We start from the raw sequence: 57,671 nt of genomic DNA on the forward strand, positions 1-57,671 counted from the left end.
GCAGCCAGGCCTGGAGCCGGCAGGACGAACTGCTCGCCTCCCTGACCGTGGGCGCCCCGCCGGACATTCTCAACCGCTCCGGCCAAGGCTGGGGGATCTCGGCGTTTTCCCCGGAAGGCCTGGTGCGTAACGGCTTTCGCGCCTTCATTGAAATGCTGCGGGCCAACTTCGCCCACGCCGGCGGCTTGCGCATCGATCATGTCATGGGTTTGCAACGGCTCTGGGTGATCCCTAACGACGCCCCACCTCGCGATGGCGCCTACCTGTATTACCCGGTGGACGACCTGCTGCGCCTATTGGCGCTGGAATCCCATCGTCATCAGGCTATCGTGCTCGGCGAAGACCTCGGCACCGTGCCCGACGGCCTGCGCGAAAAACTCATTGCCCGCTCGATCCTGGGCATGCGCGTGCTGTTGTTCGAACAGGACAACACCCACTTCAAGCCCATTCTCGACTGGCCGGACAATGCCCTGGCCACCACCAGCACCCACGACTTGCCCACGCTCAATGGCTGGTGGCACGGTCACGACATCGACTGGAACGCCCGGCTCGACCTGATCGACTCGCACACCGAAATGGATTGGCGCAAACACCGCGAGCGCGAACGCGAAGGCCTGCGCCAGGTGCTGAACCAGGACCCGCAGAACTTTCGCGAAGAACACCGCGAGACCGACCAGGTGCTCGATGCCAGCGTGCGCTTCCTCGGTCACACCCGCGCGCCGCTGGTGTTGCTGCCGCTCGAAGACGCCCTGGGCATCGAGGAGCAAGCCAACCTGCCGGGCACCATCGACACCCACCCCAATTGGCGCCGCCGCCTGGCCGGGCCAAGCCAGACGTTGCTGGATCACCCGGACGCTGCCCGGCGTCTGGAAATACTCGCCTGCGCGAGGCTTCAGGCGAACGAGCGTGACCGATGAAACAGCCGTTGATCCAACCCCTGCGGGCAACATTGCGCCTGCAGTTTCATAAAGGCTTCACCCTGGACGATGCCATTCCCCAGGTGCCGTACTTCGCTTCGCTGGGCATCAGCCACCTGTATGCCTCGCCGCTGCTCAAGGCCCGCGCCGGCTCCATGCACGGCTACGACGTCGTCGACCCGACCCTGGTCAACCCTGAACTGGGCGGCGAAGCCGCGCTCAAGCGCCTGGTCGCGACCTTGCGCGAACATCGGATGGGCTTGATCCTCGACATCGTGTCCAATCACATGGCCGTCGGCGGCAACGACAACCCCTGGTGGCTGGATCTGCTGGAATGGGGGCGCCTGAGCCCCTACGGTGAATTCTTCGACATCCAGTGGCACTCCCCCGACCCACTGATGGAAGGCCAATTGCTGCTGCCGTTCCTGGGCAGCGACTACGGCGTGGCGTTGCAGGAAGGCACCTTGCAGCTGCACTTCGGTGCCAACCACGGCAGCTTCTACGTCGAGCACTACGAACACCGCTTCCCGATTTGCCCGATGCACTACGGCGAACTGCTCAAACCCGCCGAAACCTTGCCCGCCGAGCAAACCGAAGCGCTCAAGGCCCTGGCCGAGCGCTTCACCACGCTGAATTACCAGACCGACGCCCACACCCTCGCCCGCCCGCTGCAAACAGAGTTGCAGGACCTGGCGGCACAAGCGGACATCTTCGCCGCCATCGAGGACAACCTGGGCGGCTACGACTCTACCGACCCCGAAGGCTTCGAGCGCCTGCACCAACTGCTCGAGCGCCAGAGCTACCGGCTCGCCAGCTGGCGCACGGCAGCGGACGACATCAATTGGCGGCGCTTTTTCGATGTCAACGAACTGGGTGGGCTGCGGGTCGAGCGTCCAGCGGTATTCGAGGCGACCCATGCCAAGATTTTCCAATTGATCGGCGAAGGACTGGTGGACGGCCTGCGCATCGATCACATCGACGGCCTTGCCGACCCTCGTGGTTACTGCCGCAAATTGCGCAGGCGCGTCGATTCACTGTCGCCGACCCGACACCTGCCGATTTTCGTCGAGAAGATCCTTGGCGATGGCGAGACGTTGCGGCGGGACTGGAACATCGACGGCAGCACCGGTTACGAATTCATGAACCAGGTCTCGCTGCTCCAGCATGACCCGGCCGGCGCCGCCCCCCTCGCCGAATTCTGGAACCGGCATAGCGAGCGGCCGGCGCACTTCATCGAAGAAGCCCGCCTGGCCCGCCAGCAGATCCTCAATGGGTCGCTGGCCGGAGACTTCGAAAGCGTCGCCCAGGCCTTGCTGCAAGTGGCCCGTGACGATGTGATGACCCGCGACCTGACCCTGGGCGCGATTCGGCGGGCCTTGCAGGAACTGATCGTGCACTTTCCGGTGTATCGCACCTACATCACACCTGTGGGGCACTCCGTCGAAGACGAGGTGTTCTTCAACCAGGCCCTGGAAGGCGCCCGGCAAACCCTCAGCGAAGCCGACTGGCCAGTGCTCGACTGCCTGGCCGGCTGGCTCGGTGGGATGCCCTGGCGGCAACGCCCGCGCGGTAGCCAGCGTAAACGCCTGCGCCATGCCTGCGTGCGTTTCCAGCAACTGACCTCGCCGGCCGCCGCCAAAGCCGTGGAGGACACCGCGCTCTATCGCTCGGCGGTGCTGTTGTCGCGCAATGACGTGGGCTATAACACCGAGCGCTTCAGCGCCCCGGCCCAGGAGTTCCATCAAGCAGGCCTCGATCGACTCGAACATTTTCCCGACAACCTGATCACCACCGCTACCCACGACCACAAGCGCGGCGAAGACACCCGCGCCAGGCTGGCGGTGCTCAGCGAACGCGCCGATTGGTACACCGCCTGCGTGGAGCAATGGCGCATTCTTTCGCCTTCGCTGCACAGTGACCCGGCGGCGCCCTCGGCCGGTGATGAACTGATTCTGTACCAGGCCTTGCTCGGCAGCTGGCCACTGGACCTCGACCTCCAGGACCACAAGGCCCTGGCCGCCTACAACGAGCGCCTGTGGCAATGGCAACGCAAGGCCCTGCGGGAAGCCAAGCTGCAAAGCAGCTGGGCGGCGGTCAACGATGCCTATGAGCAAGCCACCCAGATGTTCCTCGAACGGTTACTGCTGGGCGATGAGGGGTTGCCCTTGCGCAGTGCCATCGCCGAGGCGGTCCAGACCATCGCCCCGGCGGGCGCCCTCAACAGTCTGGCGCAAACTTTGCTGCGCATGACCGTACCCGGCGTACCGGACCTGTACCAAGGCAACGAGTTCTGGGATTTCAGCCTGGTGGACCCGGACAACCGTCGCCCGGTGGATTTCCAGGCACGCCGCGAGGCGTTAGGGGCCGACAGCACGCCAGCCGCGTTGATACGCGATTGGCGTGACGGCCGAGTCAAACAGGCATTGATCGCCAGGACGCTGGCCGTGCGAGCCGAGTATCCGCAGCTATGGCGCCAGGGTCGCTACCAGCCCCTGGAAGTGCTCGGTGAGCAAGCTGAGCGAGTACTGGCCTTCATGCGTGAAGACTCGCAACAACGGGCGATCATTGTTGTACCTGTCCATGCGGCGCCGTTGCTGGAAAACAGTGCCGTGCCGCTGGTGGCTGCGTCGGATTGGGGCGATACCCGTGTGTCGTTACCGTTCGCCGCTGGGGATGAAAAACTGAAGGGACTTTTTTCAAGCGCAACAGTCACACCCCAAAGGGAGCTGCTGATCAGCACCGCGCTGGGGAATTTCCCGGTCAATGTCTTTATCCAACCTTGAGTTGAATCAGGAGCACTGCGATGAGTACCGACGATAAACGCATTCGCGAATTCGCCTATCAGATCTGGGAGTCCGAGGGTAAGCCCGCCGGGCAGGAGAAACGCCATTGGGAGATGGCGCGCAAACTGGCCGAAGCCGAAGCACTGGCGCCGAGCAAGCCACCCAAGGCGGCGAGCAAATCAGCGGCCAGCAAAACCGATGGCGTCAAGCCTGCTGCCGCCAAGAGCACCACGGCCAAGACCGCCGCAAAAAGCACGCCCCCCAAGGCCAAGCCTGCGGCCAAAGCTGTTGCGACCACCGCAGACAAGAAGCCACGGGCCACACGCAAGCCGCCGGCGGTTTGATTCATCCCCCTATCGGTCTCGTTGCCAGGTGGGAGCAAAGCTTGCTCGCGAAACAGGCGCCTCGATTTCTGAAGGAGCGCATCGCTTCATCGCGGGCAAGCCTTGCTCCCACAGAAAAGCAACGTTGTCCCACATAGCGGGGCGGTGCGACGTTTCGCTAAATCCCCTCGCCACAAGTGAACCGCATCGCTGTATCTGTCTGTCTTTTGCAGGAGCAACTATGACCCGTCCAAACAAAACCACGCCGCCGCCCGTGATCGAGGCTTCGCGGATTCGTGAGGGGCTGCCTTTTCCACTGGGTGCAACCTGGGATGGCCTCGGGGTCAATTTCGCGCTGTTTTCAGCCAATGCCACCAAGGTGGAACTGTGCATTTTCGATGATGCCGGCGAAGTCGAACTCGAACGCATCGAGCTGCCGGAGTACACCGACGAGATTTACCACGGCTATCTGCCGGACGCCCATCCAGGGTTGATCTATGGCTACCGCGTCTACGGTGCATACGACCCGGCGAACGGCCACCGTTTCAACCCGAACAAGCTGCTGATCGACCCGTATGCCAAGCAACTGGTCGGCCAATTGAAGTGGTCCGAAGCCCTCTTCGGCTACACCATCGGCCATCCCGATGGCGACCTCAGTTTCGATGAGCGCGACAGCGCCCCGTTCGTCCCCAAGTGCAAGGTTATCGACCCGGCGCACACCTGGGGTCACGACCATCGGGTCAGCGTGCCCTGGGACAAGACCATCCTGTATGAGACCCACGTACGCGGCCTCACCATGCGTCACCCTTCGGTGCCGGAGAACGTGCGCGGTACGTTCGCCGGGCTGATGGTCGACGATGTGCTGGAGCATATCCGCAAGCTGGGTGTCTCGTCGGTGGAACTGCTGCCCATCCATGCCTTCGTCAATGATCAGCACCTGCTGCACAAAGGCATGACCAACTACTGGGGTTACAACAGCATCGCCTTCTTTGCCCCGGACCCACGCTACCTGGCCAGTGGCAAGATCGCCGAGTTCAAGGAGATGGTCGCGCACCTGCACGAGGCCAACCTGGAAGTCATCCTCGACGTGGTCTACAACCACACCGCCGAAGGCAACGAACAGGGCCCCACCCTGTCCATGCGCGGCATCGATAACGCTTCGTACTACCGGCTGATGCCCGACGACAAACGCTACTACATCAACGATTCCGGCACCGGCAATACCCTGGACCTGAGCCATCCTTGCGTTCTGCAAATGGTCACCGACTCCCTGCGCTATTGGGCCACGGAGATGCACGTCGATGGCTTCCGCTTCGACCTGGCGACCATCCTGGGTCGTTACCATGACGGCTTCGACGAGCGCCACAGCTTTCTCGTGGCCTGTCGCCAGGACCCGGTGCTGCGCCAGGTGAAAATGATCGCCGAGCCTTGGGACTGTGGCCCCGGGGGCTACCAGGTGGGACGCTTCCCGCCGGGCTGGGTCGAGTGGAACGACAAGTTCCGCGACACGGTACGGGCCTTTTGGAAGGGCGACGACGGCCAGCTCGCCGATTTCGCCAGCCGAATGACGGCTTCGGGCGAGATGTTCAACCAGCGTGGCCGGCGTCCGTACGCCTCGTTGAACTTCGTCACCGCCCATGACGGTTTCACCCTGCATGACCTGGTGTCGTACAACGACAAGCACAACGAGGCCAACGACGAGAACAACCAGGACGGCAGCAATAACAACCTGTCCTGGAACCATGGCGTCGAAGGCCCGACGGACGATCCAGAGATCAACGCGCTGCGCCATCGACAGATGCGCAACTTCTTCGCCACCCTGCTGCTGGCCCAAGGCACGCCGATGATCGTCGCCGGCGACGAGTTTGCCCGTACCCAGCACGGCAACAACAATGCCTATTGCCAGGACAGTGAGGTCGGCTGGATCAATTGGAACCTGAGCGAGGACGGCGCGGCGCTGCTCAAGTTCGTCAAGCGCCTGATCAAGTTGCGCCTGACCTACCCGATCCTGCGGCGCGGACGGTTCCTGGTGGGTAACTACAACGAGGATATCGGCGTCAAGGACGTGACTTGGCTGGCCCCGGACGGCAGCGAAATGACCATTGAACAATGGCAGGACAGCCATGGTCGCTGCCTCGGCATGTTGATGGACGGCCGTGCCCAGGAAACCGGCATTCGGCGCAAGGGCGGCGATGCAACGCTGCTGCTGGTGGTCAACGCACACCATGACATCGTCAACTTCCGCCTGCCGGAAGTCCCAGAGGGCAGTTTCTGGACCTGCATGGTCGACACCAACCAGCCGACCGTTCGTGGCCAGGAGCGCTTCGATTTCGATTCCGAATACTCCGTCACCGGACGCTCGCTGCTGCTGTTCGAACTGCAACGCGAAGAAGAGGAATGAAGTCCCGGCTGTAAACCGCCAGGAGGACCGCAAGGACGCGGTTTTCGATGCACACAGCCCAGTTTGAAGAAAAAAATGCAGTTCAGACACACATCTCGCAAGACGAATCGGCCGACATGGTCAATACTTCACATGCGGTAGTCTCCAGGATTCGGAGCGCTGTGAATCGCAGTCATACCCACGCGGGCGTCATCGGACAGTAGGCCCGGTAGATGGCTGAAAGATTGAATACACACAAGGATGTCTCTCATGAAACCAGCCTCTCGCTTGCCTGGCCGGCAGCATCCGCAAATCTGGAACAGTGCTGCGCAACTGGCCGATATCCCGATTATCAGTACCCAGACGCTCATTCCCGCCGGCGCCCGCGCGGTCGTCCTCTCCCCGCATCCGGGCGATGAGATCGGCGCCTGTGGCGGATTGCTGCAGTTGCTGAACAATCTGGATCAACCCATGTTGCTGATCTCGGTCTCCGATGGAGCCCTGATCCATCCCGGTTCACCGCTGTGGACCGATGAGCGCCTGCGTACACACCGCCCTCACCCGCAGGAAAGCGTGGACGCCCTGCATCGCCTGGGCATTGCAGCCCATGGCCTGCAATGGGTGCGCGGCGGCTTCCCGGAAAAGGCCCTGGCCGAACACGAGGCCGAGCTCACCGACTTTATTGCACGTCACCTGCGCCCCGGTGACGTGGTGTTCAGCACCTGGCGCCAGGATGGCGACAGCGACCACGACGCCGTCGGGCGCGCCGGGGCCCTGGCCGCCGACAGGATCGGGGTGGCGTTCAACGAACTGCCGGTGTGGGCCTGGCACTGGCCGGTCCGCGAGCAAAATAAAATCCCCTGGCACCGGGCCCGCAAACTGCGCCTCGACGTCTGGACCACCGCCCGCAAGCGTCACGCCATGTACGCCTACGTCAGCCAACTCAACGGAGAACCGGCAAGTGGCATCGCCCCCCTGGTGCCCCGGGTCATCCTGGATCGGATGGGGCTGCCGTATGAGATTGTCTTCATCTGAGTACGCACCGGTAGAAGCGGTTTTGTTTGCGGATGGCGGTGATTCAGACACCGCCATCGCGAGCAGGCTCGCTCCCACAATGGATTTGCGGGGATATGCAACATCTGCGTACGCCACCGCCCTCCCTGTGGGAGCGAGCCTGCTCGCGATAGCGCTGGGCCAGGTACGATGAACCCAGCAGGAACATGAAAAATCCGGAACTGCCGGCGCCTTGGGTCAGTCGCATGAACAGGTACGTCTGATTCAGGAGGGAACGTGACTCAAGATCCCGATTGGCGGACCGTCGAACCCATGCCATCGGACCTGCCTGCGGCGGTTCATCGACTGCGGGTCCTGACGGTCAACACCCATAAGGGTTTCACCGCCCTCAACCGTCGTTTCATCCTGCCCGAGTTGCGCGAAGCGGTGCGCAGTACCGGCGCCGACCTGGTGTTCCTGCAAGAGGTGCTGGGCGAACATGACCGACACGCGTCACGCTACAACAACTGGCCCCAGACGTCCCAGTACGAATTCCTCGCCGACAGTATGTGGAGCGACTTCGCCTACGGCCGCAATGCGGTCTACCCCGATGGCCACCATGGCAACGCCCTGCTCTCCAAATACCCGATCCGCCAGTTCCGCAATCTCGATGTGTCCATCACCGGCCCGGAGCGGCGCGGGTTGTTGCACTGTGTGCTGGATGTGCCCGGGCACGCCGCTGTCCACGGGATCTGCGTACACCTGAGCCTTCTGGAAAGCCATCGCCAATTACAGCTCAAACTGCTCTGCCAACTGCTCGATTCGTTGCCCGAGGACGCCCCGGTGATCATCGCCGGCGACTTCAACGACTGGCAACTGCGTGGCAACCTCGCCCTCGCCCGCCGTGGCTACCTGCACGAAGCCTTCGAGCAACACCTCGGCCGCCCCGCCAGGACCTATCCGGCCCGCTTCCCGCTGTTGCGCCTGGACCGCATTTACCTGCGCAACGCCAGCAGCCACGCCCCGCAAATCCTGGGCAACAAACCCTGGACCCACCTGAGCGACCACCTGCCGCTTTCAGTGGAAGTGCATTTGTAGGGCGGGCCTTTGCGGCTCTTTCTGCGCGCTGACCTGTAAGTTCTGACAGTAGCGACGCTGGTTTTTCATTGCTAGGGTGCCATCCCATACAGCGAGCGTTGCCAGGCCCTATGTGCCATCTGTTGTGCAACCGATGCTGAAACCGGTGTCCACGGGGATGCCGATGCAGAGGGATAGCACATGATTCGGCACGATAAAGGATTCAATCGGCTGTTCAACGCTGTGTGGATATCAGCCCCCTTCCTGTTACCCGTCCCGGCCGCCATGGCCGCTTGCACGCTGACGCCAACCGCAGGCGATGACGCTTATGTCTGCGACAGCGGCACCAGTCCTGGGCTGACAGACCTGTCGGGTAACAACAGCCTGACCATGCCCGCCAACGGCAGTGGCGTCATTAGCGGCGACGTCACGTTTGGCACCGGCGTCGACCGCATCGTGATCAATGCCAACGGCGTGATTGACGGCGATGTCCAGCAAGGCTCCGGCGTGGACGACTTCATCATGAATGGCGGCAGGATCCTGTCCCTGGCACAAGGTGACGGTCTCGATACGTTCTTGATGACCGGCGGCACTATCGTCGACGCGTTCGAAGACGGCGACGTCGCGACGATGACCGACGGCACCATTGGCCGGGTCGACATGAAACTCGATGACAACGTTTTCGATATGTCCGGTGGAAATATCATCGGCAACCTGGTGACCGGTTTCGGCCAGGACACCATCATCCTCGCCGCAGGACGCATCGGCGGCAATGTCAGCGTCAGCGGCGGCAATGACAGCATTACCGTCAGCGGTGGCGAAATCATCGGCGAGGTCCGGGCCAGTGCCGGCGATGACCAGTTGCAGTGGAGCGGCGGCCTCATTCATTCGGCCATTTTGATGGGCGACGGCAACGACACGGCGCTGTTGAGCAACCTCGATGAAAGCCTGCTCGCCACCACGCCCAGCCTGAACGGAGGGTTGGGCCAGGACGTCTTGACGTTCAGCGGCAGCACCTCCAGCTCCGGCGCCCGCTACCTCAACTTGGAAACGATCAACCTCACCCAAGGCTCGCAACTGGACCTTGACGACACCCTGACCTTGGGGGACAGCGCCACCGCCACCGGGACGCTCAACATAGAATCCGGCAGCACGCTAACATCGACCCAAGGCGTCATTGCCCCTTTTACTGCCGGTCAGTTGGCGACGCTCAACAATGCCGGCGCCGTAGACCTCACCCAGGGCAACACCCGCACCAACGACACCCTCACTGTCCAGGGCAACTACGTCGGTAACAATGGCCAGTTGCGCCTGCAAACGGTACTCGGCGCCGACGACTCCCCCAGCGACAAGCTGGTGGTCAATGGCGGGACACTCACCGGCAGTACCGCCATCACGGTCACGAACCTGGGCGGTACGGGCGCACAGACGGCTCAGGATGGCATCGAAGTGGTCCAGGCCCAAGGGGGCGCGGTCAGTGATAGCGGCGCCTTTTCGCTGGCACAATCGGTCTCGGCCGGGGCATTCGATTACCGCTTGTTCAAGGGCGGCGTAACCGGCAATGAAAACAACTGGTACCTGCGTTCCACTGTGGTCGCCGGACCGGTAGCGGCGCCCAGCCCGACGTTGCCCGTACTGCCGGTCGCAGTACCCGGCGCAGCGCCCATTCCTCTGTACCGGCCGGAAGTGCCGACCTGGTCGGTATTGCCCCCGGCAGCGGCACAACTGACCCTGATGGCCCTGGGCACGTTCCATGACCGCCAGGGCGACCAGCGCCTGCTCACGGAAAACGGCGCGTTCGGTGCGGGCTGGGGCCGGGTCTATGGCAAGGATCTGGATCAAACCTGGGCCGGCACGGTGACGCCGCGGTTCGATGGGTCGATCAAGGGCTTCCAGGTGGGCAATGACCTGTACAGTTCGCCGCTGTCCAGTGGACAGACCCAGCGCATTGGTTTCTTCGTCGGCCATACCGAATTGAACGGTAACGTCGATGGGTTCAACCTGGGTTTCGAAGGCCGACGCGCCGGCAAGATAGAACTCGACGGCGACAGCTACGGGCTCTACTGGACGCTCACCGACCCCACTGGCGGCTACGTCGACGCCGTGGTGATGGGCACGCGACTGGACGGCGACAACCGCTCCGAACGCGGCCTGAAAATCGATAATCGCGGGCACGCCCTGACCCTTTCGGCGGAAGCCGGTTACCCCTTCGCGGTGGCCGCCGACTGGGTCCTCGAACCCCAGGTGCAGATCATCCACCAGAAGGTCTCCCTGGACACGCAAGACGACGGCGTGTCCAAGGTCGAGTTCGATTCCGACAGTGCCTGGACCGGCCGTCTCGGCGCTCGCCTCAAGGGCCGCTACCAGGTCAGCGGCATGCCCGTGGAGCCGTATCTGCGCGCCAACCTCTGGCACACGTTTTCCGGCACCGATACGGTGACGTTCGACGACACTGAGCGGGTCGAGACCCAGCAGCGCGCGTCCACCGGCGACCTGGGTGTCGGCGTCATCGTGAGCCTGGCACCCACGGTCAGCGTCTACGCCGCAGCGGACTACAGCAACAACCTCGACAGCCTTCAGCAACGCAGTGTGTCGGGCAATCTCGGTGTACGGATCAGCTGGTAGGCAGGTTCTGCGACGATGATTTGACGCCCAAATACTCGCCTTAATAACCAATTGAAATCAGCATCTTATTGACGCTGATTTCATCTTGCCATTCATCGTTCATTTTCTTGACGCGCCGCCATCGGTCTTCTTGACTACACCGTACTACCCCCGGAAGTACAGTCAGGGGCAGGCCTCTGGAACCCGCCAAGACGGGCCGCCAAAGGCTTGCCTCAATCCATTCGGTCGCCCCTCATTCGGGGTAGGAGAGACGCCAAAAAGCGAGAAACGCATGCGATTGCAAGGCAGGCCCCCATGAAAACTTCCCTCCGTCCGCAAGATATCTCCACCGCCACCCTCCACACCCTCTCCACTTCGTTGTTGCTGCTTTCCTCCATGGAGGTACAGGCCTGGCCTGCCGAGGAGACAGTGCAGCCCTGGTATGGCCGAGCACAGTCCGACAACCTCAATACCGCATTCATCGGCAGTGACCCCGCCTCCGGCAAGAGCCCCGCCCTGTTCACATTGCGAAACGACAGCGGCCATACCCAGCGCATGGGCCTGATCAGCGGGCAAAACCAGATCATTTCAACGGGAAGTGGCCAGCTGGTAACGCCTGCGATGGCCGAACCGGGCAAAGATGCCCTGAACCTGACAGGCTCGAGCCTCGGCGCCTATTGGAGCCTGACCGGCCCCGCCGGCTGGCACGTGGACCTGAGCGCCAGCGGCGGCCGGGTCAATGGCTACAGCCGCACCGAACAAGGCCAGCGCCAGGCCAGCGAAGGCAATGCCGTGACGCTGTCGGTCGAGGGCGGCTTTCCGATTGGCATCGGGACCCACTGGGTCGTCGAACCCCAGGCGCAGTTGATCAACCAGCGCATCACCCTCGACACACCGAATGCCGAAAGCGGCACCGGCAATGAACTGAACAGCTGGAGTGGCCGCGTCGGCGCACGACTCAAAGGTAATTACCAAGTCAACGGTCTCGGCATGGAGCCCTATGTGCGAACCAACCTGTGGCATACGGTCCAGAGCGCCGATACCTTGTCCCTGGATAAGGTCGACAAGATCAGCAGCAGCCGAAAGTCCTCCACCGTCGAAGTCGGCCTGGGCCTGGTGGCCCGGGTCACGCCGGCGGTAAGCCTGTATGTCAGTGCCGATTACAGCAGTGACGTCGACGACAACGACCTCAACGGCATCATTACCAGCATGGGGGTGCGGATGCGCTGGTGAGCCATTGATACTCCAATGCTACGCCCGCTGGCCCTGTAGGAGCTGCCGAGCGAAGCGAGGCTGCGATCTTTTGATCTTTCGCTTGGGACTCAAGTGCCTGGGGAAAGATCGCAGCCTCGCTGCACTCGTCAGCTCCTACACAGCTCCTACACCGCGCCTACATAAACACGGCGCAAGCAATCTGCCGCCACTTAAAAAACACCTCCATTAAGGCGTATAACGCTAAAAGCGATTTATACCTGCAAGCCGTCTGCCCTGGCTCATTTCATTGATGGAGTAACGACATGACCACAGCCCCCTTCCTCGCCAACCTGTTTCCCGGCGCCGCCGACATCCCGCAGGCCTACCGCCTCGAAGGCCGGATCGAACAGCGCGAATACCTCGTCGACGGCGTCCTGCAAACCTGGCAAGGGCCACTGGCCGTCGTCCGCAGCCCCGTTTACCTGACGGGTGAGCTGGGCGATGAGCAAGTGATTCTCGGCAGCACACCGCTGCTGGACGCCGAAACCGCCCTCACCGCCCTGGACGCTGCCGTGCGGGCTTACGATCGCGGCCAGGGCCAGTGGCCCACGATGCGCGTCGCCGAGCGCATCCGCCACGTGGAAACCTTCCTGGCGCGCATGCGCGAGCAACGCGAGGCCGTGGTCAAGTTGCTGATGTGGGAGATTGGCAAGAACCTCAAGGATTCCCAGAAGGAATTCGACCGCACCTGCGACTACATCGTCGACACCATCAACGCCCTCAAGGAGCTGGACCGCCGCTCCAGCCGCTTCGAGCTGGAACAGGACACCCTCGGGCAGATCCGCCGCGTGCCCCTGGGCGTGGCCTTGTGCATGGGCCCCTACAACTACCCGCTGAACGAAACCTTCACCACGCTGATCCCGGCCTTGATCATGGGCAACACCGTGGTGTTCAAGCCGGCCAAGCTCGGCGTCCTGCTGGTGCGACCGTTGCTCGAAGCCTTCCGCGACAGCTTCCCGGCAGGCGTGATCAACGTGATCTACGGCAGCGGCCGCGAAACTGTCAGCGCGCTGATGGCCAGCGGCAAGATCGACATCTTCGCCTTTATCGGCACCAACAAGGCGGCCAGTGACCTGAAGAAGCTTCACCCGCGACCACACCGCCTGCGTGCCGCCCTGGGCCTGGATGCGAAGAACCCCGGGCTGGTGCTGCCGGAGGTCGACCTGGACAACGCGGTCAACGAGGCGCTGACCGGCTCGCTGTCATTCAACGGCCAGCGCTGCACGGCGCTGAAAATCCTGTTTGTCCATGAAGATGTGGCGCCGGCGTTCATCGAGAAGTTCAACGCCAGGCTCGCCAGCCTGAAACCCGGCATGCCCTGGGAGGACGGTGTGGCGCTGACGCCGTTGCCCGAAGCGAGCAAGGTCGATTACTTGCATTCGCTGGTCGCCGATGCACTCGCCAAGGGTGCAGAAGTGAAGAATGCCCATGGCGGCGAATCGCGCAGCTCGTTCTTCTACCCGGCGGTGCTGTACCCGGTGAACACCGCGATGCGGGTCTACCATGAGGAACAGTTCGGCCCGGTCGTGCCCATCGTGCCGTACCGCGACCTCAATACCGTAATCGATTACGTACTGGAGTCCGACTTCGGCCAGCAGCTCAGCATTTTCGGCACCAACCCGGCACAAGTCGGCAAGCTGGTGGACACCTTCGCCAACCAGGTCGGCCGCATCAACATCAACGCCCAGTGCCAGCGTGGCCCGGACACGTTCCCGTTCAATGGCCGGAAGAATTCGGCCGAGGGTACCTTGTCGGTCCACGATGCGCTGCGCACCTTTTCCATCCGCACGCTGGTGGCGACCAAGTTCCAAGACAGCAACAAGGCGTTGATCAGCGACATTATCCGAGAGCGGGATTCCAACTTCCTGACCACTGACTACATCTTCTGATCCACGCCCGAACATGGGCTACGACAGGGCTGGGCGCCGCGATTTGATACCCCAGCCCTGTTGCATGCCGGCAGCCGCCAGCAGGATCGCCGCCACGCCCAGCCATTGCAGCGGCTCCAGGCGATGGCCGAAGGCAAACCAGTCGACGAAGATCGCCGCAATCGGATAGATGAACGACAGCGCCCCGGTCAATGCAGTTGGCAAGCGTTGTATGGCGCTGTACAGCAACACGTACATCACGCCGGTGTGCACCATGCCCAGGGTCAGCAGGCTGGCCCAGGCTTCGGTTTGCTGCGGCAACGCCGAGAAGTTCGCCCAGGGCGCCAGCAGCAACACCCCGGTGCTGACCTGGATCAGCGCGATCAGATGAGGCGGCGTGCCGGTCAGGCGCTTGATGATCAACGCCGCGATGGCGTACAGCAATGCGGCCCCCAGCGCCAAGGCAATGCCCAGCAGATAGTCGCCGCCGCCCTGCCCTTGCTCACCATGGGCACTGACGATGGCCAGCATTCCGAGAAACGACACCGCCAGCCAGAACAGCTTCTGCGCGGTGATTTTTTCCCCCAGGAATAACGCCGCCAGCCCCACCAACATGAACGGCTGGACGTTGTACACCGCCGTGCCGATGGCAATCGAGGCGCGGGAATAAGAAGCAAACAACAACACCCAGTTGCCGACGATCGCCACACCGCTGAGTACCGCCAGCAGGAACGTGGTACGGGTGAGAATGCCGGGGCGCAAAAAGCCGAAACCGGCGCAGATCAGCAGCAAGGTCACGGCGCCGAACACGCAGCGCCAGAACACCACATCCAGCACCGGCAGGCCGGAAACCAGCACGAACCAACCAATGGTTCCGGAGATCAGCATGGCGGCAGTCATTTCCAGCGAACCGCGGCGTAAGGTCTTGTCCATCTTCAGGCTCCTTCAGCAAGTGGGCACAGTATGCCGAGCGGACCGGGGTCTTCTCCATGGCTTGAAAAAGGCTAAACTGCGATTCGACCTTTTTTATCAAGGCAACTTCACACATTCGCCTAATGGAGTTGATATGACTGACGATATTGATCAGATCCTCATCAGTGCCCTGATGGAAGATTCCCGACGCTCCCTCAAGGCCCTGGCAAACCTCAGTGGCCTGTCCTCCCCCAGTGTCGCCGAGCGCCTTCGCCGGCTCGAAGAACGTGGCGTGCTCAGGGGCTACACCGTCGAGGTGGACCCCAAGTGCTTTGGCTATCAACTCCAGGCCATCGTGCGTATTCGCCCGCTGCCGGGGCAGTTGCAGGAAGTGGAGCGGCAGATCCAGGCCATCGCGCAATTCACCGAATGCGACAAGGTGACCGGCGACGACTGCTTCATCGCCCGCCTGCACGTGCGCTCGATGGAACAGCTGGATACCTTGCTGGACAAACTCAATGTCCATGCCGAGACCAATACAGCCATCGTCAAGAAGACGCCGGTCAAGCGGCGGTTGCCGCCGATGGCGTAGGCATTTGCCTGGATTGAGTGAACACTTTATCCCTGTGGGAGCGGGCTTGCTCGCGAAGGCGATGTCACAGTCGACGAAGATGTTGAATGTACTGGCCCCCTTCGCGAGCAAGCCCGCTCCCACAAGAAACCCGGCCTCGGCGCCTGTCCGAGGCCGGGGGTACGCTACTGAAGCTCTTCCAGGTCAGGGCTGCGTTGTACTTTGAACACCTCTTGTTCAGGCGCATCGCTGGCCTTCATCAGGTTAAGCGATTTTACGTTGGTACAAGCATTCTTGCCGTCGGCATAGATGCCGCTGTGGTTGCATTTCCAGTCATAGAAGTTGGCCAGGGCACCGGACAATTGCAGGCTGTAATCGGTGCTCCGAGTACCCGGCGAAAACGGCTGCCCGGCCGGGATGTTCTGGAACCACTTCATCCATTCGTCGCTCCCCACCGGTGGCGGGTTGGGTTGGAAGGTCGGATTCATCGGCGCCAGTTGCTGGTACTCAGCGGTCATATGGCAACTCAGGCAGGACGCCTGGGGATTGTCCACGGGGCCGTTGAGGCGGCCGTTCCAGCCCAGGTGGGTCGGTGGCAGCTCCTTGGTGTTGGCATTGATCGCGGTCTGCTTCAGCGCCGGGTTGATCTTGGTTTCAGTCGGCGTCGGGTTGGTGAACGCGTTACCGTTCTCCTTGGGATCGTTCCCCCACATGATCCCCACTGGCACCAGGTTGTCCCAGCCCGATTTACCGGTCATCGCACCGTTGTACTGGAAGGTACCGAACAACCAGCCGGTTTCTTTCACGCGCGTGTCCCGGACGGCAATGTCCATCTGAATCAACGCGACTTTAGTGATGGCACGTTTGGTTGAGTAGAAGTCCTTGGCGGTGTAGGCACTCCAGAGCACCGGATTGACCAGCGAGGGCACCGTATTGATATCGATGTCTGCGAACAACGCCTTGCACACCACTGTGCCATTGGGAAATCCCTTTGGTTGCGAGGTGTAGCTCGGATCAGGATTCTGCGGGTCCTTCCAGACCTGGCCGATGGTGTACGCCCCTATATCGTTATAGATGCCGACCGCGTAGGTCTGGCCATTCCCGGTTTGGGTACTCGCCAACTGTTTGGGCTGGATCGGCGCCTCTTTGGTCAGCCCGTGAATAGCTTCACGACCGTTGGGGCCATAGTGCTGCCAGGGCATGTGATACCACTGACGAACCTTGTTTTTCTGCACGTCCCAGGCGACTTCCGTGTTGCCCTCCAGGCAATATTTTTTCACCTCGTTCATATAGGTGCGCCAGGTTTCAAAGTCATTGCTGAAATTGGCGGGCAACTGCTTGAAAAACGCCGGCATCGAAGACGGGCCCGGCGCCACGGCGGGGTAGTTCTGACTGAGCCGGAAAAATGGGGAAGGATACGAACTCTTGGGCGGCGCGAAGCCGTAATCAGGGAACGTTCCAGCCTGGGCGCCAACCATGGACAACGCGCCTGTCAGGGCCAGCAGTGCAGCGGTCTTTCCTTGGGGATGGTTCATCGATATCTCCTTATCGGGAGACGCCCGCCGTCCCAGCGAAGGGTTTAGCGATGCGCAGGGCCTCCTTCTGTTTCAGGCATTGGCACTATGCCAGACCTGCTCACGGTCCACGCTCAGCGACGTGACGCACCTCCTTGGCGCCCGCCAAGTGGGCACGGTCAGGCCTGGCTCTGGCAGCCGGGTGGGAACGTTATCGAGGGAGTGTGGCGAAGATTTCGCGCGATGATCGACCGATCAACCGCATGCCGACCTTGGCAATGCAATCCCTTGCCTTAGGTGTAGATCATTTATCCAAAGGTGCCATCATGCTCCAGGCTTTTGCCGGCCATTGGCCACACTCCGGCGATGGTCAGCAAAAAAGGGCTTATCCGTGGCAATACGATCCGAGGCTTTGGGTCCGTTGGCCGCCTGGCCGTCCTGACCATCGACGTACCAGTAACAGTACTGCACCGCACGCGTGATACCCACATACGCCAGGCGCAGGATTTCGTCCTTTTGCGCCGAGTCGTAAGCTTCGGCGTCACCGTCCTGGCCTAGCCCGGCCATTCGATAGACCTGGTTCTTGTAGGGTGAACTGCTCAGGTGCTGGCAGTCGCCCAGAAGGAACACCGCATCAGCCTGGAGCCCCTTGGCACTGTGATAAGTCATCTGCCTGAGCCGCCGGGCATCGTACGGCAAGCTAGAATCGACATTAACTGTTGGCTGAATATACTTTTCTATCAATAGCTTATCGCTGCTTTTTCGATACAACATCAAGATCGAATCGCCCTTGCGATAGTGCTCTTCCAATCGCAGGGCCAGCCCTTCGTCATCTCGATCCAGTACGTTGACTGGGCTCAGAGAGCGAGGCACACCACTGGCCTTAGCCTTTTTACCGGGGATAGCCGCAGCAGCCCGCACGATGTGCTCGGCCGCGTCGATGATGTACTGGTGGCTACGGTAGTTGTCGGTGAGCATGACCCGTGTCGTCGTTGGCGAAGGGAATTGCTTGTTGAACGCCATGAAGTAGCTCGGCGAACTGCCGCGCCAGCCATAGATCGATTGCCAATCGTCCCCGACACACAACAAGGAAGAGCGCTGGGCACCGCGCCCCACGTGCATCGCGGGTCCACGGCTGCGTACTTCCCGCAGACTGGCTCGCAGCCAGGAGACGATCTGCGGTGACACGTCCTGGAATTCGTCGATCATCAGGTGCGAAAGCGGCCTGAGCAACGCATCCCCCAGCAACTTGAAATTTTCCGGCGAGTGCTCGCTGAACAGCGCAAACATGCGGTTGTAGGTCATGACCGGCGGCGATTGGTCGAGCAGATGGTCTTCGAATGCCCGCCAGTAGCGGCTCAGCGCTTCGAAGAAATACCGATCGGGGTCATCCTGGGCAAACGACATCCGGCCCACGGCATCCAGGACGTCCAGGCCCAGGTTCTCGATAAAGCCTGCCGCCGCGACAAAACAGTCTAGCAATGGCGCTGAGCCCAGTTCGCCCTTGACCTTGTAGTCGAACCCAGGCCCGGCGCTGGCATCGCCGGCCATTGACGCTAATACACGTTTTGACGCCTCATAACTTTCCAACCATATCAGTGGCTTACGGCAGAAAGCTTGAAACAGGGTGCGCTTGACCGCCCATTCCGCACGGATGCTCAACTTGGCGCCCGGACGACTGAGCCGAGCGTCTTCCCGTGGATCGAACCCCAGTATCACCCAGGCATCCAGGGAAGGCGCGTAGCCGTGGCAGTGGAACGTCGAACCATTGATTTCGAACGTTTGTCGCTTCGGCCCGATCCCCTTGATCGGCCAGGCACCGGCGCGCAACCACAGGTCTTCGATGGCATCACATAATTCTTCGTCGCGCTGGGCTGCCAACTCGGTCACGGCGACGCGCTTTTGCACATCCGGGTGATCGCGTTCCAGCTCCTTGAGCTGCAGGGCGTGGCGGGACAACGGCAGGATCAGCTCACGGAAACGCCCGTCACGCTGGTAAAGGTTGTAATAGCAGGCGTTGAGTTGCTGGCGCTGGGCGTCGTTGATGCGCAAATCAAAGGGATTGCCCTGGGCATCATCGTCACCCGCTTCGGCGCGATGACTCAGGGTCTCGAACGCCTGGAGCCGTTCGAACCCGGGCAGGCTGCGGACCATGGGCAAGATGCGCGAATGGAATGTCCGCACTAGGTCACGAGCTTCCTTGAGGCTGACGGTACGCCCCCACAGGGCAAACACTTCGATCAGTTTCTGGATGAAATCCTTGCGTGACTCCCGGGTAAACGTCACCACGGTCATCGAGTCCAGTTCAAAACCCAGATATTGGGACAACAGCACAATGCGCAGCACCAGGGTGGTGGACTTGCCCGCCCCGGCCCCGGCGACCACCGAGGTCGAGGGCGTGTCGCTGAAAATCATCTTCCATTGCGCGGCGCTCGGTTGTGCATGCGCCGGTAGCAATCGGGCGACATCTGCCTTGATGCGTTTCTTCAGTTCGGCGGTCAGCGGCAGGCGCCAGTCATCGAACAGCAAATCATCGACCTGCGGTGCCGGATGCTCCGTGCTGCGCGAATCACGGATCAACAGGACCTGACGGCCCTCCTCAAGCCCTTCGGCCCGGCCTTCCTTGTAGCCATAGTCAAAACCGGCGGTATGACCGCTGCGGAAACCGTCGGCCTGGCCATGCAACCAGGAGGCACGATGCTGGGCACGCAGGCGTGTCAGGCCATGGCCGAAGAACCGGGCGGCCAGGCGCTTGAACAGCGGCATCTGGGCCAGGGATAGAAGCTCGGGGGGAAGATCGGGAGTGTGTTGCGCCACGCTGGGGACTCCGGTGTTCGTGAACCATGACGGCTATGGTGTCTGTATTTGCCGCCGGGTTCCACCCAAAAGCTTTTAAGTCATGGGTTTAGGCGATGAAGTGAAAGTTGGCTCACGGTTTTATATCTAAATAGACGATAGCTTTGACGCGTTTTTTACGCTTTTTATCGATGTTTTCATTGGCGAAAATAGCCCCATCAACCATCGCTTTCGCTGCTCAGCGGAAAAGGACACGAACATGCTCGAACTCAGGCCTTTCGCCACGTTGGGCGCCGCCAACCACGGCTGGTTGGATGCCCACCATCATTTTTCGTTCGCCGAGTATTACGACCCACAGCGCATGAACTGGGGCAACTTGCGGGTCTGGAACGATGATGTCATCGCCCCTGGTAGTGGTTTTCCCCAACACCCGCACCGGGACATGGAAATCATCACCTATGTGCGCGAAGGCGCGATCAGCCACCAGGACAATCTGGGTAACAAAGGCCGTACGGAGGCCGGTGATGTACAAGTCATGAGCGCAGGCACCGGCATTGCCCATAGCGAATACAACCTGGAATCGACGGCCACCCGCATCTTCCAGATATGGATCATCCCCAACGAAGAAGGCCTGGCACCGTCATGGGGCGCCAAGCCGTTTCCCAAGGATTCGCGCGAAGGCTTCGTGACGTTGGCCAGTGGCAAGGCCGGCGATGACCAAAGCCTGCGCATTCGCGCCGACGCACGGCTGGTAGCGGCCAATCTCAAGGCGGGTGAAAGTGCGGAGTATCGGTTGGACGCCGCACGTCGAGCTTATCTTGTGCCGGCCACAGGATTGATAGAAATCAATGGCTTGCGCGCACAAGCTCGAGACGGTGTTGCGATTGAAGATGAACAGGTATTGCGGGTGACGGCGATCGAAGACAGTGAAATCGTGCTCGTCGACCTGGCTTGATTAATCTTGTGGCGAGGGGGGTGTGGGAGCAAAGCTTGCTCGCGAAATGGGCGCCTCGATTTCTGAAATACCGCATCGCCTGTATCGCGGGCAAGCCTTGCTCCCACATGAATCACCTGGCCACAGGTTGGAACAAGGCTTGCCGACGGTGTCACTTGCTGGTGATAGCCCCATCCACCAACGTTTGCGCCTCGGCCACCAATTGCTTGAGGTGCGCGTCGCCAATGAAGCTTTCGGCGTAGATCTTGTAGATATCCTCGGTCCCGGACGGGCGCGCCGCAAACCAGCCGTTTTCGGTCATGACCTTCAGGCCGCCAATGGCCTGGTCATTGCCCGGCGCATGGCTGAGGATGCTCTGGATCTTCTCCCCGGCCAGTTCGGTAGACGTCACCTGATCGGGCGACAGCTTGCTCAACAGCGCCTTCTGTTGTGGGCTGGCCTTGGCATCGACGCGTACCGAGAACGGTTCGCCCAACTCGTCAGTCAATGCACGGTAGGCCTGGCTCGGGTCGCGACCGGTGCGCGCCGTCATTTCAGCTGCCAACAGCGCCGGGATCAGACCGTCCTTGTCGGTACTCCAGACGCCGCCGTCCTTGCGCAGGAACGAAGCACCGGCACTTTCTTCACCCCCAAAGCCCAGGGAACCATCGAACAGGCCGTCGGCAAACCACTTGAAGCCCACCGGCACTTCATAGAGCCGGCGCCCCAGGCGCTTGGCCACACGATCAATCAGGCCGCTGCTGACCACCGTCTTGCCCACGGCGGCATCGGCGCGCCATTGCGGGCGATTCTGGAACAGGTAGTCGATGGACACCGCCAGGTAATTGTTCGGTGCCAGCAAGCCGCCAGACGGCGTCACGATGCCATGGCGGTCATGGTCCGGGTCGCAGGCAAAGGCCACGTCGAAGCGGTCCTTCAGGCCAATCAACCCTTGCATCGCATGGCTGGAGGACGGGTCCATGCGGATCTGCCCGTCCCAGTCGACGGTCATGAAGCGGAAGGTGGAATCCACGTGGGTGTTCACCACTTCCAGGTCCAGGCGGTAATGCTCGGCAATGGCCGGCCAGTAGCGCACGCCTGCGCCGCCCAACGGATCGACGCCCAAATGCAGCCCGGCGGCGCGGATGGCATCAAAATCGATGACATTGACCAGGTCCGCCACGTAGGTGTTGACGTAGTCGTGACGGTGGGTGGTGTCGGCCTTCAAGGCTTGCTCGTAGCTGACGCGCTTGACGCCGGCGAGCTGGTTGGCCAGCAGTTCATTGGCCTTGGCTTCGATCCATTTGGTGATGTGGGTATCGGCCGGGCCACCGTTGGTAGGGTTGTACTTGTAGCCGCCACTTTGCGGTGGATTGTGGGACGGCGTGATGACGATACCGTCCGCCAGGCCCGAGGTGCGGCCACGGTTGTAGCAGAGAATGGCGTGGGAAATCGCCGGTGTCGGGGTGTATTCATCGCCCTCGGCGATCATGACGGTGACGCCATTGGCCGCGAATACTTCCAGTGCGCTGGCACCCGCCGGGGTCGACAGCGCGTGGGTGTCGATACCGACGAACAGTGGCCCGTTGATGCCCTGGGCTTCGCGGTACAGGCAGATCGCCTGGCTGATGGCCAACACGTGCCACTCGTTGAAGCCCAGGTCGAAGGAGCTGCCACGGTGCCCGGAGGTGCCAAAGGCCACGCGCTGGGTCGCAACCGAGGCATCGGGTCGGCCGGTGTAGTAGGCCGTCACCAGTCGCGGGATATCGATCAACAACTCTGCCGGTGCCGGCTTGCCCGCAAATGGACTGACTGTCATGCAAAACCTCTGAGTGGAGTGGCTCGGTAAATGGAGTGCAGTTTACTGACAGTTCGACCATGGCGCGATGGGTTCGATCCATTGCCGCCGATTACGCTTGTTCGAGCCTCAAGGCGTCGGCCAGCGCGCAGAGCGCAGCGTCCATGTCCTGAGGCCCGTTCAGGGCATGGGTCAGGCGCACATGTTGTGCGTACAGGCCCTGGAGACTGAACAACTCCCCCGGCGCGATGACGATTCGCTGGGCAAGCAGCCGATGGAAAACCCGTCGCAAGTCGACCCGTCGCGTCGATTGCATCCAGATCGTTGCGCCACCTTGGGGTTCTGCCCATTGCAGGCTGTCTCCCAGCCGCTCGCGCAGCAATTGTGTGGTCGAAATCGCACTTTCGCGCAGCAGGCGACGCAACACCAGCAAGTGCTGGTCAATCCGACCGTTGCTGTACAGCCGGGCGATGGCTTTCTGGCGAATCGGCGACAAGCGAAACGCACGCAACAGGAAATGTCGCTGCAGGTGCAGGGTCAACTGGCGCGACAGCACGTAGCCATACGGCGCCTCTGGCCCGATGGTTTTCTCGAACGTCGAATAGACGATCAGCCGGTCCGGGTCGAGCAAGTCTCGAAAAGGCGTCATCCTTGCCTCGAACGCCAGGTCTGTATGGCTATCGTTCTCCAGCACCCAAGTTCCGTGCCGTTCCAGCAGATGCGCGATGGCCCGACGGTTCTCTTCAGGAACCAGCGTCCCCCTCGGCATGTTCAAGACCGACGACAGCACCACCAGGCTTACCGTTTCGTTCACCAGCAGCTGTTCCAGTTGCTCGACATTGAGCTCGCCGCCGGCCAACAGTGGCAGCTCGATGACGTTGACCTCCGCCGCCTGCAGCAGGCGCAACACCGCCCAGTCGCAGGGCGATTCGATCACCACGGTGGCCCCCCTGAGTGCCAGCACCGCGATAAGAATTTCCAGGACGCCCCGCAGGTCGGCGCCAATGTAGACGTCATCGGCATTCCAGCAACGGGCCGGCGAAGACGTGTAGCGGGCCGCCAGCGCGGTGCGAAGCTCCAACTCGCCCCAGGGTTGCGAGGGTGTCTGCGAGGAGCGTGGGTACTGGCGCAGCAATTCGCGCTCGAGCAGCAACAGCGGGCTGTCCAATGGCTGCATCGACGCTGGTTCGTCCGCACTGAGCACCTGCATGCCGGGTCGTCGGGCATTGACGTACAGGGTCTCGAGTAAATCGTCACCGCCGTCCAGGGTGGCCATGCTCGGCACGGGCAGCGCGTAGTAACCGGACTTGGCGATCGAATAGACCCGCCCCTCCTTTTCCAGCAGCGAATACGCGTACTGGATGGTCGATATCGACACGTTCAGACGCTCGGCCAATTGCCGCAGCGACGGCAGGCGAACCCGCGCATCAACCTCCAGCTCGTTGATCAGCGTGGTCAGGTAGCGATAAACGGCCTGATAGGCGAAGTCTGTCTCCCGGCAATTTTTCATCGGCTCAGGCCAGGACAGCGGGTCGCAGCCGATCCAGTCGCAACGCCGGGTACAAGGGCTGGGGACGAGGTAGATGAGTCCGTCAAACCTCGCTCCTCAATGCCTTGCCGAGCGTTCGTGCAGCCCGTCTACAGGCGAACCGGCTTCTGCAGCGTCAACACCATCAGTGGCCTGCTGCGGATCGGCGCCCGTGGCGATTTCCGGTTGTTCCGGCAGTGAGACACTCGCCCGGTACAGCTTGCCAAGGATGTCGATGGGCAGGCCGCTGACATCGACCATCCACTGCGCAACCTGATCGGCGACGGTCGCGCCCTGCATGGCCTTGTGCAGGTCCGGCATCGCCACCAGCATGCCAGGGTGGCAGCAACGCAGGAAATCCTCCAGGCCCGCGCCCTGCCCCACGAAGGGCGCGAACAGCATGCACACCAGTTGCGTTTCACTGAGCCCCAGGATCTTTTGCGCTTCAAGGGCGGCGTAGGCACGACGCTCGGGAATCGACGACGGTGAGCCGAACAGCGCCCGAGCCTGTTCGCAGGCGTGTTCCGGCAGTTGCTTGCGGTGCATGATCATGATCGCCCGCTGCGCGTAGTCCCCGTAGCCGGTTTCATAGCTGCGTCCGTGCAGGTAGCAGGCCTGCAGGCCGTGCAGATGAGCCGACAGCAGCGGGCTGATGTACTCGTTTTCGGGCGCCGATGGGACAAGGCCCTCGGTCTGCACCCGCAGGAACTCGTTGAAGAGCGGCCAGTTGGTTCCCTCCGAACGATCGACGATCAGGTCGTCGATGCCGACGTGGCCCACTCGCCGGCAGGCCTCGAAGTGCCCCTCGGGCTTCCAGGCATCGAGGCGCTCCGGCCCATAGAAATGCCGGTAGACATCACCGCCCAGGGTATCGAGGTGGGCAAAGAGGTTGTCGAAACCGCAGGCCTGCTCGGTCAGCAGGCCGATCTTGCGAGTCGCGCGGCGCAGGCCCGATATGAATTGTTTTTGCTGACGCGGTGTATCGCTGCTGACCAACGAATCCACGCCCGCCTCCCAGCGAGCCATGTGCCGATAGAACTCGGCCATCGCCAGGTAGCCGTCATCCCCAATCTCCAAGGGGCTGTCGACCGCACGAAGGTGTCCCAGGACCAGGAGGTCCATGCGATTGGCTTCGTGCCCCGCCACCGACAAGGGCTGCCGGTGATTGAACGGCAACACCTCGCGGTTATCGGCCATCAGCAATTCGACCCGGGGATCATCGTAGACAAACAGCGCGCTGTAGCAGCGGTGGATGTTTTCCAGCGTCGCCTGGGTGGTTTCGCTCAGGCGTGGCGTGGCGACGCGCAAGGTGAAGGTCACCGGATGCCGCCCCGCGATGCTCAGCTGTGCGGCCCGCAAGGCAGTCAGCACATAAAAACTTTCCCTGCTCCCGTTCTGGACCGTCAACACGCGGTAATCGCCAATCCGCTCGATGCCTCCGGCGGCGACAATTAAACGCTGGATCAAAAGCTGCAACGCGGTACGTTCTGCCCGGGAATAAAAACCTGACAGTCGTTGCAGTATCTGTTGATACACGTGAGTCATTGCCTGCTCATGAATTGCACTCATAGCCATTTACCTGGAAATTCAACTATCGGCGTCGCACCCGCACCAACGTGACTGCGCGACGTGTTGGTCTAGATGATTGTTCTAGCACTCAAAGAGTATTAGCAATACGCTCGAGCATTGCTTGTCGTAATTATTTGATACATATGCCGAGAGTAGGCTCGCGCCCCTTCACATCCCCGCCGAAAGCCGCGAAAACAGGGGGGCTAACCGACCGAGCGGCACGTCCTAGGAGAATTCCGACAACGTCCCACAGACAATGAGTACGAGAAACAAAGAACTTGCCGAACTTTAATAGGCTCTCTACCTCGCCCTGTTTTCCCCAAGGTCGATAGATAGCCTCGCACCAATTAACGCTCGTTGCCCCTTGAATGCATCTTGAAGGATGAAGACCTTCGAAAAAGTTATACCGCACCACGACTTCTTCCTTGATATGGAAATCAGTGTTCAATTATCAAGACTTAAACAATGATTAGAAGATACAGATTGAGGGCAAAAACCAGTTCAGATGTTGGCCGACAAACCGCTTCAGTCTTGAGCGAACCGGGACAGGCCAGTCAAGGCGCGAGAGGGTGAGGTACGAACGCAGCACCGCCAGGCAGGAGGTGCCGTAAGAAAGGATGGGTGTCAGGACGAAGGCAGCGCAAGAGCCCGGGGCGATGACTCTTGCGCAAGACAGGGTTCAGGCCGGGTCGACGACCTGAAGGGCAACACGTTCACGGCAAGGGCATTCGCCCATGTAACGGTGAGCTTCGACAAACTCGGAGAACGGGAAGACCCGAGTCTTGAGTGGCAACAGCACACGGTCGGCGGTCAGTTGATTGATATCACGCAGTGCTCGTTGCAAGGCCACCTGGTCCTGGAGAATGCCCAGTTCTGGCTTGCCAGTGAAATTGCCGATGCAGTGCACAAAGAACTGAATGTTCTTCTGGAACGCCGCACAGGCTGGAAACGGCGTCTGATTGCCGCCCTGCAAGCCATACAGCACCAGGCTGCCACGCGGTGCCAGCACGTCGCCCAGCAGCGACATCTGCGGCCCGCCGAGGCCATCGAATACCACATCGACGCCACGGTTGTCGGTGAGCTTGTTGATTTGCATCAGCAAGTCCTGCTCTTCGGTGACGATGACCTTCTCAGCGCCCAGCGACAACAGGTACTCACGCTCGTCAGCCGTCTTGGTGGCCGCGATCACCCTTACACCCAGGGCCTTGCCCAGTTGTACGAAGGAAGGACCGGCGCAATGACTGGCATCGGTGACCAAGGCGAATTGCCCCGGTTTGACCCGTGCCAGGTCCATGTAGGCGAAATACGCGATCAGCAGCGGCGTGTAATGCACGGCGGCTTCGATCGGGCTGAGCACGTCGGGATAACGGGTCAGTGCGGTGCGTGGCAGCACGATGACTTCACCGTACACCGGATAATCGTTCGGGCTCTCGGCCGGGAAGCTGGCGACCTTGTCGCCCACGGCCAAGTCATCGACGCCGTCGCCGACGGCCGTTACCACGCCGGCCATTTCATGGCCCAGGCCCGAAGGCAGGCGCGCCTGGGACGAGGCCAGGTTCTGGCGCCACAAGGTGTCGTACCAACTGATGCCGATCGCTTCGACACGGACCTGCACTTCTCCTGGCGCAGGAAGAGCCGCCGCATGCTCTTCACATTTGAGCACCTCGGCACCGCCAAACTTGTGAAAACGGATCGTGCGGGACATCGCAAACCTCGTCAAAGTAACCTCTAATGCCATGAACTCTATCCGGGCTTTGTACCCAAGACCATCAGTGGCTATTAATAGTCGACATGCCTGTCATTGATTCCGCAGTAAGAAAAACCAACCAATCCTGTGGGACTTAACCTAAGAAAACTCAATTAGCCGGTGCAGAGTACCAGCCTTTCCCCGTAAGATTCATGCCGGCCATTGTTCCCATATGGCCGCTCACGTCAAGCTTGCCGAATCTGCCAGGACCCCAGATGAATCGTAATGACCTGCGGCGTGTCGATCTGAACCTGTTGATCGTGTTCGAAACACTGATGCATGAACGCAGTGTGACTCGCGCGGCCGAGAAACTGTTCCTAGGCCAACCGGCCATCAGCGCCGCGCTGTCGCGCCTGCGCAGCCTGTTCGATGACCCGTTGTTCGTACGTACCGGCCGCAGCATGGAGCCTTCGGCCCGGGCGGTCGAGATCTTCGCCCTGCTCTCCCCGGCCCTGGATTCGATTTCCACGGCGGTCAGCCGTGCGGCGGAATTCGACCCGGCCACCAGCACCTCGGTGTTTCGCATTGGCCTGTCGGACGACGCCGAATTCGCCTTGCTACCGATGCTGCTCAAGCGCCTGCGGGCCGAAGCACCCGGCATTGTGCTGGTGGTGCGCCGGGTCAACTACATTCTGATGCCCGGTTTGCTGGCGTCCGGTGAAATCTCCATCGGTGTCAGCTACACCGACGACCTGCCGGCCAACGCCAAGCGCAAGGTCTTGCGGCGCAGCATGCCCAAAGTATTACGGGCTGACACCGCCCCAGGACGACTGACCCTGGACGAATTCTGCGCTCGCCCCCATGCCCTGGTGTCTTTCGCGGGTGACTTGAGCGGTTTCATCGATGAAGAGCTGGCGAAACTCGAGCGCAAGCGCCACGTAGTGCTGGCCGTGCCGCAGTTCAACGGCCTGAGCACCCTGCTGTCGGGCACCGACATCATCGCCACCGTGCCCGACTACACCGCCGACGCGCTGACCGCCGCCGGCGGCGTACGCGCCGAAGACCCACCCATACCGGTGCGCAGCTTCGAGCTGCACATGGCCTGGCGCGGCTCCCAGGACAACGACCCTGGGGAGCGCTGGTTGCGGTCGCGGATTCAGATGTTTTTCGGGGATCCAGACAGCCTGTAACAGAATTCAACCGAGTCCGAAAAAACTTTTCATAACATGTTGAGTGCCCTTAACAGGCTCAGTCATTGAAACAGTCATGGCGCACTCAACAACAGATTACGATCTCGGCTTCGCAACATCCGAGGCCAGGCCTCTGATCCCTTCAGACTAAAACCTTTGTGGCATCACACTCCCCACTCAGACTCAAACCAATTCAGCTAAAGATGCCGGATTGAAGCCCTTCAGATCCGCGTAATCGCCCTTTTCCACTTTGGCGACCCAGTCCTTGTCGCTCAGCAGAACACGTCCTACAGCAATCAGATCAAACTCTTCGCGTTCCATACGCTCGACGAGCCGTTCCAGGCTCGCAGGGGTTGAGCCCTTGCCGGCGAATGCGTGAGTAACATCGTTATCCAGCCCGACCGAACCGACGCTAATGGTTGTGGCCCCAGTGACTTTCTTCGCCCAGCCCGCGCAGTTCAGTCCGTTCTCACCATCAATTTCGGGAAACTCAGGGTCCCAGAAGCGTCGCTGCGAGCAATGCAGAACATCAACACCCGCTTCGACCAACGGCAGCAGCCAGTCCTCCATCAGTGCAGGGGTCTCGGCGAGGCGCACCCCAAAGTCCTGCTGCTTCCATTGGCTGACGCGCATGATGATAGGAAATTCGGGGCCGACTGCATGACGAACGGCAGACACGATCTCAGCGGCAAAACGCGAGCGCTCTTTGATCGTCGGTCCGCCATAACGATCGGTGCGCTGATTGGTACCGGCCCAGAAGAACTGATCGATCAGATAACCATGCGCCCCGTGGATCTCAACGGTGTCGAAGCCCAGGCGTTTCGCATCCGCCGCCGCCTTGGCGAACGCAGCAACTGCGTCTGCAATATCCTCTTCGCTCATCACCACACCGCGCGGTTCATTTGGCGAATCGAGGCCGGATGGGCTCTCAACCGGCGCATCAGGCTCCCAGCCGCTGACGTCACGAACTGCGCCGGTGTGCCAGAGTTGCGGCCCCATACGGCCCCCGGCATCGTGAACAGCATCGATCACATTCTTCCATCCGGCCAGCGCGGCTTCACCGTGAAAAAAAGGGATACCGGGACCGTTACGTGAAGCGGGACGGTCGATGACGGTCCCTTCCGACAAAATCAATCCGGCCCGACCTTCAGCGCGCCGCCGGTAGTACGCAGCACTCCCTTCTCCGGGAATGCCCTGCGGCGAAAATTGCCTCGTCATGGGCGCCATGACAATCCGGTTTTTCAGCTCAAGCGAGCCGATGGAAAAAGGACGGAATAAAATGCTGGTATCAGGGTTCGACATTGGATGGACTCCATTGCTTTGGGGAGCCACATAAGTATATTTTGTAGACCTAATGTCAATTAGGCACCTAGAGTAGCCTAGGTATACATGAGGAAACTTCGATGCTGGAATTAAAGCCACAGTGTTTTTCGGCAGACTGCCCGAGCCGGGCATTATTCGACCAGATCGCAGACAAGTGGTCGATGATGGTTCTGGCTGTGCTTGATGACGGGCCGCATCGTTTTAATGCCATCAGGCGCCGCCTGGAGGGCGTCACTCAGAAGGCACTGACACAGTCCCTACGGCGGTTAGAACGAAATGGCCTCGTCTCGCGCAAGGTCATTTCGTTCTCGCCCGTGGCAGTGCAGTATGAGATCACCCCACTTGGTCAAACATTGCAGCAGCCATTTCGCGAATTGCATAAATGGACGCTTGATAAATTGCCTGATGTTGAAGCTGCCCGGTTGAAGTTTGATGAGGCCGCAGAAATAAGCTGACGGAGTGATTCCTTTTATTGAACATATTTCAGATTATCTGGGACAACTTGCGTGTAAGTTCTTCACCTGCTGCCCCGCACTCTTCGCCCCTTTGCCGCAAGGGCGAGGTAACGGACGAGGGGCCTGATTGTTTCTCCACGTCGTCTTACATACTCGAATCACGCGTGACGCGGTTAGTCGAGCCGCGCACCATTTTCCCGTGCGTGCTTGATGTCTCTGGAGGGCGGGGCTCCGAAACGTCGGGCATATTCGCGACTGAACTGGGCGACGCTTTCATAGCCGACGCGCAATGCGGCGGTGTTCACGTCTAGCCTATCGGTCAACATCAGGCTGCGCGCGGCTTGCAGGCGCAACGATTTTTGATACTGAATGGGGCTGGTGCCTGTCAGCTTGCGAAACCGGTGATGCAGGGTAGAGCTGGCCATTCCTGATCGTTCGGCGAGCTCGGCCACGTGCAGCGGCTTGTCGTAGTGATATTTCAACCACTCAATGGCTCTCACGATGCCCTTGTCTCGGTAACCATCGCGAGTGACGCTGCGCAACAAATGCCCCGCTTCACTGAGCAGCAGCCTACCGTATATCTCCCGCTTGATAAGGCCCGACATCAAGCCTGCTTCAAGCGGCCGTTCGATCAGCGTGGCGAGTCGAGCGAACGCATCGAGCATCTCACTCGTCGCCACACCGGATACGAAGCCCCGCGCCTCAATAGCCATTTCCTGCTTGGGCGATTCCAGGGTCAGGATCACCTCGTTGAGCATGGCAAAATCGAGCTTCAACACAACTGATAAATAAGGGGTTTGCTCGCTAGCCGCGTTAACGCGAGCCAGTGTGGGTATATCGACCGAAGTGACAAAAAACGCCCCTTGCCCGAACTCACAGGCTTCCTCGCCGAACGTGATCTCCTTTGCGCCCTGCAGAATGATGGCCACGCAAGGCTCATAAATGCAGTACTTGGGTGTACCCAGTTCGGCCACTCGATAAAAGGCCAAGCCTGGAATCGACGTCGTGCAAGCCTCGGCCAAGCCAATCTGCAAAGTGACTTTTTCGATAAGCCGTCTGAGTGCCTGGAGGCGTTCGTTGGGCTGAGCGGGTTCGTGCACGCTCAGGGAATGCACATGGCTGGAACGGAATTGCGAGAAGGAACCGCTCGTCATTACATGCCCCCCTATTTACGGAATGTTCGAGTCTGCTGAGAGTGTGTGACCAGCACAAGTGCATCGGCAGGATTGTGCAAAAGATATGGCGCATTAGGGTCACCCGGCCAACCCTCGTTGTTCTAACTTCTAGTACGAATACCGGCTTCGATGAGCCCGTGAAACCTCAGTCGCGAAAGGAAAGTTGGATGGACAGACGAGATTTTCTTACCTATTCGGCGACGGGTGCTGTTGCAGCCGCTTTGCTGCCAGCATTGAGTGCCGCAAGTTCGGCGGCTACAGCCCCAGCGCCCTCTTCGCTGACAGAGCGCGGAAGCGTGATGCCTACGCAAGGGCGGCTCGTGCGCGCAGACCTGCCCCTCAATCCGTCCTCCCATACAATGAGATACATGACACCTCAACGATTTGGTATGGGTGGGACGCAGATCGGCAATATTTTTGCGCCGATCAGCGACGAACAGGCGGATCTGGTTCTGCAGGCTGCTTGGGATGCGGGTGTAAGGCTTTACGACACGTCGCCGTTCTACGGGTTTGGCTTGAGCGAATATCGTCTGGGCCGCTTCCTTCATGACAAAGATCCAGACGACTATGTGATCTCCACCAAGGTCGGTCGCGTATTGACGGCTGCGGGTGGCCTGCGCGCGGACCATGCCATCTGGAAGTCGCCAGCCCCCTTCAACTACCGATATGACTACACCGCAGCAGGCACGCGACGTTCCGTGGAAGACAGTCTGCAGCGTCTGGGGCTACCACGTATCGATATCGTTTTTATCCACGACATCTCGCCCGATAACACTGAGCTGGAAGGCGGATGGGAAGCGGCGTATCGAATTGCGCGCACAGGGGCGATGGTTGAGCTTGAAAAGATGCGTGATGAAGGGCTCATCAAGGCATGGGGCTTCGGCGTCAATACGCCGAACGCCGTGGTTCAGGCACTGGCCAGTAATGACCCGACGCCCGACATCGTGTTGCTCGCCTGCCAGTATTCCCTCCTAGACCACGGCGATGCGTTGCGCAGCACCTTTGCGGCATTGAAACGAAAAGGCACCAGCGTCGTCGTTGGAACCCCCTTGAATGACGGATTTCTGGGCGGTCGCAACCGATATAACTTCAGCCAGGATCTACCTGCCGGTGCGGTAGAAAAGCGCGCGCGAATCATGGCGGTTGCCAGCCGACATGGCATCGACATTCATACTGCCGCCTTGCAGTTTGCAGCGGCACATCCACAAGTGTCCGCGATCATTCCGGGGGCGCGTTCGCCGGGGCAGGTAGTTTCCAATGTACAGGCGATGAAGGTCGGTATTCCGGCAGCCTTTTGGGAGGAGCTGAAGAGCCAGAGTTTGATTGATGCTCAAGCACCGGTTCCTTCCTGAGCTTTATTGGGGTTTTACCGGAGCAAGCTTTAACTTCCTTTCACGACCACCACTTATATCCATAACATTGAGAATTCAAGGACTTTATTCTCCAGTAAATAAACTGTGCACGCGTTCAAATAGGAACGCGAGCCTAAGGTCGTAATAAATGAAAACACGAACGTCTCTCATGATTTTCGGCGGCCTACTTGCGCTCTCCAGCAGTGGTCACATACTCGCGGACACACTTGCGCTTAGCGTTCCGTTGCCTGATCCACTCCCACAGTTGAAGGTTCTGACACTCCTTGTAGGTTTACACCTGCTCGGTATGTGTTTCGGTCTCGGCGGGGCGACGATGCTGGACCTCTGGATTTTGCGTTGGATGCGTAGGGGTAGCCTCCCCGTTGAAATCGGACGCACCTTTCACTTCATCAGCGACGCGGTCACTCTTGGGCTATGCCTCCTGTGGCTTTCAGGCCTTGGTTTCCTTGCTCTTTATGCGATGGAGTCGCCGGAAAAGTTTGAAAATCCTAAACTCTGGGCGAAGGTCATGGTGGTGGCCGTCCTGACCATCAATGGAATAATCATTCACGCGTTTGTATTGCCAGAAGCACTGCGCGACTTGAGTCGCCCCCTGCTCTTTGGAGTTTCCCGTAGAAGAGCCACCTTGTTTCTCGCATCAGGTGCAGTTTCGGGTGTGTCTTGGTACACAGCTTTTGCCTTCGGCATTTTTCGTGAGTTAAACAACAGTGTCACTTTCACCCTGTTGGTCATCATGTGGCTTACGCTGATAATAACCGCCTCTCTCGCAGCCATTCTGCTCTGGTTAAACTCTGCAGCGAAAGTAAGAAAACGTCCTTCGTTCAGTCCTCCGACTTAAAGATAAAGGCATTGTTTGTAACTGCCCGGGAAATTGAGGCGAATCCAGTCAGTACTGACCGGCTGCACTGAGTTGATTGCGGTCACGCTGGCGGTGGCTGTGCGTTAGCCCTACATTAAGGCCCACCACACCCGCGCGGAATATCCATGACGCCCCTCCAGGACAAAGGCACCACATCAATTGCCTTGGTGCATGAGGCATTGCATAGCGCCAGGCAAAGGCAGCTGGACCTGACAGCTGCGTTAGCCAATGCCGACATCGACTCTCAACTGCTCGACGCCCCAAAAGCCAGGGTCTCAGCGACCTCCTTTGCCCGCCTCTGGGTGGAGATCGCCGACCTGCTGGACGATGAATTTTTTGGCATCGACAGCCATCCCATGCGTCGCGGCAGCTTCAAGCTGATGTGCCATGCGCTCCTGGACTGCCGCACCTTGGGTCAGGCGTTGCAGCGCATGCTGTCATTCCTGCGGCTTGTACTGGATGACATTCATGGCGAGTTGCAGGTCCAGGACGATCTTGCATTTATCGTGGTACAGGACCGAGGTGTCCTGCGCCGCCTGTTCGCCTACGGCACCTGGTTTATCCTTGTACACGGGCTGTCATGTTGGCTGGTGAATCAGCGTATCCCCCTGCGCAAGCTCAGCTTTCGGGCGGCCAGGCCAGAGGATCAGAGCGACTACCGCATGCGCTTCTGTGAGGACATCGAGTACGACGCACCCGCGACCATGGTCAGTTTCGACAAGAAATTCCTCGACATGAAAATCGCGCAGTCACCGGCCACGGTGGGTGCCTTCCTCAAGGAATCCCCTGGCAGCCTTCTGGTGAAATACCGCAACGACGACAGCCTTAGCGCGCAGATAAGACGCTACTTGCGTGGATCAAGCCCCGAAAAATGGCCCGAACGAGGTGACCTGGCGTTGGTACTTCACATGTCCAACTCGACGTTGCAACGCCGCTTGCAAGCAGAGGGCACGCATTATCAAAGCCTCAGGGACGACCTTCGCCGCGACATGGCGATTGACCTGCTGTCACGTGGCGATATGACGGTGACGCAAGTGGCGGCCGCCACCGGTTTCCAGGAAACCAGTGCGTTTCATCGAGCCTTCAAGAAATGGACGGGCGTCAGCCCCGGCGCCTATCGACGCGGCCACCTGGAAGAATAAGCCTCTCCCCTGCTACGCCCGCCCCAACTCCGTTCAGTGCACTGCATTGCACATGCCCAAACAGCTCACGCAAATTGGTGCCACCCGACATGGGCGGCACCTGATCGCCTTCCTAGAATGTCGCGAAGTGCACTTCACCAACAACAATAAGATTGAAGGAGACACGTCATGCAATCAGTGAACGTCTATACGCTCGCGGGCGAATCCACATTCAACCGGTTTCACCGCCTGATCCTGTTCTGGTGCGTGCTTATATTGATCATTGATGGTTACGACCTCGCCGTGGTTGGCGCGGCCCTGCCCGCCATCATGCAAGACATGGGCATCGATGCAACAAGTGCCGGCGTGATGGCCGGTTCGGCCCTGCTGGGGACGATGCTGGGGGCCATTTTCCTGGGAACCCTGGCAGACCGCATCGGCCGGCCCAAAATGATCGCCATCTGCGTTGCGCTGTTCAGCCTGTTTACCGCCGCCGCCGGGCTTACCAGTGATCCCATCAGTTTCAGCATTTCGCGCTTTATCGCCGGCCTCGGCATCGGCGGCGTCTTGCCTATAGTCACTGCACAAATGGGTGAGTTCTCACCGGCCAAGCTGCGTACGCGGTTGGTCACCCTGGTATTCGCGGGCTACTCCGTGGGCGGCATTCTCGTTGCACTGACGGGTAAACATCTGATCGAAAGCCATGGCTGGCAGTCGGTGTTCTTTGTTGCCGGGCTGCCGGTGGTGCTGATCCCGCTGATCTTGAAAACCATGCCGGAGTCTATGGCGTATTTGCTCAAACAAGGCCGTCAGGCTGAACTACGCGCCATCGTTCAGAGAATCTGCCCCAATCTTCAACTGGACGATGACGTGGTATTTGCGGGCAATCCAACCGAAACCAAGGCCGCACTCGACAGCCCGATCAAGGGTCTCTTCAGCGAAGGCCGGGGGTTCAGCACGGTGATGATTTGGGCGGCTTTCATGACCGGGCTTTTCATGGTCTATGCGCTTAACTCCTGGCTGACCAAATTGATGGCGATGTCGGGTCATAGCCTCGGATCGGCGCTGAACTTTGTCATCGTGTTCAACGTGGGTGCGATTGTGGGTGCGATCGGTGGAGGATGGTTGAGCGACAAGCTCAACATCAAGCATGTGCTGATTGCGTTCTACATCGTCGGTGCCTTGGCGCTCACAGCGATGGCCTTCACCCGCTCAACCGAGCTGTTGTTTGTCGTGGTGTTCATCGTCGGCGCCTCGACGTTGGGTACTCAGTTGATCGCGTACGCCTATGCCGGGGACTTCTACCCCACGCCCATCCGCGCCACCGGTGTGGGCTTCGCATCAGGCGTTGGCCGGATCGGCGCGATCATCGCGCCGGTGTTGATCGGCTGGCTGGTTTCATTGGCTTTGCCTCTTGAACAAAACTTCATGGTGATCGCGTTGGCGGGCCTGATCGGCGCGCTGGCGGTCACGTTTGTCAATCAGTCTCGGGCAGATTCCCATCAGGTCAGCAAATTACCGGCCCTGTCCCGCTGACTGTTCACCCTGAACGGAACCCGCTAAAAGGATGCGTATCTTGAATCGCTTGTCACCACCGCCGCTGTCTGCGCAAGAAACCCAACGCACTGTCGACTGGGCAATCATGTCACGGCGCAGCGTCAGGGCCTTTTTGCCGACAGCCGTGCCCCATGAGGAAGTCGAAGCGATTCTGGATGTCGCGCGCTTCAGTGCCTCGGGTGTGAACATGCAACCCTGGCAGGTGCACGTTGTAACCGGTGAAGCGAAAGAGCGTTTGTCGATGGCCATCAGCGCCATCGACAACGACCCACGGCTCAGCAGCGACATGCAGGATCCCTACACCTACTACCCGAACGAATGGGTCACGCCTTACATCGATCGCCGACGCAGGGTGGGTTGGGACCTCTACGGGTTGCTTGGGATCGCTAAAGGTGAAAAACAACGCATGCACCAACAGCACGGGCGCAATTACCGGTTCTTCGACGCGCCGGTCGGCTTGCTGTTTACCGTGGACAGAGTGTTGGAGCAAGGCAGCCTGCTGGACTACGGCATGTTTTTGCAGAACGTCATGTTGGCGGCACGCGGGCGGGGTTTGCACACCTGCCCGCAGGCCGCATTTCTCAAATACCACAACGTCATTTCAGACATGTTGAGCATTCCCGCCGACCAGATGCTGGTGTGTGGCATGAGCCTTGGCTATGCCGACCCCAAGGCCATTGAAAACACGCTGGTGACAGCCCGGGAACCGGTCAGCGCTTTCGCCATTTTTCATCATAATAATAAGGAGACCTGCCCATGATCAGTGCAGCGTACGCAAGTGGACTTGATCAAACCCCAGCCAACCATGTTCCGTTGACGCCCTTGGGTTTTCTGGACCGCGCCGCGTTGGTTCATCCTGAGCGCGTGGCGATTATTCACGGGGCACTGCAACGTACCTGGGCTCAAACACGTGAGCGCTGTTATCGCCTGGCCTCAGCACTGGTGGGTCGGGGCGTGCAGCCGGGGGAAACGGTTTCGATTCTCTCCCCGAACACTCCGGCAATGATCGAAGCCCACTTCGGCATTCCTCTATCCGGCGCCATCCTCAATACCATCAACCATCGCCTGGATGCCGAAGGCATTGCATTCATCCTGCGGCACAGTGAATGCAGCCTACTGCTGGTGGATTGCGAGTTCATGGCGGTGGCCTATGCCGCGCTGGAGAAGCTCGAACGTCCTCCGGCAATCGTGATCATCCGAGATCACCTGGCCCCGGCACTTGGCGAGATTGATGTCATCGACTACGAAGCCCTGCTTGCCGAAGGCGACCCGAATTTCCAGGGAGTATGGCCCAGCACGGAATGGCAGCCGATAGCCCTCAACTACACCTCCGGCACCACCGGCGACCCCAAAGGCGTCGTGGTCAGCCATCGGGGCACCTACCTGATGAGTTTGCTGCAGATGACCAATTGGCCGCTTGCCCAGGCACCACGGTATTTATGGACATTGCCCATGTTCCATGCCAACGGTTGGTGCTTCACATGGGCGATTACTGCGGCGGCGGGCACCCATATCTGCCTGCGTAAAGTGACAGCGGATGCGGTCCTCGGCGCCATTGTCGACCACAAAGCCGATCACTTCTGTGCGGCACCGACGGTGATGGCCATGCTTGCGCACAGCCAGACTTCCTTCGAACTGCCACACCCGGTGCGTGTATTGACGGCCGGCTCCCCGCCTCCGGCCTCAGTCCTGGACGCTGTGGTTTCCATGGGTTTCCAGGTGGATCATGTGTACGGCATCACCGAAGTCGCGGGTACTCCGGTCAGTTGCGTCTGGCAGGACAGCTGGGATGAACTCAGCCCCCCCGAAAAAGCCAGGATGCGCGTAAGGCAAGGCGCGCGGGCGGCAGCCTTCGAAGGTTTGCTGGTTGCCGATGCGCAGACCCTCGAACCCGTTCCTCATGATGGCCAGACCACGGGTGAACTGCTGTTGCGCGGCAATACCGTCATGATGGGGTATCTGAAAAACCAGTCGGCGACGCAAAAAGCATTTGAAGGCGGCTGGTTCCATGCCGGCGACGTAGCAGTGGTTCATCCCAATGGGTACGTGCAGATTACCGACCGCACCAAAGACGTGATCATCTCCGGCGGTGAAAATATTTCATCCGTAGAGATCGAAGACATTCTTCATGGCCACGCATCGGTATTGCATGCCGCCGTGGTGGCGCAGCCAGACAACAAATGGGGTGAAGTTCCCTGCGCCTTCATCGAGCTCAGAAGCCAGGCCCAGTCACCCACCGAAGCTGAACTGATCGCGTATTGCCAGGCGCGCCTGGCCCGCTACAAGTGCCCGAGCCGCGTGATATTCATGGAGCTGCCGAAAACCGCCACCGGAAAAATCCAGAAGTTCATCCTGCGGCAACAAGCCGGGAGCCAAGAGGCGATCGTACGTCTGGCTTCAACTGGCTGACGCCCCCCCTTTTCACTCAACCTAAAAACTGTCTGCATGCGGAGCGCGTACGCGTCGCCCCTCCGAGGCGTCGTGCGCGCCGCAAACACCAAAAACAACAACAAAAGGTGCATTCGAGATGGCAATAAAACCTACGACGTCGTTGACGATCCTGCTGTTTTCCTCTGCGGTGCCAAACGCCTTTGCAGACTTTGTCGGTGACACCCAGGCAAGCCTGGAGTTGCGTAACTTCTACTACAACCGGGACTTTCGTAACGAAGGGGCCAGCCAATCCAAACGCGACGAGTGGGCTCAGGGTTTTATCTTGAATCTACAGTCCGGATTCACCGAGAGCCCGCTGGGTTTTGGCGTCGACGCACTTGGCTTGCTCGGTGTGAAACTCGACTCCAGCCCTGACCGTACCGGTTCAGGCCTGCTGGCGTACGACTCGCGGCGCAATGTAGAAGATGAATACGGAAAATTCATACCCACCGCAAAAGCGCGTCTGAGCCGCAGCGAGCTGCGCATCGGCGGCCTCAATCCGGTACTCCCGCTGCTGTCGAGCAATAACAGCCGGCTGCTGCCGCAAGTGTTCAGAGGTGGAATGCTGGTATCCAAAGAGCTGGAGCCGCTGACCTTCAGTGCGATCCGTATCAATGCGGTAAAACAACGCAACTCAACCGATTTCGAAAGCCTTACGGCGTTTGGGTACAAGCCGGTAACAGCCGATCATTTCACCTATCTGGCGGTTGATTACAAACCGATGCCCCAACTCTCACTCAGCTACCACGTGGCCGAACTGGAAGACCTTTACCGCTCGAATTTCTTTGGCCTCAAGTATGAACACGCGCTGGGCAGCGGTACCGTGCTGTCTGACGTTCGCTACTTTTCGGCCGGCGATACCGGCGATCAAGGGGTTGGCGAGGTGAATAACCGCACCCTCAGCACGATGTTGTCCTTTCGCCAGAGCGGCCACACCCTGGGCGTTGGCGTTCAGAAGGCCTGGGGCGATACGCCGTTCGCCATGGTCAACGGCACGGATACCTATCTGTTCGGCGAATCGCTGGTCAGCACCTTTACCGCGCCTCAGGAACGGGTGTGGATTGCACGTTACGATTTTGATTTTACCGCCGCAGGATTGCCTGGACTCACCCTTGGCTTGAAGTATGCAAAAGGACAAAAGGTCGACCCGACGTTGCTGGGCTCCGCTCAGGCCGCCCGCTTACGACTCGAAGGAGAGGACGGTAAGGAATGGGAGCGTGTGACCGATATCACTTACACCATCCAGAGTGGGCCGCTCAAAAATGTGTCAGCGCAGTGGCGAAACTCGACCAATCGGTCGACGTACGCCGATAGCGCCAACGAAAACCGCCTGATTTTTCGATACACATTTAAATTTTGACGGATCACGTCAATCGGTGATCGGCTGCTTCAGCAGCCGGTCATGATGTATTTCTTTCCAAACAGGACACTCTCATGCCTGTCGCTTCGTCATGGGCGATTCTGGTCGCGTTAGATGGCCAGGACGCTGCAAGGCACCTGATACAGGGTATGTTCGGTCGTGCTACCCAAAAGCTTTTCCAGGCCATGGGACTGGACCCTGCCCATCACAATCACATCCATATGCTGCTCATCGGCGAACGCATTCAACACCGTGACAGGGTGCCCTTCAATGAAATGACGTCGGTCAGCGGCCACGCCATGTCGGTCGGCGAGGTCGAAAAAGGATGTTGCATGTTCTTTGCGCAACTGCGCGCCCAGGTCCGAGAGTGTTAGCCCCCCGCCGCCCATATCGCCCATGTACACCATCGAAATGTCGCAGGCGTACAGCAGGTGCAGCTCGGCATCACATTGGATGGCGAGTCCGCGTGCCTGCTGGATGATCCGCTCATTGAGCTCGTTGTCCTGCGCCAGGGTATTGGAAGCGTCGACCGCTGCCACGACCTTGCGCGGCAAGGGAAGATCACCTTCACCCATCAGGTACACCGGAACCGAGCAGTGGCGCAGCAAACGCCAGTCCAGTGGAGTGAAAAAAGCCCGTTTGAACGTGGACTCGTGCTGCACCTGCTTGATCAGCAGGTCGGGTTGCATTTCGGCGACGTGATCGAGGATGTCTTGCTGCATGTCATCGGCCCAGGCCACCTCCGTCGTCACCTCGATGCCTCTTTCACGCAGGTGATTTGCCTGGTCTTTGAGCCAATCTCGATGGTCTTGCAGGTAGCCTTCGCGCGCCTGTTCCCGGTCGCCTTCTTCAAGCAGCGACAACAGTTTCCAGGAAGGGATCAAGGCCGCGATGTGCAAGCGCGCACCGCTGGCCTTGGCCTTGGCCAGGGCCGCGGCGTGTTCCAGGGTTTGGGACTGGCGCAGGGCCGGGTTGATGATCAGCAATAACCGTTGATACTGGCTCATGATCGGACTCCATGGAACTTGCACGTTTGTCACGGCCTGCCACGGCGGGCCACTGTCGTGTTTGCCGCTGCAACGGGCACCTTCGTTGTAGGTTCACCATCCTCCGTCAGGGCAACCGTGACGTTGATATATATCAAGTACCATCGTCAGCCAGGCTTTCAACGGCTCATGCGCTTGATCAGGTAGACATCACCTGAAGCTTGCGATCAAGGTCGATGAAACCATCGGCCTGCCAGTCCCAATCCTGGGCTTGGGCTGCATCGGGGGCAGGTGCTCCACCGTACTCCATGGGTCGGTCGATATAGGCCGTCATCAGGCCGCACTCCCTGGCGGCCGCAAGATCGCTGTGGTGGCAGGCCACCAGGCAGAGTTCAGCGGGTTTGATGTCCAGTGCCCTGGCCGTGGACAGGTACGCCGCAGGATCCGGTTTGTAGGTTTGCGCGAACTCCGCCCCCAGCAGCGCGTCCCACTGCAAACCGTTGTAGCGGTTCATGGCGATCATCAAGGCCACATTGGCATTGGACAAGGTCACCACCGCAAAGCGTCGGCGCAGCAAGGCCAGGCCCTCGGCCACTTCAGGCCAAGGGTCCAGGCGGCGCCAGGCATGGGCGAGCGAGTGCAATACCTCGGGGGCAACCCGCTCGACTTCCAGGCCGTAAGTCGTCAACAACTGGACCAGCGTCTCGTAGTGCAATGTGTCCAGCACGACGAAGCCTCCATGCCCCTTGATGCACTCGCGCAGCGCTGGCGCATACAACCGGCGCCATTGCATTGCAAATTCGGCGGGGCTGACAGCGGGCAGGTAGGTCGACACGAAGGTACTCGCCTCACGTGCGATGCCTGAATGCCAGTCAACCACGGTACCGAACACATCGAATGCCAACGCTTGTGGAAGCGTCATCGCAAGACTCCTCTGCTATTTAGGTCCAGCCTGGCACCCCGGCCGCCGAGGCACTGGAACGCGGGAACCCAATGAGCTTAGCCTTATCCTTTTCAAGCGCCATCGATACTGCGCCGCTCCTATAGCTTGTGACTGCCCAACACCCGATACCGTTGCGGCGCTACCTTGCGCAGTCGCGCCGCGAGGAACACGCCGGTCAGCAAGGCTGCGGGAATGATCGCGCAGAGGCCGTACGACAAGGCCTTGCTCGCGCCCGTCAGCACATCGAAATGCACCACCGCGATAAACAGGACCGCCAGTAACGCAAGGCAAGAGAACCCCGGGAAAATCCGTCCACGCCAGATTCCCAGCTTGAGCTCGGGGTGGCGCTGGGCAAAGGCCCATACCGCGGCGGACGTCAGCGCCATCAGCAAAATCACACAAAGCGTCGCCAGGTTGGACAGCCAGGCGAACAGCTGCAGGATCGGATCGGCATCCATCGCGGCGAAAATCAGCACGACCACGGCGGAGATCAAGCTCTGCAACGCCGAGCCCATGTGCGGGCTCTGATGGACGCGATGGGTGGTGCCCAACCGGCTGTGCAGCAAACCGTCACGGCCAATGGCATAGAAGTAACGCGCCGCGGCATTGTGGAACGCCAGCAGCCCGGCGTAGATGCTGACCATGAACAGCACGCGGATGACCTGGGTCAGGTGCGGGCCGACAAAATGATCGGACATGCCATAGATAAACGTTGTAGGGTCCTGCAAGGCCTGAAGCGTGGAGACGATTTTGTCCGCCCCTACGCCAATCACCATCGACCAGACCGACAGCGCGTAGAACCCACCGATCAGCAACACCGAACAGTAGGTGGCAATCGGAATCGTACGTTGCGGGTTCTTGGCCTCTTCGCCGTAGATAGTGGTGGCCTCGAAGCCGATGAACGCGGCGAAGCAGAACAGCAAGCCGATTGACGGCGTGCCGCTGAACACGTGGCGGCCCTCAAACGCGTCGAGATTGATGCCACTGTCGCCGCCCGTCCTGAGAATAGCGAAATCCAGGACCAGGATCGCCAGGTATTCGGCGATCACAATGACCGACAACACCCGGGCCGACAGATCGATCTTGCGATAGCCGAGAATCGCAACGCTGGCCATCGCCATCAGCGAGTACGACCACCAGGGCAATACCAGGCCGAACACGCTTTCCATCGTGCCGCTGACCACACCCCCGAACATGCCATACAGGCCGACCTGGAGGATGTTGTAGGCAAACATCGCCAGCACCCCCGCCGCGCCACCGGCCAGGCCACCCAGGCCGCGCGAGGTAAACGCATAGAAACCGCCGGCGTTGGTGACGTGCCGGGACATGGTCGTGTAGCCCACCGAGAACGCCAGTAACACCAGCAACGCCAGGATCAGCAACGCCGGTGTGCCGGCGCCGTTGCCCAGCATGATGCCAATGGGAAAACCGCCGGCGATGACGCTCAAGGGGCTCGCCGCCGAAACCACGAAGAAGATGATGAAGCCGACACCCAGGGCCCCACGCTTGAGCTCCGTGGAGCTGTTGACCGGGAGAGGTACACTCATGTTTTCTTGACCTTATTGTATGAGGCAGGCGCTGTAGGATCGATGCGGTCAACCGCTCACCGTCACCGAATAGCGTTATTGTTCTTGTCGCACGCTGGATTCGATCCTATGCCTCTCCCTGAACACACCACTATCCCAAATCGGTAACCAGAGACCTCTTCTCAAAAAAACACAGATGAGCGTTATCCATCCGCCAGTATTCAGGCAGGCACGCGGTCGTTGATGGCCGCACGGGCCGTATGGGAAGGCAGTTCGGCAAACAGTTCCTGATATTGCGCGGCAAAATGGCTGAGGTGATAGAAACCCCATTGGGCGGCGGCATCGCCGATCGAAAGACGCGACGCCTGGGTGGTCATCAAGGTCCGGCGTACACCGTTGAGCCGCACGGAGCGCAAGTAATTGAGCGGGGTCGTCTCGGCAACCGAGCGGAAGCTGTTCTGCACGGTACGTCGACTCACCTGGAGTCGCTGGCACAACTCGTCGACGCTGGGCACGTTGTTCAGCTCCGCGGTCGCCAGGCGATGGCACTTCTCGACAATGAAACTGCGCGTGGAGCTTGGCGAACGCTGCTGCTTATCACAGGCCGGGTCGGTCATGAGTTGCAGCAGCTCGTCGAGCATGGCCTGTTCCAGTTCCAGCTCCCGATCTTGCGCGTTGTCGAGTTCTTCGTTCGAGAGCGCCTGGGAGAACGCCGCCAGCATCCGACGTCGAGCGTCAGCGTAGCGTTGCGCGGGGAGCCTGATTACGGGTTGGCGGAGTAACTGGCTGATTTCCTTGGCCGAGGCGGTTTGCGCCAACGCCTGTTCGAACAATTCACGTTCGAAGGTAATGGCCAGCAGTTCCATGCCCATCGGCATGTGGAACATGAACTCTTCGCCGCCATGAAGAAAGAACAGGCTGCTCTCGTCCACCTCCCGACCCTGCATCCGAATCGAACCCGGGACGGTGATGGGCACGGCAAAGCACATCTTGCCTCGGGGGGCCACGCCATGCTGCACCACGCGTTGGTTGATCTGCTCGCGGAATACGTGGCAACGCCCTGTCGACAACTGGATCAGCGAACTCTCAGCCGAACCGGCGGTTAACTGGTTGTAGTCCTGGTTCCATTCCTGGACGGTGGCGGCGTGGACATGGATGTCACGAAAATGGCTGATGTTCTGATTTTTCATGATGTCGAAAGCCTCGGCCAAGATTCTTGTTTTTAGAATGCCTTGTTGCGCGATATTCTCACAATAAGAGAATTCCGCAACTTTTCTTTGGATCATGTCAGCGCTCTGGTGCTGACGCTCTAGACGGCCCGCCCAATGTGCCGATTCGGGCTACCGGCCAGGCACGGGCCACGAGGATGATCGGGACACTGAAACCGACATCCTGAGAGACCGTCATGAGTGAAGCCAAACTAGAATCCCTCCATTTCGCCGATGCCCCGCAGATTTCCACCGCCATTCCTGGCCCCAGGACCACCGAGGCCCTGGCGCTGTCGGCGCGTACCGAGTCGATGGCACGCGGCGGCGCACGCATGCCCGTGGCCATGGACCGGGCCTTCGGCGCGACCTTCAAGGACGCCGATGGCAACACCTACATCGACCTGTCCGCTGGTGTGGGCGTCAGCAGCGTAGGCCGTTGCCATCCGAAGGTGGTGCAGGCCATTCGCGAACAGTCCGAAGTGCTGATGCATGCCTTGGAAGTCAACAGCACGCGGCGCACCGAACTGGCCGCCAAGCTCTCCGAGATCGCGCCCGACGGCTTGCGCGGTGACTGCATCACCTTCTTCACGCAAAGCGGCAGCGATGCGCTGGAGGCGGCGATCAAGTTCGCCAAGCGCGTCACCGGGCGGCACCAGATCATCGCCTTCCACGGCGGCTACCACGGCGTGTGGAACGCCTCCGGTGCGCTGACCACAGGCACGGCCTACCGCAAGGGCTACGGCGCCCAGATGGGGGGTGTCATTCATGCGCCCTACCCTTATGCCTACCGTTTCCCCTTCGACACCACGCACAAAAGCGCCGAGCAGATTGCCGGCGACTACGTGGATTACCTGCTGAACACCCCCTACACCGCCGCCGATGACGTGGCCGCCGTGATCGTGGAACCGGTGCAGGGCGAAGGCGGTTACGTGCCACCCTCACCCGAGTTCCTGCAACTGTTGCGCAAGGCCTGCGACCGCAGCGGTGCGCTGCTGATCGTCGATGAAGTGCAGTCCGGCGCCGGACGTACCGGCAAGATGTGGGCGGTCGAGCACTCGGGCGTGAAGCCCGACATGCTCACCTTCGGCAAGGGCATCGGCAGCGACTTGCCGATGGCGGGCCTGATCATGCGTTCGGACCTGGCAGCCGCGATTCCTGACGGATCGATGCCCAACACCTTCGCCGCCAACTCGTTGTCCGCCGCGGTGGCGCTGACCAACATCAGCATCCTCCAGGACCCGGAACTCGATCTGCTCAACCGCGCTCACACGCTGGGGCTGGAAGCGCAGGAACGTATTCGTGGCTTCGACAGCCCATTGGTCGGTGAAGTCCGCGGTCGCGGCCTGATGATCGGGATTGAGCTGGTCGAGGACCCGGTCACCAAGGCGCCACTGGCACCGGAAAAGATCGGCCAACTCATGGGTTACCTGCTGAGCCACGGCGTGCTGATGATTCCCTGTGGTCGCTACAGCAACGTGATGCGCGTCATGCCTTCGTTGACGATCTCACGAGCGTTGTTCTTCAAGGCACTGGACATCTTTGGCGACGCCCTGGCCTCCCTCAAGGGATGAGGTGTGCATACCCCGGCTACTCCACATCACTCAGGGACTGCAAAATGACTCAACGCTTGAACCACTTCATCGAAGGCGCGTCCTTCGAGGCCTCCGACGGGCGTCGCATCACACTCGTCGACCCCGTGACAGAACAGATCTACGGCAGCTCCGCGCGCGGCACGGCCCAGGACGTGGACCGCGCCGTAGCGGCGGCACTCAGCCAACTTGAGGGTGGCGCCTGGAGCCAGCTCGATGGCGCCCAGCGTGGCCGGCTGTTGTCGAAGCTGGCGGACCTGGTGGAGCGCGACACCGACGTGCTGGCTGACCTGGACGCCAATGCCATCGGGCGCTCACCGATCGAGCCGCGCCGGCTGGACGTACCCAATGCCATCGCCAACCTGCGCGCCGCCGCCGGCTGGGCCAACCAGTTGGAGGGCCGCACCATTCCCACCGGCGGCTACTTCGGCACCAAGGCCCTCTCGTACACGATCCGCGAGCCGGTGGGCGTGGTTGGCGCCATCGTTCCCTGGAACTCGCCGCTGATGATCACGGTCTGGAAGCTCGCCGCTTTGCTGGCGGCCGGCTGCACCGTGGTCATCAAGCCTTCGGAAGAAACGCCACAGTCGGCCCTGCACCTGGCGGCGCTGGCTCAGGAAGCGGGCTTTCCTGACGGGGTGATCAACGTGGTCACCGGCTATGGCAACGAGGTGGGACGCGCCCTGTGCGAGCACCCGCACGTCGCCAAGATCAGCTTCACCGGCAGCCCCGAGGCCGGACGCGAAATCCAGCGCACCGCTGGCGTACTTTTCAAGCACGTGGCACTGGAGCTAGGCGGCAAGAGCCCACAGATTGTCTTCGACGACGCCTCATTCGAGGACGCGCTGTTCGGTTGCTCGCTCGGCCTGTTCGCCAACCAGGGACAGATCTGCGCGGCCGGCTCGCGCATCCTGGTCCAACGCAGCCTCGCAGATCGCTTCGCCGCGGCGCTTGCCGATGCCGCGCGAGCCGTCAAGGTCGGCGACCCTCGCGAACCCGGCGTGCAGATGGGGCCGGTGGCCAAGAAGGCGCAACTGGATCGCGTTAACCGATATATCCAACTGGGCATCGACCAAGGCGCCACCCTATTGGCCGGCGGTGTATCGAACCCTGAGCAGGGCTGGTTTGTCCGGCCGACGATCTTCGCCAACGCCCGCAATGACATGGCAATCGCCCGGGACGAGATCTTCGGCCCCGTTGGCACGGTGATCACGTTCGACAGCGAAGATGAGGCGATCGCGCTGGCCAACGATTCCAACTATGGCCTGGCGGCCACGGTCTGGACAAGCGACCTGGTGCGAGCGCACCGCGTCGCCGCAGCAGTCAAGGCCGGTGCCGTGGGCATCAACTGCTGGAGCCCGCTGGACGCCAACCTGCCCTGGGGCGGCGTCAAGTCCAGTGGCGTTGGCCGTGAAGGCGGATTTAGCGGCGCGCTGGCCTATACCGAGGAGAAAGTCATCACCGTACTGCTACCCAACTGAGAACAAAAACCTGCACTGACCGGACCACCCCTGTGTCATAGAGGGTGGCCGTTCAAACGTGCATTTTCGATGCCTTGATGATCGATGGAGAGACCGCGATGAATCCGGTAAATCAAACAATAATTGATCGGTATCCGACATCCCTGCGTATGTTGCACTGGGTGCGCGCCGTGCTCATCGCCGGCCTCCTCTGGGCGGGCTGGCACATGACCGGGCTCGATGACGAAGTGGCGAGCAAATATGAGCTCTACTACCCGTGGCACAAATCCTTTGGGGTGCTGGCGTTTCTGCTGGTCCTGATTCAGATCGCCCTGCGTGTGCGCACCCCCCGGCTGCCGCAACCGCCGGAGACGCTGGCGCGGTACGAGAGAGTTTCGTCAAGGCTTGCGCACCGTACCCTGTATGCACTGCTGGTGATCGTGCCGTTGATGGGCTATTCGATGTCGAGCACCTACACGATGAGTGACGGGGTGTTCTTTTTTGGGGTGAACCTTCCCGAGCTGCTGAGCAAGAATGACGACTGGTTCGTTGTCTTCCAATGGCTGCATAAAGTGCTCGCCTACACCCTGCTCGGCCTGATCGTGGTGCATATTGCCGGTGCCCTCAAACACCGGTTTTATGATCGCGACCCTCGAAACGATGTTCTGCGCCGCATGCTGTGACGCTGACTTGACGAGGCATCGGCGCGGTCCTCAGATGTTCAGCGCTGAGCCTTTGCCCCACCTTCGGCACCTACGACAAACCAGAACGCCAGCCCCAGGGCAACCTCCACCAGCACCGCTGGCAAGATGCCCGACTCCACATGTCCCACGGCCCACTCGCCCAGCCCCAGCAGCGCAAGCAGCAGGCACGTGGTGACAAACCCCGCCACCACGGCGGTTCGCCCTGGCGAGGGCGGCGCATTGCGTGCCAATAGCAACGCGACACCAATGCCCACGTAGAGTGGTGCTGCACGCCGGCCTACCAACCCCGTGGTACCGCCATCGAAGACCACGCCCCAATTGGCCAACAACGTGGCCGGCGCGAACAACCAGATGGCCGCCAACGCAAAAAACAACAGCGCCGAGACGATCGCCAGATAACGGAAAGCGCGCGAAGCGGTGTTCATGCGTTAACGTCCACGACAGTGCGCCCGCGCACCTTGCCTTCCAGCACCCGCGCGGCAACGGCCGGAACCTCTGCCAAGCCAACCACCTGGGTGGTGCGGGCCAGCTTGCTCAAATCAAGGTCCTGGGCGAGTCGCGACCATGCTTGCAGGCGCACCGCTTGCGGAGCATTGACCGAATCGATACCGGCCAGGGTCACGTTGCGCAGGATAAAAGGCAGTACCGAGCCAGGCAGATCCGCGCCTTGGGCCAGCCCGAAGGCAGCGACAACGCCGCGATATTGGGTCTGTGCCAAGGCATTGGCCAGAGTGTGGCTGCCCACCGAATCAATGACGCCAGCCCAGCGCTCCTTGGCGATTGGCGCGCCCGGCTGCGACAAGGTGTTGCGGTCGATGACCTGTGTCGCCCCAAGGTCGCGCAGGTAGTCGCCCTCCTCTTGCCGTCCGGTCGAGGCGATCACTCGATAGCCCAGGCCCGACAGCAGAGCGATGGCCACCGAGCCGGCGCCGCCGCTGGCACCGGTGACCAGGATATCGCCACGATCTGGGGTCAGCCCGCCATGCTCCAATGCCAGGACACTGAGCATCGCCGTGTAGCCTGCGGTGCCGATGGCCATGGCTGCCTGGGTCGAGAATACTTCCGGGATTTTTACCAGCCAGTCACCGCTCACCCGCGCCTTCTGCGCAAAGCCGCCGTGGTGGGTCTGGCTCAGCCCCCAGCCGTTGACCAGCACCCGGTCGCCGGCCTCGAACCCCGGGTGGCTGGATGTTTCGACGATACCGGCGAAGTCGATGCCCGGAATCAACGGAAACTGGCGAATGACGGGGGAGCGTCCGCTGAGGGCCATGGCGTCCTTGTAGTTCACGGTCGAGAACTCGATCGCGACGGTGACGTCACCGGGCATCAGGTCCTCGTCCTTGAAGTCGACCAACTGGGTCGAGATCGCGTCGCCGGTTTTGCTCGAGAGCAGCGCTTTGAATGTCATGGTTTTTTCCTGTTCGTTCAAACGGATCGTCATCGCTGTCAGCGTGCCTGAGCAGGCCATTTGGTTTCGAGTTGCAACGCCTTGCGGATACCCGTGTCCAGCAAGCGCGCAGGAGCAAAGTTGCGCAGAAACTGCAACTGGCCGGCCGCCTTGCCAGCGGTATAGCGCAACTTCGGACGCTCGGCCCGCGCGGCCTGGAGTACCACATCGGCCACTACGTCGGGGCCATCGGCGGTCGCCATGGCCTGGCTTACCACTTTCGTCACTTTTACCCGAACGTCTTCGTACACGTCGAGTCTAGCGTCGGGTTGGAGGTTGTTGCTCTCGAATTGAGTCTTGGTATAGCCGGGCTCGACAACCGTGACCCTGATGCCGTGGGTACGCAATTCGTGATCCAGCGCTTGCGAATAACCTTCCACCGCATGCTTGCTGGCTGAATAGAGGGCGGCATAAGGAACCGGCACGACGCCGAGGATAGAGCCGATGTTGATGATGCGGCCAGCGCCCAGGCGTCGCATGTGCGGCACCACCGCGCGCGTCGTGCGTACGATGCCGAGGAAGTTGGTATCGAAAAGGGCCTTGGCCTGCTCGACTGAACTCTCCTCCGCTGCTGCGGGCGCGATGCCGAAGCCGGCATTGTTGACCAACAGATCGATCCGCCCCTCCAACGTCAGCAACTCCTGGATGGCCGCTTCGACGCTGGCATCGTCAGTGACATCGAGCACCAACAGTGGAAACCCCTGCTGCCCCGCCTGCCCGCCGCGTCGGCTGGTGCCGTAGACGCTGTAGCCTGCGGCCACGAGCTTGTGTGCAATGGCTTCGCCGATGCCGGATGAAGCGCCGGTCACTAACGCTACGGGTTTGTTGATCATCATGACTTTCCTTCCGGCTATCGACGTTTTTCCGGTCAGAAGATCGCAACTGTGCTCTTGGATCATCGACTGGCAGCCTTATGATGATGATCATAATCGTAGCGGTCAATCATTTTGATGCTGATCGACATCAATAATGCAGATCGCAGCGTTGCTTCCAGCCCTTGAATAAATCAGTTCTGTTTCTGCGGCCACTTAAACTTTCGGGAAAAGCGCAAAAATGCCTCACCAATGGTTATGGGTTAGTCACATGGCTATTGGGCTTGCTCGCGAAGGCGGTGTCATAGCCGATGAAGATGCTGGATGTGCTGGCCTCATCGCGAGCAAGCTCGCTCCCACAGGAGGTCTGTGTTGGATATGAATTTTGTGTCCGCTGAAGATTGAATGTGGGAGCGAGCTTGCTCGCGATGACGGTAGTTCAGTCACATGGATGTTGGGCTTGCTGGCCTCATCGCGAGCAAGCTCGCTCCCACAGGAGGAGCGCGGTCCACGAAGAACCAGGTCGGCTATCAGGCCGCCTCGCGGTGGACGTTGATCTCGGGCGCCCCGTTAACCACGATGGCCGAACGCAGGCATTGATCCGTGGGCACCTCGGCATGGATGCCGAGGTAGCCGCGCTGGGCCATGGATGGCCCTTCGCGGCGGGCCCACGGAGCAATGCCGGAGTGAGGGCATGCCGAGCCTAGGCGAGGCACCGAGTGGTGGGGCAAAAGCGCTTTGGTTACTTTCGACTGGGCCGGCTTCCGGGCTTTTCGAAAGTGACCCGCCGTCAGGGCGGAACCATAAGCGGCCGTTACCGCAGCAACGGATATACACACGCCCCCTAAACCTCAGCCCCCCAACGACGAAACAACACGCTGGCATTAACCCCACCAAACCCAAACCCATTGGAAAGCGCATAGGTAATCGGCATCTTCCTGGCCTCCAAGCCAACCAGATCAAGCCCCAATGCAGCCTCATCAGGATGAACCAGGTTCAGGGTAGGCGGAACGATCTGGTCCCGAAGCGCCAACACCGTAAAAATAGCCTCAATACCGCCAGCCGCCCCCAGCAGATGCCCGGTGGCCGACTTGGTGGAGGTGATCGCCACATCGCTATCGCGCCCGAACACCGAGCGAATCGCCGCCAGTTCACCGTTGTCGCCCACCTGGGTAGACGTCGCGTGGGCATTGATATGCTGCACATCGGCCGGGCTGACAGCGGCCTGGCGCAGCGCCTGTTCCATCGCACGCCGAGCGCCGTTGCCGTCTTCCGGGCCCGCCGTCAGATGGTAGGCATCGGCACTGGTGCCATAACCCACCAGTTCCGCCAGGGGCTTGGCCCCGCGTGCCAGGGCATGTTCCAGCGATTCGATCACCAGCACGCCGGCGCCCTCGGCCATGACAAAGCCATCGCGATCACGGTCGAAGGGACGCGAGGCCTCCTGCGGGCGCTCGGCAAATCCCGTGGACAGCGCGCGAGCCGCCGCGAAGCAGCCCAGGGTGACACGATCGATTGCCGCTTCGGTACCGCCGCACAAGGCGATATCCGCCTCACCGCTCCTGATCAGCCTGGCCGCATCGCCAATGGCCTGCACCCCAGCCGCGCAGGCCGTTACCGGCGCGCCAAGTGGCCCCTTGAAACCATGGCGGATGGAAACGTGCCCGGCGGCCATGTTGGCCAGGAAAGCAGGTGCCGTGAACGGCGACAATCGGCGCGGGCCACGCTCATCGGTGGTGCGTACGGCACCGGCAATCGCGCCAAAGCCCCCCACGCCCGACGAGATGATAGTGGCGGTCCGCTCCTGGTCGGCCGCTTCGGTCGGATGCCAGTTGGCCTGGGCCAGGGCTTCGTCGGCGGCTACCAGGGCGAACTCGATAAAGCGATCCATCTTCTTGCGATCCTTGGCCGGGATGATGCGCTCCGGGTCGTAACCGGCGATGGCGTCCTCCTCCAACGACGGCACCTGGCCGCCCACCGCCACGCCAGTTCCCTCGGTAATATCGCCCGACAGGATACGAATGCCGGAGCGCCCGGCCAGCAGGCGCTGCCAGACTTCTTCAACGCCACAGCCCAACGGGCCGACAATGCCCACGCCGGTGACGACGACGCGTTTTTGCCCTTGGGAAGTCATCATTGGAACCTCTTCATATCAGTCAATGTTCACTAAAAAGCACAAGTGCACGGGCTTAAACCTGCGGTGCTGTCTGAGCGTGTGCTGAAGGGTCAGGACGGATCCTGAACCAGATGGAATACATCGCGGGCAGGAACACCAGCGTCATGATGGTGCCCACGAACGTGCCGCCGATCAGCGTGTAGGCCAGCGTCCCCCAGAACACCGAATGCGTCAGCGGAATGAAGGCCAGGATGGCCGCCAGTGCCGTCAGTAAGACCGGACGGGCCCGTTGCACCGTGGCCTCGATGACCGCATGGAAGGGCTCCAGCCCTTCCTGTTTGTTGTGATGGATCTGCCCGATCAGGATCAGTGTGTTGCGCATCAGGATGCCCGACAGTGCGATCAGTCCGACCAGGGCGTTGATCCCGAACGGCTGCTGGAAGATCAGCAACGTCGGCACCACGCCAATCAGGCCCAGCGGTGCGGTGAGGAACACCATGATCATGGCCGAGATCGAACGCACCTGCACGATGATGATCAGCAGCGTCAGCGCCACCATGATCGGCACCAGCGGCACGATCGCCTTGCCGGCCTTGCCCGACTCCTCGATGGCACCGGCCTGCTCGATCCGGTAGCCGCTCGGCAGCGTCTCGATGATCGGTTGCAGTGCCTTTATGATCGCGCTCGAGACGTCCGGTGGCTGCAAGCCTTCGGCAATGTCACCGCGTACGGTCATGGTCGGGGTGCGATCACGGCGACGAAGAATCGGATCTTCCATGCGCACATCGACTTCACCCACCTGGGACAACGGAATGCGCTGGCCCGCCGCGCCCACCAGGGTGAACCCTTCGATCCTGGCCGGATCGAGGCGAATGTCACCGGCAGCACGACCGACCACCTGCACCGAACGGATGTCCTCGCGAACCGCCGTGATCGGCACCCCCGTGAGCAGGAACTGCAATTGCTGCGCGACGGCATTTGACGTCAGGCCGACGGCCTGCAAACGATCCTGGTCCAGGGTGAAATGCAACGTCGGCACCAGCGGTCCCCAGTCGGTATTGACGGTTCGCATCAGCGGGCTCGCCTGCATGACATCCTGGACCTGACCCGCGATCTCGCGCAATGTCGACGGATCCGGCCCCATCACCCGGTAGGCAACCGGAAATGGCGAATAAGGGCCGAACACCAGTTGCGTCACCCGGATCCGCGCCTCTGGGGCGAGCCCCTCGGCAGCCGCCTCGCGGAGACGGAACTTGAGGGTCTCGCGCGCTTCCTGGCTGTCGGTCAATACCACGATCTTGGCGAACGAAGGATCGGGCAGTTCCGGCGCCATTGCCAGGTAGAAGCGCGGCGAGCCCTGGCCGATGTAGGCCGTAACGATTTTTGCCTCGTCCTGTTTTTGCAACCAGGCCTCGACCTTGGCGGTGGTGGCGCTGGTCTGCTCAATGGAGGTGCCATAGGGCATTTGTACTTCGATCAGCACCTCCGGACGGTCGGAGGTCGGGAAGAACTGTTTCTTGACCAGCCCCATGCCGAGAATCGCCACGACAAATGTCGCGATCACAGTGCCGGCCACCCACCATTTGCGCGCAATGACGCGGGTCAGGACCTGGCGAAAACGATTGTAGTGTCGAGTGTTATAGATGGCTGCGTGGCCGCCCTCGACCTGCTTGATGTCCGGCAACAGCTTCACCCCCAGGTAAGGGGTGAAGGCCACCGCCACCACCCAGGAAGCGATCAGGGCAATGCCGACGATCCAGAACATGTTGCTGGTGTACTCGCCAGCGGTCGACTGAGCGAAACCGTTGGGCATGAATCCGATCGCCGTCACCAGCGTGCCGGAGAGCATCGGTGCCGCCGTATGGCTCCAGGCATACGCGGAGGCCTTGATCCGGTCATAGCCCTCCTCCATCTTCACCACCATCATCTCGATAGCGATGATGGCGTCATCCACCAACAGCCCGAGCGCCAGGATCAACGAGCCCAGGGTGATCCGATCGAAGTTCTTTCCAGTGGCCGCCATCACCACAAACACTATCGCCAGTGTCAACGGTACGGCGGCTGCGACCACAACGCCTACACGCCAGCCCATGCTGAGAAAGCAAACGAGCATGACAACCAGCAGCGCGACAAAAAACTTGACCATGAACTCGCCGACGGCCGAGTCAATGTTCACCGCTTGATCGGTGACCTTGGTCAACGTCATGCCCAGTGGCATGCCTTCATTGATCCTGGCCGTCTCCGCGTCCAGGGCCTTGCCCAGGTCCAGGCCGTTCCAGCCCTCGCGCATCACGACGCCCAGCAACAGCGCTTCTTCGCCGTTATTGCGCACCAGGAAGGTGGCCGGATCTTCATAACCACGCTCAACGGTCGCGACGTCCGAGAGCTTGAGCGTGCGACCTTGAATCGCCAGGGGCGTGTCGCGAATTTTCGCCAATTTATCGAAGGCCCCGTCTACCCGCAGGACAACCTGCGGCCCGTTGGTTTCGATGGAGCCGGCGGGCGTGAGCAGGTTCTGGCTGTTCAGCGCGGCGAAGATGTCCTGGGGCGAAACGCCCAGGGTGGCTAGCCGGTCATGGGAGAAGGACACAAAGATGCGCTCGGCCTGCTCGCCAATGATGTTGACCTTTTTCACCCCCGCCACGTGCAACAGGCGCTGACGCAACGCTTCGGCATCACGCACCAGAAGCCGCTGCGGCTCGCCTTTGGCTTTCAGGGCGAACAGCGCGAACGTCACATCGGCAAACTCATCATTGACCATCGGCCCAATCACGCCCGCCGGCAACTTGAGTGCTTCGTCCTGGAGCTTTTTACGCGCCTGATAGAACTCCTCCTGTACTTGCGAAGGTGGCGTGCGATCGACCAGCGACACCATGGTGAACGCCAGGCCCGGACGGGTGTAGGTTTCCGTGCGGTCGTACCACTTCAGTTCTTGCAGGCGCTTTTCAAGCGGCTCGGCAACCTGGTCCTGCATCTCTTGGGCGGTCGCGCCCGGCCATGCCGTGATGACGGTCAACTGCTTGACCGTAAACGGTGGGTCCTCGGCACGTCCCAACTGGAAGAACGCCAAGGTGCCTGCGACGGCAATCAGAAAGATCAGGAACACGGTAATGGAGCGCTCGCGAACGGCGAGTGCCGACAGGTTGAGGCTCATGGACGGCCCCCGGCAACCTTCACGTCACCCGGTTTAGCCAGCCGCACTTGCTCCCCTTCACGCAGCAGATGGGCGCCGAGCCCGACAATACGCTCGCCCACATTGAGCTTGCCGGCGACTCGCGCAGCGTCATCGCTCAAACCCAGGATTTGCACAGGTCGCCAGGTGACTTTCGCCGGCTCCCCGTCTATGACCCACACGCCGGTGCCGTTGCCCGGGTCAAAAACGGCAGCGATCGGCACTTGCAGCGCCTGCCGTTGCGCGCTGTCTTCGGCGATGCGAAGGGTGACGGTCGAACCCAGCGGCGCATTGGCCAGCGCCCCCTCCAGCACATACCGCGCCTCGAAGGTCCGCGTCACGCGATCAGCCGAATCCGACAGCAGCCTCAGCTTCGCGGTGACCGCCCCCGTGGTAACGCCATAAAGCGTCGCCTGTGCGGTAGCGCCTGCGGCAGGCCGCAAGGTCTCGGGCAATTGCACAACGGCTTCACGCTGCCCTGCCCGCGCCAGTCGAACCACGGTTTGCCCGGGGCTGACGACTTGCCCAGGCTCGGCGAGCGTGTCCATCACCACGCCATCGGCATCGGCGAGCAACACGGCATAACCAGACGCGTTCTGGGCAACGTCAGCCTGCGCTTGTGCGGCACTCAGTTGTGCCTTGGCGGTATCGGCAGCGGCTTTTATCTGGTCGTAGCCCGAGGCGGAAATAGCGCCTGCGGCGACCAGGTCGCGATAGCGTGCCTCGTCATCGGCGGTCTGCTTGGCCCGGGCCCGGGCGGCAGCGACCGCCTCTTGTTGGGCTCGCGCCTGCAGCCCCAGGTCGATGGGGTCGAGGCGCATCAACGGCTGCCCCCGTTTGACGGCCTGCCCGCTATCGACCAGGCGCTCAAGCACCTTGCCCGCTACCCGAAAGCCCAGATCGCTCTGGACCCGAGCCGCCACGACACCGGTAAAAGATCGTGAGAGATCAGACGAACCCTGGACTTCAGAGACCCGCACCAAGGGCGCAAGCGTGCGTGGATCTTTAGCGGTGGATGAGTCGCCACACGCCGTCAGGACGAGAGGCAACAAGCAAACGGCAAAGGTGACAGGTCGAAGCCGGAGCATAGGTTCCCTTTTGGGCAGATAGGACAGGAGCCTCATTCTCAATCCGGTGACCATTTCTGTCAATCGTCACAATTCATCACGCTGCATTGGTTGCAGCAATGTCTACGGATTAATAGATCAGCCTGCTGCTGCGGCCTACGAACGCTCATTGACAGACTGTGACCACAATATAATATGGTCACAAACCATCCATGACTCCAGGAGTCTCAATGTCGCCCCTCCACCCCGCCGCTTTGCTGGTGAGCTTCAGCTTGATGACAGGTTGCACG

43 protein-coding genes (1 of these 43 running past the window's edge) are annotated in these 57,671 nt (G+C 60.6%); 24 read left to right on the forward strand and 19 right to left on the reverse strand.

Annotated features, from left to right (window positions below; all coding sequences use genetic code 11):
- From AD662_RS15655 to AD662_RS15695, 9 genes are all read left to right on the forward strand, one after another.
- A partial coding sequence (locus AD662_RS15655; protein ID WP_169788912.1) for a 4-alpha-glucanotransferase occupies positions 1 to 917 on the forward strand: 917 nt, incomplete at its 5' end.
- Positions 914 to 3,700, forward strand: coding sequence for a malto-oligosyltrehalose synthase (locus AD662_RS15660; RefSeq protein ID WP_053188651.1), 2,787 nt, complete (start codon positions 914 to 916; stop codon positions 3,698 to 3,700). The genes AD662_RS15655 and AD662_RS15660, both read left to right, overlap by 4 nt.
- Positions 3,701 to 3,720: 20 nt before the next feature.
- Positions 3,721 to 4,044 (forward strand): DUF2934 domain-containing protein, encoded by a 324-nt coding sequence (locus AD662_RS15665; RefSeq protein WP_018601361.1) that lies wholly within the window; start codon positions 3,721 to 3,723, stop codon positions 4,042 to 4,044.
- Between the two features lie 220 nt (positions 4,045 to 4,264).
- Positions 4,265 to 6,424 carry a glycogen debranching protein GlgX gene (gene glgX / locus AD662_RS15670; protein ID WP_018601363.1) on the forward strand — a complete coding sequence of 720 codons (2,160 nt, stop codon included), beginning with the start codon at positions 4,265 to 4,267 and terminating at the stop codon, positions 6,422 to 6,424.
- A gap of 249 nt (positions 6,425 to 6,673) precedes the next feature.
- Positions 6,674 to 7,438 (forward strand): PIG-L deacetylase family protein, encoded by a 765-nt coding sequence (locus tag AD662_RS15675; protein ID WP_018601365.1) that lies wholly within the window; start codon positions 6,674 to 6,676, stop codon positions 7,436 to 7,438.
- 291 nt (positions 7,439 to 7,729) lie between these two features.
- Complete coding sequence (locus AD662_RS15680; RefSeq protein WP_371103454.1) at positions 7,730 to 8,494, forward strand: endonuclease/exonuclease/phosphatase family protein; 765 nt, start codon at positions 7,730 to 7,732, stop codon at positions 8,492 to 8,494.
- Between the two features lie 180 nt (positions 8,495 to 8,674).
- Positions 8,675 to 11,098 (forward strand): autotransporter family protein, encoded by a 2,424-nt coding sequence (locus AD662_RS15685; RefSeq protein ID WP_053188656.1) that lies wholly within the window; start codon positions 8,675 to 8,677, stop codon positions 11,096 to 11,098.
- A 294-nt stretch (positions 11,099 to 11,392) separates the two neighbouring features.
- Entirely contained in the window at positions 11,393 to 12,310 is a 918-nt protein-coding gene (locus AD662_RS15690) for an autotransporter domain-containing protein (RefSeq protein ID WP_053188659.1), read from the forward strand.
- Between the two features lie 284 nt (positions 12,311 to 12,594).
- Complete coding sequence (locus AD662_RS15695; protein WP_053180008.1) at positions 12,595 to 14,220, forward strand: NADP-dependent glyceraldehyde-3-phosphate dehydrogenase; 1,626 nt, start codon at positions 12,595 to 12,597, stop codon at positions 14,218 to 14,220.
- Positions 14,221 to 14,238: 18 nt separating this feature from the next.
- On the opposite strand, the gene AD662_RS15700 is transcribed toward AD662_RS15695, so the two are convergent.
- A complete protein-coding gene (locus AD662_RS15700) occupies positions 14,239 to 15,132 on the reverse strand; it encodes a DMT family transporter (RefSeq protein WP_053188663.1) in 894 nt (297 codons plus the stop codon).
- Between the two features lie 133 nt (positions 15,133 to 15,265).
- Between AD662_RS15700 and AD662_RS15705 the strand changes: the two genes are divergently transcribed.
- Positions 15,266 to 15,703, forward strand: coding sequence for an Lrp/AsnC family transcriptional regulator (locus AD662_RS15705; RefSeq protein ID WP_018601377.1), 438 nt, complete (start codon positions 15,266 to 15,268; stop codon positions 15,701 to 15,703).
- A 164-nt stretch (positions 15,704 to 15,867) separates the two neighbouring features.
- Here AD662_RS15705 and AD662_RS15710 read toward each other — a convergent pair whose 3' ends face one another.
- Together AD662_RS15710 and AD662_RS15715 are read right to left on the reverse strand one after the other, a co-directional pair.
- The gene (locus AD662_RS15710; RefSeq protein WP_053188666.1) at positions 15,868 to 17,217 is read right to left on the reverse strand and encodes a hypothetical protein; all 1,350 of its coding nucleotides are present in this window, start codon (positions 17,215 to 17,217) and stop codon (positions 15,868 to 15,870) included.
- Positions 17,218 to 17,520: 303 nt separating this feature from the next.
- Positions 17,521 to 20,013, reverse strand: coding sequence for a UvrD-helicase domain-containing protein (locus AD662_RS15715; RefSeq protein WP_053188668.1), 2,493 nt, complete (start codon positions 20,011 to 20,013; stop codon positions 17,521 to 17,523).
- 238 nt (positions 20,014 to 20,251) lie between these two features.
- Here AD662_RS15715 and AD662_RS15720 point away from each other — a divergent pair, with 238 nt between their 5' ends.
- The gene (locus AD662_RS15720; RefSeq protein WP_018601382.1) at positions 20,252 to 20,947 is read left to right on the forward strand and encodes a pirin family protein; all 696 of its coding nucleotides are present in this window, start codon (positions 20,252 to 20,254) and stop codon (positions 20,945 to 20,947) included.
- A 151-nt stretch (positions 20,948 to 21,098) separates the two neighbouring features.
- Here AD662_RS15720 and pgm read toward each other — a convergent pair whose 3' ends face one another.
- The 4 genes from pgm to AD662_RS15740 all read right to left on the reverse strand — a co-directional run bounded on the left by pgm (position 21,099) and on the right by AD662_RS15740 (position 27,526).
- A complete protein-coding gene (pgm, locus tag AD662_RS15725; protein WP_053180017.1) occupies positions 21,099 to 22,745 on the reverse strand; it encodes a phosphoglucomutase (alpha-D-glucose-1,6-bisphosphate-dependent) in 1,647 nt (548 codons plus the stop codon).
- Positions 22,746 to 22,836: 91 nt separating this feature from the next.
- Positions 22,837 to 24,234: an aminotransferase class I/II-fold pyridoxal phosphate-dependent enzyme gene (locus tag AD662_RS15730; RefSeq protein ID WP_053188672.1), complete on the reverse strand. Its 1,398-nt coding sequence runs from the start codon at positions 24,232 to 24,234 to the stop codon at positions 22,837 to 22,839.
- Positions 24,235 to 24,330: 96 nt separating this feature from the next.
- On the reverse strand, positions 24,331 to 25,821 hold the full coding sequence (locus AD662_RS15735) for a hypothetical protein (RefSeq protein ID WP_033062386.1): 1,491 nt from the start codon (positions 25,819 to 25,821) through the stop codon (positions 24,331 to 24,333).
- Between the two features lie 679 nt (positions 25,822 to 26,500).
- Complete coding sequence (locus tag AD662_RS15740; protein ID WP_003202189.1) at positions 26,501 to 27,526, reverse strand: zinc-dependent alcohol dehydrogenase family protein; 1,026 nt, start codon at positions 27,524 to 27,526, stop codon at positions 26,501 to 26,503.
- A 257-nt stretch (positions 27,527 to 27,783) separates the two neighbouring features.
- On the opposite strand from AD662_RS15740, the gene AD662_RS15745 reads away from it, so the two are divergent.
- On the forward strand, positions 27,784 to 28,698 hold the full coding sequence (locus tag AD662_RS15745; protein ID WP_053188675.1) for a LysR family transcriptional regulator: 915 nt from the start codon (positions 27,784 to 27,786) through the stop codon (positions 28,696 to 28,698).
- A gap of 183 nt (positions 28,699 to 28,881) precedes the next feature.
- On the opposite strand, the gene AD662_RS15750 is transcribed toward AD662_RS15745, so the two are convergent.
- Complete coding sequence (locus AD662_RS15750; protein ID WP_053188678.1) at positions 28,882 to 30,000, reverse strand: NADH:flavin oxidoreductase; 1,119 nt, start codon at positions 29,998 to 30,000, stop codon at positions 28,882 to 28,884.
- A gap of 101 nt (positions 30,001 to 30,101) precedes the next feature.
- Between AD662_RS15750 and AD662_RS15755 the strand changes: the two genes are divergently transcribed.
- Positions 30,102 to 30,476, forward strand: coding sequence for a winged helix-turn-helix transcriptional regulator (locus AD662_RS15755; RefSeq protein ID WP_018601421.1), 375 nt, complete (start codon positions 30,102 to 30,104; stop codon positions 30,474 to 30,476).
- A gap of 173 nt (positions 30,477 to 30,649) precedes the next feature.
- Here the strand turns inward: AD662_RS15755 and AD662_RS15760 are convergent, their stop codons facing one another.
- Positions 30,650 to 31,630, reverse strand: a complete 981-nt coding sequence (locus tag AD662_RS15760) for an AraC family transcriptional regulator (protein ID WP_053188681.1) — start codon at positions 31,628 to 31,630, stop codon at positions 30,650 to 30,652.
- 389 nt (positions 31,631 to 32,019) lie between these two features.
- On the opposite strand from AD662_RS15760, the gene AD662_RS15765 reads away from it, so the two are divergent.
- From AD662_RS15765 to AD662_RS15795, 7 genes are all read left to right on the forward strand, one after another.
- Positions 32,020 to 33,003, forward strand: a complete 984-nt coding sequence (locus AD662_RS15765) for an aldo/keto reductase (RefSeq protein WP_172681154.1) — start codon at positions 32,020 to 32,022, stop codon at positions 33,001 to 33,003.
- Between the two features lie 148 nt (positions 33,004 to 33,151).
- Positions 33,152 to 33,862, forward strand: a complete 711-nt coding sequence (locus tag AD662_RS15770; protein WP_169788913.1) for a hypothetical protein — start codon at positions 33,152 to 33,154, stop codon at positions 33,860 to 33,862.
- A 146-nt stretch (positions 33,863 to 34,008) separates the two neighbouring features.
- Positions 34,009 to 35,025, forward strand: a complete 1,017-nt coding sequence (locus tag AD662_RS15775; RefSeq protein ID WP_053188689.1) for an AraC family transcriptional regulator — start codon at positions 34,009 to 34,011, stop codon at positions 35,023 to 35,025.
- A gap of 168 nt (positions 35,026 to 35,193) precedes the next feature.
- Positions 35,194 to 36,540 (forward strand): MFS transporter, encoded by a 1,347-nt coding sequence (locus AD662_RS15780; protein WP_053180047.1) that lies wholly within the window; start codon positions 35,194 to 35,196, stop codon positions 36,538 to 36,540.
- A gap of 31 nt (positions 36,541 to 36,571) precedes the next feature.
- Positions 36,572 to 37,321, forward strand: a complete 750-nt coding sequence (locus tag AD662_RS15785) for a nitroreductase (protein WP_174553537.1) — start codon at positions 36,572 to 36,574, stop codon at positions 37,319 to 37,321.
- Positions 37,318 to 38,970 (forward strand): AMP-binding protein, encoded by a 1,653-nt coding sequence (locus tag AD662_RS15790; protein WP_053188692.1) that lies wholly within the window; start codon positions 37,318 to 37,320, stop codon positions 38,968 to 38,970. The genes AD662_RS15785 and AD662_RS15790 overlap by 4 nt, the downstream gene beginning before the upstream one ends.
- A 118-nt stretch (positions 38,971 to 39,088) precedes the next feature.
- Positions 39,089 to 40,351 (forward strand): OprD family porin, encoded by a 1,263-nt coding sequence (locus tag AD662_RS15795; protein WP_053188696.1) that lies wholly within the window; start codon positions 39,089 to 39,091, stop codon positions 40,349 to 40,351.
- 110 nt (positions 40,352 to 40,461) lie between these two features.
- Here the strand turns inward: AD662_RS15795 and AD662_RS15800 are convergent, their stop codons facing one another.
- From AD662_RS15800 to AD662_RS15815, 4 genes are all read right to left on the reverse strand, one after another.
- Positions 40,462 to 41,358 (reverse strand): universal stress protein, encoded by an 897-nt coding sequence (locus AD662_RS15800; protein ID WP_053188699.1) that lies wholly within the window; start codon positions 41,356 to 41,358, stop codon positions 40,462 to 40,464.
- 178 nt (positions 41,359 to 41,536) lie between these two features.
- Positions 41,537 to 42,259 carry a haloacid dehalogenase type II gene (locus AD662_RS15805; protein ID WP_053188703.1) on the reverse strand — a complete coding sequence of 241 codons (723 nt, stop codon included), beginning with the start codon at positions 42,257 to 42,259 and terminating at the stop codon, positions 41,537 to 41,539.
- Positions 42,260 to 42,378: 119 nt separating this feature from the next.
- Positions 42,379 to 43,827, reverse strand: a complete 1,449-nt coding sequence (locus AD662_RS15810; RefSeq protein WP_053188706.1) for an APC family permease — start codon at positions 43,825 to 43,827, stop codon at positions 42,379 to 42,381.
- A 200-nt stretch (positions 43,828 to 44,027) separates the two neighbouring features.
- Positions 44,028 to 44,996, reverse strand: coding sequence for a helix-turn-helix domain-containing protein (locus tag AD662_RS15815; protein ID WP_024618790.1), 969 nt, complete (start codon positions 44,994 to 44,996; stop codon positions 44,028 to 44,030).
- A 215-nt stretch (positions 44,997 to 45,211) separates the two neighbouring features.
- Here AD662_RS15815 and AD662_RS15820 point away from each other — a divergent pair, with 215 nt between their 5' ends.
- The 3 genes from AD662_RS15820 (at position 45,212) to AD662_RS15830 (ending at position 48,746) form a co-directional block, all read left to right on the forward strand.
- The gene (locus AD662_RS15820; protein WP_053188708.1) at positions 45,212 to 46,585 is read left to right on the forward strand and encodes an aspartate aminotransferase family protein; all 1,374 of its coding nucleotides are present in this window, start codon (positions 45,212 to 45,214) and stop codon (positions 46,583 to 46,585) included.
- Positions 46,586 to 46,629: 44 nt separating this feature from the next.
- Positions 46,630 to 48,084, forward strand: coding sequence for an aldehyde dehydrogenase family protein (locus AD662_RS15825; RefSeq protein WP_053188711.1), 1,455 nt, complete (start codon positions 46,630 to 46,632; stop codon positions 48,082 to 48,084).
- 98 nt (positions 48,085 to 48,182) lie between these two features.
- Positions 48,183 to 48,746, forward strand: coding sequence for a cytochrome b (locus AD662_RS15830; protein ID WP_024618793.1), 564 nt, complete (start codon positions 48,183 to 48,185; stop codon positions 48,744 to 48,746).
- A gap of 38 nt (positions 48,747 to 48,784) precedes the next feature.
- Here AD662_RS15830 and AD662_RS15835 read toward each other — a convergent pair whose 3' ends face one another.
- The 6 genes from AD662_RS15835 to AD662_RS15865 all read right to left on the reverse strand — a co-directional run bounded on the left by AD662_RS15835 (position 48,785) and on the right by AD662_RS15865 (position 57,402).
- Positions 48,785 to 49,192 carry a hypothetical protein gene (locus AD662_RS15835; RefSeq protein ID WP_018601450.1) on the reverse strand — a complete coding sequence of 136 codons (408 nt, stop codon included), beginning with the start codon at positions 49,190 to 49,192 and terminating at the stop codon, positions 48,785 to 48,787.
- On the reverse strand, positions 49,189 to 50,175 hold the full coding sequence (gene acuI / locus AD662_RS15840) for an acrylyl-CoA reductase (NADPH) (RefSeq protein WP_053188866.1): 987 nt from the start codon (positions 50,173 to 50,175) through the stop codon (positions 49,189 to 49,191). Before acuI ends, AD662_RS15835 begins: the two co-directional genes overlap by 4 nt.
- A 38-nt stretch (positions 50,176 to 50,213) precedes the next feature.
- The gene (locus tag AD662_RS15845) at positions 50,214 to 51,047 is read right to left on the reverse strand and encodes an oxidoreductase (RefSeq protein ID WP_053188714.1); all 834 of its coding nucleotides are present in this window, start codon (positions 51,045 to 51,047) and stop codon (positions 50,214 to 50,216) included.
- 823 nt (positions 51,048 to 51,870) lie between these two features.
- Positions 51,871 to 53,163, reverse strand: coding sequence for a beta-ketoacyl-ACP synthase II (gene fabF, locus AD662_RS15855; RefSeq protein WP_053188719.1), 1,293 nt, complete (start codon positions 53,161 to 53,163; stop codon positions 51,871 to 51,873).
- A gap of 52 nt (positions 53,164 to 53,215) precedes the next feature.
- Entirely contained in the window at positions 53,216 to 56,296 is a 3,081-nt protein-coding gene (locus AD662_RS15860) for an efflux RND transporter permease subunit (RefSeq protein ID WP_053188722.1), read from the reverse strand.
- Complete coding sequence (locus AD662_RS15865) at positions 56,293 to 57,402, reverse strand: efflux RND transporter periplasmic adaptor subunit (protein ID WP_053188868.1); 1,110 nt, start codon at positions 57,400 to 57,402, stop codon at positions 56,293 to 56,295. The genes AD662_RS15860 and AD662_RS15865 overlap by 4 nt, the downstream gene beginning before the upstream one ends.
- A gap of 209 nt (positions 57,403 to 57,611) precedes the next feature.
- On the opposite strand from AD662_RS15865, the gene AD662_RS15870 reads away from it, so the two are divergent.
- Positions 57,612 to 57,671 carry the start of an efflux transporter outer membrane subunit gene (locus tag AD662_RS15870; protein WP_053188726.1) on the forward strand. Its footprint extends 1,401 nt past the window's final position, so 60 of the gene's 1,461 nt are visible here — the first part of the coding sequence; its start codon is at positions 57,612 to 57,614; its stop codon lies off the right edge, out of view.

The organism is Pseudomonas kilonensis, from assembly GCF_001269885.1.
Taxonomy (GTDB): Bacteria; Pseudomonadota; Gammaproteobacteria; order Pseudomonadales; family Pseudomonadaceae; genus Aquipseudomonas; species Aquipseudomonas kilonensis.

What these genes read in the sequence shown, in the direction of transcription:
- AD662_RS15660 (WP_053188651.1), top strand. Translation starts at nt 914, where the DNA reads ATGAAACAGCCGTTGATCCAACCCCTGCGGGCAACATTGCGCCTGCAG.
- AD662_RS15780 (WP_053180047.1), top strand. Translation starts at nt 35,194, where the DNA reads ATGCAATCAGTGAACGTCTATACGCTCGCGGGCGAATCCACATTCAAC.
- AD662_RS15705 (WP_018601377.1), top strand. Translation starts at nt 15,266, where the DNA reads ATGACTGACGATATTGATCAGATCCTCATCAGTGCCCTGATGGAAGAT.
- AD662_RS15760 (WP_053188681.1), bottom strand. Translation starts at nt 31,630, where the DNA reads ATGACGAGCGGTTCCTTCTCGCAATTCCGTTCCAGCCATGTGCATTCC.
- AD662_RS15770 (WP_169788913.1), top strand. Translation starts at nt 33,152, where the DNA reads ATGAAAACACGAACGTCTCTCATGATTTTCGGCGGCCTACTTGCGCTC.
- AD662_RS15690 (WP_053188659.1), top strand. Translation starts at nt 11,393, where the DNA reads ATGAAAACTTCCCTCCGTCCGCAAGATATCTCCACCGCCACCCTCCAC.
- AD662_RS15835 (WP_018601450.1), bottom strand. Translation starts at nt 49,192, where the DNA reads ATGAACACCGCTTCGCGCGCTTTCCGTTATCTGGCGATCGTCTCGGCG.
- AD662_RS15685 (WP_053188656.1), top strand. Translation starts at nt 8,675, where the DNA reads ATGATTCGGCACGATAAAGGATTCAATCGGCTGTTCAACGCTGTGTGG.
- AD662_RS15730 (WP_053188672.1), bottom strand. Translation starts at nt 24,234, where the DNA reads ATGAAAAATTGCCGGGAGACAGACTTCGCCTATCAGGCCGTTTATCGC.
- pgm (WP_053180017.1), bottom strand. Translation starts at nt 22,745, where the DNA reads ATGACAGTCAGTCCATTTGCGGGCAAGCCGGCACCGGCAGAGTTGTTG.
- AD662_RS15695 (WP_053180008.1), top strand. Translation starts at nt 12,595, where the DNA reads ATGACCACAGCCCCCTTCCTCGCCAACCTGTTTCCCGGCGCCGCCGAC.
- AD662_RS15745 (WP_053188675.1), top strand. Translation starts at nt 27,784, where the DNA reads ATGAATCGTAATGACCTGCGGCGTGTCGATCTGAACCTGTTGATCGTG.
- glgX (WP_018601363.1), top strand. Translation starts at nt 4,265, where the DNA reads ATGACCCGTCCAAACAAAACCACGCCGCCGCCCGTGATCGAGGCTTCG.
- AD662_RS15750 (WP_053188678.1), bottom strand. Translation starts at nt 30,000, where the DNA reads ATGTCGAACCCTGATACCAGCATTTTATTCCGTCCTTTTTCCATCGGC.
- AD662_RS15865 (WP_053188868.1), bottom strand. Translation starts at nt 57,402, where the DNA reads ATGCTCCGGCTTCGACCTGTCACCTTTGCCGTTTGCTTGTTGCCTCTC.
- AD662_RS15665 (WP_018601361.1), top strand. Translation starts at nt 3,721, where the DNA reads ATGAGTACCGACGATAAACGCATTCGCGAATTCGCCTATCAGATCTGG.
- AD662_RS15845 (WP_053188714.1), bottom strand. Translation starts at nt 51,047, where the DNA reads ATGATCAACAAACCCGTAGCGTTAGTGACCGGCGCTTCATCCGGCATC.
- AD662_RS15700 (WP_053188663.1), bottom strand. Translation starts at nt 15,132, where the DNA reads ATGGACAAGACCTTACGCCGCGGTTCGCTGGAAATGACTGCCGCCATG.
- AD662_RS15805 (WP_053188703.1), bottom strand. Translation starts at nt 42,259, where the DNA reads ATGACGCTTCCACAAGCGTTGGCATTCGATGTGTTCGGTACCGTGGTT.
- AD662_RS15710 (WP_053188666.1), bottom strand. Translation starts at nt 17,217, where the DNA reads ATGAACCATCCCCAAGGAAAGACCGCTGCACTGCTGGCCCTGACAGGC.
- fabF (WP_053188719.1), bottom strand. Translation starts at nt 53,163, where the DNA reads ATGATGACTTCCCAAGGGCAAAAACGCGTCGTCGTCACCGGCGTGGGC.
- AD662_RS15785 (WP_174553537.1), top strand. Translation starts at nt 36,572, where the DNA reads ATGCGTATCTTGAATCGCTTGTCACCACCGCCGCTGTCTGCGCAAGAA.
- AD662_RS15795 (WP_053188696.1), top strand. Translation starts at nt 39,089, where the DNA reads ATGGCAATAAAACCTACGACGTCGTTGACGATCCTGCTGTTTTCCTCT.
- AD662_RS15810 (WP_053188706.1), bottom strand. Translation starts at nt 43,827, where the DNA reads ATGAGTGTACCTCTCCCGGTCAACAGCTCCACGGAGCTCAAGCGTGGG.
- AD662_RS15830 (WP_024618793.1), top strand. Translation starts at nt 48,183, where the DNA reads ATGAATCCGGTAAATCAAACAATAATTGATCGGTATCCGACATCCCTG.
- AD662_RS15675 (WP_018601365.1), top strand. Translation starts at nt 6,674, where the DNA reads ATGAAACCAGCCTCTCGCTTGCCTGGCCGGCAGCATCCGCAAATCTGG.
- AD662_RS15740 (WP_003202189.1), bottom strand. Translation starts at nt 27,526, where the DNA reads ATGTCCCGCACGATCCGTTTTCACAAGTTTGGCGGTGCCGAGGTGCTC.
- AD662_RS15815 (WP_024618790.1), bottom strand. Translation starts at nt 44,996, where the DNA reads ATGAAAAATCAGAACATCAGCCATTTTCGTGACATCCATGTCCACGCC.
- AD662_RS15735 (WP_033062386.1), bottom strand. Translation starts at nt 25,821, where the DNA reads ATGAGTGCAATTCATGAGCAGGCAATGACTCACGTGTATCAACAGATA.
- AD662_RS15820 (WP_053188708.1), top strand. Translation starts at nt 45,212, where the DNA reads ATGAGTGAAGCCAAACTAGAATCCCTCCATTTCGCCGATGCCCCGCAG.
- AD662_RS15800 (WP_053188699.1), bottom strand. Translation starts at nt 41,358, where the DNA reads ATGAGCCAGTATCAACGGTTATTGCTGATCATCAACCCGGCCCTGCGC.
- AD662_RS15775 (WP_053188689.1), top strand. Translation starts at nt 34,009, where the DNA reads ATGACGCCCCTCCAGGACAAAGGCACCACATCAATTGCCTTGGTGCAT.
- AD662_RS15790 (WP_053188692.1), top strand. Translation starts at nt 37,318, where the DNA reads ATGATCAGTGCAGCGTACGCAAGTGGACTTGATCAAACCCCAGCCAAC.
- acuI (WP_053188866.1), bottom strand. Translation starts at nt 50,175, where the DNA reads ATGACATTCAAAGCGCTGCTCTCGAGCAAAACCGGCGACGCGATCTCG.
- AD662_RS15755 (WP_018601421.1), top strand. Translation starts at nt 30,102, where the DNA reads ATGCTGGAATTAAAGCCACAGTGTTTTTCGGCAGACTGCCCGAGCCGG.
- AD662_RS15680 (WP_371103454.1), top strand. Translation starts at nt 7,730, where the DNA reads ATGCCATCGGACCTGCCTGCGGCGGTTCATCGACTGCGGGTCCTGACG.
- AD662_RS15720 (WP_018601382.1), top strand. Translation starts at nt 20,252, where the DNA reads ATGCTCGAACTCAGGCCTTTCGCCACGTTGGGCGCCGCCAACCACGGC.
- AD662_RS15825 (WP_053188711.1), top strand. Translation starts at nt 46,630, where the DNA reads ATGACTCAACGCTTGAACCACTTCATCGAAGGCGCGTCCTTCGAGGCC.
- AD662_RS15765 (WP_172681154.1), top strand. Translation starts at nt 32,020, where the DNA reads ATGACACCTCAACGATTTGGTATGGGTGGGACGCAGATCGGCAATATT.
- AD662_RS15860 (WP_053188722.1), bottom strand. Translation starts at nt 56,296, where the DNA reads ATGAGCCTCAACCTGTCGGCACTCGCCGTTCGCGAGCGCTCCATTACC.